This is a genomic window from Kitasatospora sp. NPDC088346 (assembly GCF_044740765.1).
Taxonomy (GTDB): Bacteria; Actinomycetota; Actinomycetes; order Streptomycetales; family Streptomycetaceae; genus Kitasatospora.
The window spans coordinates 1-57,250 of sequence record NZ_JBIURH010000036.1 but is presented as its reverse complement, the minus strand read 5'-3'; the positions used below and the strand labels follow the sequence as shown (position 1 = coordinate 57,250).

Sequence of the window (57,250 nt, the reverse complement as noted above, 5' to 3'; positions counted from 1 at the left end):
CCGAACTGGCCCACTTCGCCGCCGCACTGGCCCGGCAACTGGACCTCGCCCCCGCCGCCGCCCCCGGCGGCTGGGCCGATCCGTTCTCCCTCCCGTCCGGCTGGCGCCTCGGCGGCGAGGCCGCCTGGACGACCCACCACCTCCGTCTGCCGGGCCGCGCCCCCGTCACCGTACGGGTACGTCCCAGCACGACCGGAAGCGTTGCACACGGCACTGACAATCCCTCGGGGACCGGCCCCGACCTGCAGGTCCGGCTCGGCGACGGCCCCGTCCGCCGGGCCCGGGTGTCCCGGTCCGGGCACCGGCTCCAGCTCACCGTCGACGGCCTGCAGACGACCTTCGCCCACACCACCGACGACGCCCCCTTCCAGCCGGTCCACTGGCTGGGCCTGGACGGCGACGCCCTGGCGGTGCACCCCTACGACCCGGTGGCCGAGCGCACCGCCGCCGGCGCCGCGCAGCACGGCGCCCTCACCGCCCCGATGCCCGGCACCGTGACGGTGGTCAAGGCCTCCGTCGGCGAGCAGGTCAAGCGCGGACAGGCCCTGCTGGTCCTGGAGGCCATGAAGATGGAACACGTGATCGCCGCGCCGTACGACGGCACGGTCAGCGAACTCCGCGCCACCGCCGGCAGCACCGTCGCCATGGACGAACTGCTGGCCGTGGTGACGGCTCCCGAGGACGCCGCCGCACCGGCGGAGGTGGCACCGTGACCGCCGCACAGCAGCCGGGTGGCACCCCGGCGGGCGACGGCGCCGGCGGCACCGCCGGGGCCGAGCCCGGCGTCCTCGAACTCGGGCTGCCCGACCCGGTCGCGGACCCGACGCTGCCGGCCCGGGTGCGCATCCACGAGGTGGGACCGCGCGACGGCCTGCAGAACGAGAGCGCGCTGGTTCCCGTCGAGGTGAAGGCGGAGTTCATCACCCGGCTCGCGGCCGCCGGGCTGCGCACCGTCGAGGCCACCAGCTTCGTCCACCCCAAGTGGGTGCCCCAACTGGCCGACGCGGAGCAGCTGATGCCGGAGCTGGCCGGTCTGCCCGGGCTGCACCCGGGTCTGCGGCTGCCGGTCCTGGTGCCCAACGAACGCGGCCTGGACCGGGCGCTCGCGCACCACGCCACCGACATCGCGGTCTTCGCCAGCGCCACCGAGACCTTCGCCCGCCGCAACCTCAACCGGTCCGCGGACGAGGCGATGGCCATGTTCCGGCCGGTGGTCGAGCGGGCCGGCGCGGCCGGGGTCCCCGTCCGCGGCTACCTCTCGATGTGCTTCGGCGACCCGTGGGAGGGGCCGGTGAGCCCCGCCCAGGTCGTCCACCACGGCCTGCAACTGCTCGACATGGGCTGCAGCGAGCTCAGCCTCGGCGACACCATCGGCGTGGCCACCCCGGGCCAGGTGACCGGCCTGTTGGCCGAGTTCGTGCGGGCCGGCGTCCCGGTCGACCGGCTCGCCGTGCACTTCCACGACACCTACGGCCAGGCCCTGGCCAACACGCTGGCCGCGCTGCGCGGCGGGGTGAGCGTGGTGGACGCCTCGGCCGGCGGCCTCGGCGGCTGCCCGTACGCGAAGAGCGCCACCGGGAACCTCGCCACCGAGGACCTGGTCTGGATGCTGCACGGCCTCGGCATCGACACCGGCGTCGACCTGGCCGCCCTGGTCGCCACCAGCGGCTGGATGGCCCGGCAACTGGGCCGGCCCAGCCCGTCCCGGACGGTCCGGGCCCTGCTCGGCCCGTCCGACTGAACCACCGCCGGTGCGCGGCGGGCGGCCACCCGCGCCGGCCCGCCGCGCACCGGACGAACCGGGCCACCGCCCGGCTCGGCGCGTCCGACGGGCGACCCCGTCGTCCGCCCGAAGGCCGACGGACCCGACCGGGCCGGACCGGTCCCGGTCAGGACCCTCGGACCACCCACCGAAACTCCCTCACCTCGGCCGCACCGGCCCGATCCCAGGAGGATCCCCATGCTCGACCACCGGTTGGACAACGAGTACGAGCAACTCCGCCGCACCGTCGCCGAATTCGCCCAGGACGTGGTCGCGCCGAAGATCGGCGAGTTCTACGAGCAGGGCGAGTTCCCGTACGAGATCGTCCGGGAGATGGGGCGGATGGGCCTGTTCGGCCTGCCGTTCCCGGAGGAGTACGGCGGCATGGGCGGTGACTACTTCGCGCTCTGCCTCGTGCTGGAGGAACTGGCCCGGGTCGACTCCTCGGTGGCCATCACGCTGGAGGCCGCGGTCTCGCTCGGCGCGATGCCGATCTACCGCTTCGGCACCGAGGAGCAGAAGCGCACCTGGCTGCCCCGGCTGACCTCGGGCGAGATGCTCGGGGCCTTCGGCCTGACCGAGCCCGAGGGTGGCACGGACGCCGGCGCGACCCGCACCACGGCCCGCTTCGACGAGGCCACCAACGAGTGGGTGATCAACGGCACCAAGTGCTTCATCACCAACTCGGGTACCGAGATCACCGGCCTGGTCACGGTGACCGCCCTGACCGAACCGATCGCTCGTTCGAGTGAAGGTGGCGCAGATCCCTCGCCCACCCGCGAAATCTCGTCCATCATCGTGCCCACTGGAACTCCGGGGTTCCAGGTGTCCAAGAAGTACTCCAAGGTCGGGTGGAACGCCTCCGACACCCGCGAACTGTCCTTCACCGACTGCCGTGTCCCCGCCGAGAACATGCTCGGCCCCCGTGGCCGAGGCTACGCACAGTTCCTGCGGATCCTCGACGAGGGCCGCATCGCCATCGCAGCGCTGTCCACCGGCCTGGCCCAGGGCTGCGTCGACCAGTCACTCACCTACGCCGAGACCCGCCGCGCCTTCGGGCGGCAGATCGGCGCCAACCAGGTCATCCAGTTCAAGCTCGCCGACATGGAGATGCGCGCCCACACCGCCCGCCTGGCCTGGCGGGACGCCGCCTCCCGGCTGCTGCACGACGAGCCGTTCAAGAAGGAGGCTGCGATCGCCAAGCTGTACGCGTCCGAGGCCGCCGTCGACAACGCCCGCGAGGCCACCCAGATCCACGGCGGCTACGGCTTCATGAACGAGTTCCCGGTCGCCAGGTTCTGGCGCGACTCCAAGATCCTGGAGATCGGCGAGGGCACCTCCGAGGTGCAGCGCATGCTCATCGCGCGCGAGTTGGGCATGACGTACTGACGGAGCACTACCCCCTCCCGTCGGGCCGGCGTCTCGTACGCCGCCCGGCGGGGCACCATCACGGCGTCGCCGTACGCGGCTGTGCGCAGCTGTGCGTGGATGTACGCGGCCGTACGTGGAGTGCACACCGCCGGGCGCGGCCCTGCGTCCCCGTGCGCCTCAGTACGCCTCCGTGCCGCGGGAGCGGCGCCGAGGCGGGACCCGCTGCCGGGACGGCCCCGGGACAGACCCGGAACGGGACCCGGACGACAACCGAGAGCGACTGACGACCCCTCAGGGGATCACGATGACCGGCCGGTTGGCGCGGCGCGCCAGGCGGCTGGACACCGAGCCGAAGAGCTTGCCCAACAGACCGTGGGTGCTGCCCACCACGATCGCGTCCGCGGCGTACTCCCGCCCGACCTCCTCGATCTCATGACAGATGTCCCCGCCCCGCTCCACCAGGATCCAGGGAACTCCGGCCAGGAAGTCGGCGCAGGCGAGTTCCAGGCCGAGGATCTCGGTGCGATGGTCGGGAAGGTCCACGAACACCGGCGGCTCGCACCCCGCCCAGACGGTGGCCGGCAGGCGGTTGGCCACGTGCACGATCACCAGCCCGCACTGGGAACGGCGGGCCATCCCGACCGCGTACGCCAGGGCCCGCTCACTCGACAGTGAGCCGTCGAAGCCGACCACCACACCGTGCTGGAAGGCCGGGTCGCACTCCCGGACGGGCTGTTCCTGGAGCCCGAAGCCCTCGTCCGCCCCCTCCCCGAGGCCGTCGCCCAGGCCTTCGGGGCCCTCGGTCGACCCCGTACCGACCCGGCGGCCCGGCAGCGGGCCACCGTCGCCGGCCGACCGGCCGTCCCCGGCGCCGTCCCGGTGCGCGGCCTCGGCGGCGGGCAGCGCACTCCCGTACCGGGGATCCGGGCGGTACGGGGGCCGGGCACCGCCCGAGGAGTGCAGCCGAGAGCCCGGGGGCTGCGGGCGGCCGAGGCGGGCGAACGCGCCCAGCAGGCCGGGAAGCGCCCAGCGGGAGGCCCGGGAACGGGTCACGGAGCCGTCGACCCGTCGCGAGGGGAGGTCCGCCTGGGCGGATCGGGGAGGCTCAAAACCAACCATGGCTCAAAGCTCTTCAGACTGAGGCGGGCCGACAGGAGGGGAAGGGGCTTCCCCGGTAACAGGCACACTCCGCGGCACCGGGCCGATCCATGCCGAGCACCACTGAATGCGACCTGTTCCTTTCAGAGTACGACGAGCCGGGGCCCCCGCCCAGCAGCAGAGCCTCCCGGGACTGCGACCGTCCCGCCGTCGGCGGGAGCACGCCGAGCCGTCCGCGCCCCCTTTCGCCGGCGAACCGACGGGTCCGTCCGGGCCCTACCGGAGAGAAGGTTCCCTGGAGCTTGACCGACCGGGCCCCTGCGCGCAACAGGACATCCACACAACGTGATCCGACTGTCATCCCGTCGCGCCCTGTGGGCCCCTCCGATCACACCCGCCCCACCAGCCCCGGACCGTCGGCCTGATCCGGCCAATCCCCGGCATTTCGGGCCGCTGGTTGGCAATTGCCAGATGCATAGAGACCGCCGCTGGCAGCATGCTGGACATGCCGCTGCTCCTGTTCGATCTCGACAACACACTGCTTCCGAGGGACGCCGCCTACCGTGCCTGGGCACAGGACTTCCTGGCCGAGCACCGCCTGCCCGCCACCGACCTCCACTGGCTCTCCACCCTCGACGGCAGCGGCTATGTGCCCCGGAGCACCGTCCTGGGCGCCGCCAAACGCCGCTACGGCCTCGACCACTCCCTCGACTTCCTCCTCGCCCACTACCGCCGCGGGATCAACTCCCACATCGCCTGCCCCGACTCGCACGTCAAAGCCCTCCGCGCCGCCCGCTCCGCGGGCTGGACGCTCGGCATCGTGAGCAACGGGGGCACCCGCCCGCAGCTGGAGAAGATCCGCCGCACCGGCCTCGGCGCCCTGGTCGACGGCTGGGTGATCTCCGAGGAGGCCGACTGCGTCAAACCGGACCCGTTGATCTTCGAGATCGCCGCACAGCGCTGCGGCGTACCGCCCGGCCCCGGCTGGACGTCCCAGACCTGGATGGTCGGCGACCACGCCCCGGCGGACATCGCGGGCGCGGAGGCGACCGGGCTGCGCAGCGTCTGGCTGCACCACGACCGGCCGTGGAGCGAACCCGGCTACCGGCCCACCCTGAGCGCCCGCGGGCTGCCCGAGGCGGTCGGCATGGTCCTGACGGCACGCAACGCCCCCACCGCCGGGTCGCTGGGCGCTGGATCCCGGGGTGCAGGATCCCGGGGTGCCGGGTCGGTGGGTGCCGGATCGGTGGGCGGCAGTTCACCGAGGCGCCCCCGACTGCGGCGCCCGGCCGACCAGTTCGCCACCACGGCCCTCAAGGACCGGTCCACGGCGGTGACCTCGGCGTCCGCGGCGTCGGCGGTGGCGTCGGCCGGCACTGCTGCGGCTGCGGTCCCTCCCGGGGCCGGCGCTGCCGCGGCGGCCGGGCGCCGGGCCGGGCCGGGCGCGTTGTTCGTCAGGCCCGTGCCGGCGCAACCGGCAGCCTCGCTGGGAGCGTTCGCCTACCCCGCCGAGGGAGCGGGGGCGGGAGCGGGTACCGGCGTGGCCGCCGGGTAGCGCCACCAGCGGCTGACGCCGTGCTCCCGGAAGCCCAGCTTCCGGTACAGCGGCTCGCCGAGCAGGGTGGCCACCAGGGTCACGACCCGGTCCGGATAGGCCGTGAGCGCGTGCTCCAGGACGGCGCGGCCGGCGCCCTGGGAGCGGTACTCGGGCATGGTGGCCACCCAGTAGACGCCGACCGCCTCGCCGTCGTCGTACGTCAGACAGGCACTCGCCGGCTCCCCGTCGCGCCGGGCGAGCCAGGCCCGGAACCCGGACCGTTGCAGCAAGGCGGCCGGGAGCAGACCGCCCGGCCGCCAGGGCAGGTAGGCGGGCACGGGGAAGCCCTCCACGACCGTCCGCTCCACCAGGGCCAGGCCGTCGGCGTCCAGCACCTCGCAGGTCTCCGTCCCGGGGCGTGATCCCGCAGCGGTCGTCCCGCCCGCGCCGCCAACCCAGCCACTGTCGCCGCCGGCACTGCCACCGGTGCTGCCGGCACTGCCGCTGTTGCCACCGCCGGCAGCAACAGCGCCGTCGCGGTCGCCGTCGAGCAGTGGTTCGCGGGCCATCACCGCCATCCCGATGCCCGCCTCGAAGCCGACGCCCGAGAGATCGAGCCGGTTGTAGGGGTCCTCCACACAGACCTCGGCGTCCGGTCCCTCCCGGAACTGCGCCACCAACTGCGCCCGCAGGGCGGCGGGGTCGGCGTAGGGGCGGGTCACCACCACGCGGTCCGCCTCGGCTCGCGCCCCCGTCCCCCCGGCCTCCCCGGCTCGCCCGACGCACCGTGCGGCGGTGAAGTCCGGCCGCCGGATCTGCTCCCACCCGTTGGCCTCGGCCCGGGCCAGCAGGAACGCGGCGGCATTGTCGTTGGCCAGTTCGAGCCGGCGACGGATCTCCATGACCCGACCATAGTGCCGCGTATCGCGGCTCCCCCACCAAAGGGGCCGACCGCCGTGCCGGAGGCCTGGCGCAGCGTCATTCCGCGCCCTGCGCCGACCCGCAGCAGACAGCGCCCGCGCCGACGCCGTCCCCATCCGGTCCCCACGCCGTCCCCACCGTGCCCCGCATATCGGCCCCGGGCCGTCCCGCCGCGCGGGACAACCACCCGCCCCGGCGCTCGCGGGCAACCTCGCAGGCACCCGGCCCGGACCGGCCCGACGGCCCGTCATGGAGCCGATCCGTCACCGATCCCGACGGGCGGGCCACCGGCCGGCCACGCCCGGCCGCCCCTCAGCGCACGCCGCCGGCTGACGCAGGCCGACACGAGCCGTCCCGCGCCGTCCCACGCTGCCCCGGACCGTCGCACGCCGTGCTCGGAACCCCGGCCCGACATCGGCAGGACAAGGCTCGGGAGCGCGCGCGAGTGCCATGCGCGCCCCCGATTCTCACCGCCTGTTTTCGGTCAATCTGCGACCACCCCCTTTCGCTCGGGCAAAGCCGCAGTCCAAGGCGGTGACGGAGGGGCGGGAGTCCGCGACAGCCGGTGATCGGTCGTGCGACAACCAGCCAGCATTGCCCCCGCCCCCTTCACAGGGGGGTCGACGGGTGCCACGCTTCGTGATCGAATGCATCGCGCCAAATTGCCATGTCGACATAGCGTCGGATGGTGAACTTGTCACAACGGCAACGGTCCACCAAGTAGATTCGATCTTGGCGAACAGCGCGGCACCACCACACCACACCACCGAGGGGGCTGGAGCGCCTTGAGCAGGGTGAGCAGGAGCGACACGGGTCCTGACAGCGGCCGGCCGTCGACCAGTCTCCCGGGCCGTTCCGCCAGAGCGGGTGTGGCGAAGCCCGACCGGATCGCCCCGGGCGCGTCCGGCCACCCGAGCACCGGCCACCCGACGACCGGTCAGACCGGGCGCCGCGTTGCCGATCTCACCCCTCAGGCCGGCAGCACGGGCACCACGGGCACCACCGGCAACGCCGCCAGCGGGACCGGCCTGACGCGCGGCCAGTTCGCGATGGCCCAGGGACCCTCGGCCCCGTACGGCTCCCCCGCGTACTCCGCCGCCCGCAGCGCCACCGTCCACGGCCAGGCCCACCGCTCGCCGTCCCTCTCCGCGCCGCTCGGCCCGCTCGGGGCGGCCACCCCGGCGGCCCTGGCGGCCCCGGCCACCCCGATCTCCCAGGGCCCGACCTCCCAGAGCCCCACCGGTTTCCCCCCGTACCCGGCCTCCGCCGCCTCCGGTCCGGCCACGGCCTCGGTCTTCGGCTCCGGCCCGAGCGCGACCCCGGGCGCCGGTCAGGCGGCCCTCGCGGGCCCCGCGGGTCCCGGCAGCGCCGGCGCGACCCCTCTCAACGGGCCGGGCCAGGGCGTGCTGGCCGCGCCCGCGCCCCGCAAGCTGTCGGGCCGGCGCCGGCGCGAGACCGTAGCCGTCCTGATCTTCAGCGGTGCCCCCATCTTCGAGAGTTCGATCCCGCTCTCCGTCTTCGGCGTCGACCGCCAGGACGCCGGGGTGCCGCGCTACCGGCTGCTGGTCTGCGCGGGCGAGGAGGGCCCGCTCACCACCACCGGCGGCCTGACCCTGACCGCCCCCTACGGGCTGGAGGCGCTGGCCAGAGCGGGGACCATCGTCGTCCCCGCCTGGCGGTCGATCTCGCAGCCGCCGCCCGCCGAGGCGATCACCGCCCTGCGCAAGGCCCACCACGAGGGTGCCCGGATCATCGGCCTGTGCACCGGGGCCTTCGTCCTGGCCGCGGCCGGGCTGCTCGACGGGCGTCCCGCCACCACCCACTGGATGTACGCGCCGACGCTGGCGAAGCGCTACCCGCGCGTCCACGTCGACCCGCGCGAGCTGTTCGTGGACGACGGCGACGTCCTCACCTCGGCCGGTACGGCGGCCGGTATCGACCTCTGCCTGCACGTGGTGCGCAGCGACCACGGCACGGAGGCCGCGAACGCGCTGGCCCGCCGACTGGTGGTGCCCAACCGGCGCAGCGGCGGCGGACAGGCCCAGTACATCGATCAGTCTTTACCTGAAGAGATCGGCAACGACCCGCTGGCCGAGGTGGTCACCTGGGCGCTGGAGAACCTCAACCAGCAGTTCGACGTCGAAGTGCTGGCCGCCCGGGCGTACATGAGCCGGCGCACCTTCGACCGGCGGTTCCGCACGCTCACCGGCAGCGCACCGCTGCAGTGGCTGATCACGCAGCGCGTGCTCCAGGCCCAGCGGCTGCTGGAGACCTCGGACCTGTCGGTGGACGACGTCGCGCGGCGGTGCGGGTTCCGGTCGCCGGTGGCCCTGCGCGGCCACTTCCGGCGGCAGTTGGGGGTGTCCCCGGCGGCGTACCGGACCACCTACCGGGCCCGTCGGCCGGCGCCCGCCGCGATCGTTCCGTCACAGGCCCTGCCCGGCGAGCGCGCGCTCTCGGGCGAGCGGTCGGTGCACGGCCTGGCCACGGCGGGTGCACCCGGCCTGACGGGTGGTCCGGCGCTGTTCGGCGGCCACGGCAGCCATGGCGGTCACGGCGGGCACGGTGGCCACGGAGGCCCGGGCTCGGGCTCGGGCGGCTTCGCGGGCCCGGGCGCCGGCCCGGCGACCACCGGCGCGGCGCACGGCCCGTCGCAGTCGCACGGCGCCGCCACGGCGGCCGCGGGCCACACCTCGCCGCACCCGGCCGGGCACCAGGGCGGCTACCCCGGCCACCAGACCGGTCACCCCGGCGCGCCCGCGGGCGAGCGGGGCGGCCCGGTCGGAACGGTGGGCGGGCAACCCGGCCGCGGCCGGATCCGTCCGCTCGTCCCGCCGCAGCCTGGCCCGGCCCCGAGCCGTTCGGGGCGGCTGGTCGACCGGTCGCCCGACCGTCCGCTCGACCGCCAACCCGACCGGGGAGCCGGCCGTCCCGGCGGCGCCGACGGGCGGCCCGACCCCCGGTCGGCCGCGGGCCGCGATCGGTCGGGCAACGTGCGCGGCGGCCTGCGCGGCGACGACCTGCGCAGCGACGACCGGGCGGCCGTGGAGCACTCGGTGGCGGAGGAGGACCACGGCCAGCACGGGCCGAGCGCCCGCGGGCAGGGTCTGGGTCACCGTCCCGACGGCGGAGCCCGGGCGGCCGAGCCGCACCCGGACGACGCCGCTGCCGACGAGACCGTCCGCGAGGACGAACCGCAGGCCGACGGCGGCGAGCCGACGGCGGACGGGAGTCAGGTGCAGCACCCCCGCACGGCCCGACCGCTGTCCGCGTCGCGGGATCGCGCCGTAGGGTGAGTGGCGTGAATGACCGATTGGTATGGATCGACTGTGAAATGACCGGCCTCGACCTCGACCGGGACGCCCTGGTCGAGGTCGCCGCGCTGGTGACCGACTCCGAGCTGAACATCCTCGGCGAGGGCGTGGACGTGATCATCCGTCCGCCGGCCGAGGCGCTGGAGACCATGCCCGACGTGGTGCGCACCATGCACACCGCGTCCGGGCTGCTCACCGAGCTGGAGCAGGGCGTCACGCTGGCGGAGGCCGAGGAGCGGGTGCTCGCGTACATCCGCGAGTTCGTGCCCGAGGCGGGCAAGACGCCGCTGTGCGGCAACTCGGTCGCCACCGACCGCGGCTTCCTCTCCCGGGACATGCCCACGCTGGAGGGCTACCTCCACTACCGGATCGTGGACGTCTCCTCGATCAAGGAGCTGGCCCGCCGCTGGTATCCGCGTGCCTACTACAACAGCCCGCAGAAGGGCGGCAGCCACCGCGCCCTCGCGGACATCCGCGAGAGCATCGCCGAACTCCGCTACTACCGTGAGGCGGTGTTCGTCGAGCAGCCGGGCCCCGACACCGACACCGCGCGGGCCATCGCGACCAAGCACCAGCTGCCGACGCCCTGACCAGCCCTCTGATCGGGGCGGTGCTCGAAACCCTGGCGCGAGCACCCTCGCGGATCCTGTAGAGTTCTTCCTGTCGGAGCGGGAACGCCCCGGACAGATGGTGGGTGTAGCTCAGTTGGTAGAGCACCTGGTTGTGGTCCAGGTGGCCGCGGGTTCGAGTCCCGTCACTCACCCCATCACGCCGAAGGGCCCGATCTTCTCAGAAGATCGGGCCCTTCGGCTTTTCGCGTCCCGCCGCCGGACCGGCCGCACCCGCACCCGCACCCGCACCCGCACCCGCACCCGCCGACCCGACCGCGGGCACCCCCTCCCCGAACAAGCTACCCGCAAGTAACATTGCTGCCATGACCACACCTTCGATCGGGCAGCTGCTCGACTCCACCGTCCCCATGGCTCACACCCTCAAGATCGATTACCTGGAGACGACCCCCGAGCGGGCCGTGCTCCAGCTGCCCGACCAGCCCGCCTTCCACAACCACGTCGGCGGCCCGCACGCCGGCGCGATGTTCACCCTGGCCGAGTCCGCCAGCGGCTGCATCGTGCTCGCGGCCTTCGGGGACCAGCTCTCCCGGGCCGTGCCGCTCGCCGTCAACGCGGAGATCGAGTACAAGAAGCTCGCCATGGGCGTGGTGACCGCGACGGCCACCCTGGGCCGCCCGATCGCCGACGTGGTCGCCGAGCTCGACAAGGGTGAGCGCCCGGTGTTCCCCGTCACCGTGGAGATCACCCGCGCCGACGGCGGCGTCACCGGTGTGATGACCATCACCTGGACCCTGCGCCCCAACTCCTGAGCCCAGGGCCCTCCTGGCGCCCCCGACGGCCCGCCTTCGCCCGGCCGCGACCGTCGGGGGCCGCACACCGCCGCCGTACCGCGGCCGTACCGCCCCCGCACCACCCTGGGGCTGCCCCCACCGGCATCGCGCGCTGCCCCTCGGGCCTCCCCCTCGCACCGCCTCCCCCTCGCACCGCCTCGCGCCCGCCCGGCCCGCGCCGAGCCGTCGAGGCCCCACGTGCCGAGCCGTCGCGGCCTCCGCACCGAGCCGTCGGGGTCCCCGCACCGGCCTCCGCGGGCCGGCCCGGGCCCTCCCGGCCCCGGCCCGGCGGGTCCGGCCACCGCCGTCCTGATGCACCGGCAGCCGGAGTACGCCGCCTCCCCGGCCCGCCACCAGATCGGCCGGAAATCGCCCCTCCCGGGCGCCCCGGCGCCCGGGAGGGGCGGAACCCCTGCCGGACCGGCCCGGCGGCAGGAGGACGCGGCCGCCGGCGGCCGCCACCGGAGCCCCCGGCGATGACGGACAGTCACCGGGTGGCGTGACCTTCCCCGCGGTCCGGTCGTTCTCCCCTCACGTGCGAGCCAATCACGCGAACCCCCCGCCGCCCGCGGCCGACGGTGGCGCTCGCGCCGCCGGTTCCGGTGCCACCGGCCGACTGCCCAGGACCCGGACGCTGGCGGCCGGTGGCGCCGTGCTCGCCCAAGTCTGCGGGCTGGGGCTCGGGTTCGGCGCCGTGGCCCACGCCACCACCGGGGAGGTCGGCACCCGCCGCTCCCAGCACGCCGACGCCCCGGCCCCCGCCCCGAGCCTGCCGGACCGGGCGACGGACACCGTGACCCCCCTGCTGGAGCACGCCGCGGCGCCCGTGGACCGGGTGCTGCGGGAGCGGATCAGGACCGACGGGCTGCCGCTTCCCGGCCAGGCGGCGGCCGTCCCCGACGCGTTCGCGATCGCCGCCGTCCTGCTGCCCACCGTCCCGGCGCAGCCGCACGCCGACGGTCCGGTCCGCGCCTCGCGGTCGGGGCAGACCGCCACGGCCCGGGCCGACACGGACCCGGGCCGGGACGCGGAGCCGGAGGCGGCCGGTGCTCCGGACTCCCCCGCGCTCCCCGCACCGGCGGTCGACGAGGCCGCACTGATCACGGGCCCCGGGGTCCGGACGGCGTCCGGGCCGGCCCGGACGGTCGTCGCCCTCCCCCGGCAGGCCGCCGCCCCCGACGACCTGGACCGCGGGCCCACGGCGGACGAGCTGGCGCTCGCCGCGGCCGTCCCGCTCAGGGCGGACGGGACGGACGGCGGAACGGCCGTGCTGGTCCCGATCGCCGCCGGTCTGCTGCTGACCGGTGCGGCGGCCTACAAGCACCGGGGGCTCCCCCGCGGCCACTGAGCCGCCCGCCCACCGCGGCGCCCCGCCGGATCGGCTCCGGATCGGCTCCGGATCAGCGCGGGATCGGCGCCGATCAGCGCGGGATCACCGGAAGACTCCCGGGGGCGGCGCGGGCGAGGGCGCGGCGGTCGCGTCGGTGGCGGGAGCGGCCCCGGCCGTGAAGTCGACCAGCGACCGGCCGTGCTCGATCCGGCCGAGGCCGGCGTCGGAGGCCACCCGCCGGCCCAGTTCCGCCAGCGGCAGCGGCTGGTGAGCAGCCGCCAGGATGAGGTTGCCGAACCGCTTGCCCCGCAGCACCGCCGGGTCCGCGATCAGGCAGACCTCGGGGAAGACCGCGAGCAGGGTGGCGACCTGGCTCCGGGCGAAGGGCAGCGCGGAGCCGTCCGCGAGGTTGACGGCGAACCGGCCGGTGGGGGTGAGCGCCCTGGCGGCCAGCCGGGCGAACTCCACCGTGGCGCAGTGGGCGGGCACCCGCGCCCCCGCGAAGACGTCGGCGATGACGAGGTCCACCGAGCCCTCCGGGGTCCGTTCGAGCACCGCCCGGGCGTCCGCGCCGCGGACCTTGATCTGCCAGCCGCGCTCCAACGGCAGCTCGGCGCGGACCAGTTCGGTCAGCGCGGTGTCGATCTCGGCGACCTGCTGCCGCGACCGGGGGCGGGTGGCGGCGACGTAGCGGGCCAGGGTGAGTGCGCCGCCGCCCAGGTGCAGGACGCCGACGGGACGGCCGGGCGGGGCCGCGAGGTCGATCAGGTGGCCGAGCCTGCGCTGGTACTCGAACCCGAGGAAGGACGGGTCGTCCAGGTCGACCAGCGACTGCGGCGCGCCGTCGACCAGCAGTTGCCAGGCGCGGGGCCGGTCGCGGTCCGGCCGGAGCTCCGCCGCACCCGATCCCACCTCGCGGACCAGCGGGCCCTGGGTGTGCGTACGGCCACCGGGTGCACCGGTGGTGGTGGCCGGGTCGGCCTCGGATGGAGCCCTGCCGGCCCTGCTGCGTCCCATGGGGGAATTATCGCCGCAGGCCCCGCGGCCGTCAGAACGGCCCGAGGCCCGCCGCCGTCAGCGTGCAGGCCGCCTCGCACAGGGCGGAGCGCAGCACCCAGGCGTCGGTGGGCCGCGGCGAGGTGCCGGCGCCGGTCGGGGGCATCACCCAGCGGGGGTCGGTGGGGGCCGGCAGGACCGCCCCGGCGGTACAGGTGCTGCCGGGCAGGTGCCAGCCGGTGGCCGTGCCGGCCGGGACCAGGAAGGCGATCGCGGAGCCGCCCGCGGTCTGCAGCACCGCTCCGCAGGCGCGCCGCAGCCGGAGGATGTCCACGGTCTCCAGGCCGTGCCGGACGGAGACCGTCACCAGGTCGTAGCGCATGGTGGGGCGTACCGCGCCGGCTCCGCCCCCGCCGAGGGCGGAGGTCTCCGCGCCGGGCGCCTCGGGCAGGAGTGCGGGGGCGGCGGCGGGCAGGAACCACGGGGTGGCCGGACGTCGATGGTGCAGCGCTCGGATGGCCATGGGCACTCCTGTCACCTCGTCAGGTCGGGCGCCGGTCACTCGGTCGGGTGGGGGTGGGCGACGTGGCGTCCGCGTACCAGGAGAACGCGGGGTGGGCCGGGGAGGCCACGGGGTGGCGTACGGCGAGCCGTGGCATTTCGTGGCGGATCCCGGAGTGGAAGGGCGAATTGTCCGTCGATGACCGGAACCCGGTCGGACACCGTGCGCATGCGGGCCGTGACGCGGAGTACTGTTCGTGCCGACGCCGGACGGCCACCCGCCCCGGACCGGCGCGCCGGTACCCGCCGGCCCCCACCCGGCCCGGCTTCCAGGCCGCACCGCCGTCACACCCCGGGCGGCGCCGTCCGCCGGAACCGCCCGGCCCCCGGCACGACCTTCGGTGCACGACCTCGGAGCCCAGCATGACAGCCACGCGACCGGACGGGCCCGGGCCCGCGCCTGCCGCCCCGAACACCGTGATGCGCGCGCTGCGCGCCGACCTCTCCCCCCGCGAGTTCGCGACCGCGGTGCGGCGGGCGGCCCGGGAGATCGGGGAGCACGTGTCGTGCGACGCGCGCTACGTCGGGCGGGTGGAGTCCGGCGAGATCCGCTGCCCCAACTACGCGTACGAGCGGGTGTTCCGCCACATGTGGCCGGGGCGTTCCCTGAGGGACCTGGGGTTCGCCCCGCGGACCGCGGCCCGCGGCCGGCCCTCCGGCGGCGGGCCGGCCGCGGTCCCCCCGCTCGACGACCCGCACCGGCCCGATGAGGAGAACGACGACGTGCGCCGCCGGACATTCCTGAGCGGCGGCCCGACCGCCCTCGCGACCGCGCTCGGCCTGGACGGCCCGGCGCCGGCCGTGACCCCGCCGCCGCACGCCGCCCCGCGTCCGGGCCTGCCGGCCCCCCGGAAGGTGGGCGCGGCCGAGGTCCGGGTGGTGGAGCAGGCCGTCCGGGACATCCGGCTGCTGGACGACGCCCACGGCGCCGACCGGCTGCTGGAGATGGCCGGCCGGTCGCTGCGCGACGCCTACGTGCTGCTCAACGACGGCCAGTACGGCTCCGCGACCGAGCGCAGGCTGCAGGCCGGCGCCGGTGAGCTGGCCATCTCGGTCGGCTGGCTGGCGCACGACTCGAACCGGCTGATGGACGCCCGGTCGTTCTACAGCGAGGCGCTGGCCACCGCGCGGATGGCGGGCGACGCGGCGCTGGAGGCGCACGTCTTCTGCAACAGCGCGTTCCTGGCCCGGGACGCGGGCCGGCCCCGCGAGGCGCTGCGGGCCGCCCAGGCCGGGCAGGCGGCCGCCCGCCGGCTCGGCTCGGCCCGCCTGCTCTCGCTGCTGTCCATGCGGGAGGCGGGCGGCTGGGCGCTGCTCCGGGACCGGACCGCCTGCGAACAGGCGCTGGGCCGGGCGTACGCCCTGTTCGACCGCGGCGCCTCGGCGGCCGACCCGGAGTGGATGTCCTTCTACGGGGAGGCGGAGATCGCCGGCCTGGAGTCCCAGTGCTGGGCCGCGCTCGGTCGGTGGGACGCGGCGGGCGAGCGGGCCGGGCGGGCGGTCGGCCTCCAGGAGCCGCAGTTCGTCCGCAACCGGGCGCTGTACACCGCCGAGCTCGCCCACGACCTGCTCGGCCGGGGCGACCCGGCGGGCGCCGCCGGGCAGGCCTCGGCGGCGGCCGTGCTGCTCGGCCGGGTCCGTTCGGCGCGGATCCGCGGGATGCTCGCGCACACCGCCGGACGGCTGCGCGAACACGCCGGGGTGCCGGAGGTCCGCACCTTCCTGGACGCCTACCGGGAGGCGCCTGCCGCGGCCTGACCGCGGCCGCCCGGGCCGGTCCGGGTCAGTCCAGGTGGCTGAGGTCGTTCCAGATCTCCACCGCGGGCAGCCCGTACTCCCAGGACAGCACCGAGAGCGCGGCCGTGCCGAGCTTGAAGCGCTGCGCGTACTCCGGCGGCAGGCCGAGCCAGCGGGCGGTCAGGATCCTCAGCAGGTGGCCGTGCGCGAAGAGCACCACGTCGCAGTCGGCGCCGTGCATCGTGGTGGTGTCCGGATGCGGCTGACCGTGGCGGGAGTTGAGCTCCGCGATCAGCCCGTCGACCCGGGCGGCGACGTCGGCGAGCTTCTCCCCACCGGGGACGCCGTCGCGCCAGATCAGCCAGCCCGGGTGGTCGGTGGCCCGGATGTCGTGCCCGGTGCGGCCCTCGTACTGGCCGTAGTCCCACTCCAGCAGCTCGGTCCGGTCGACGGCTCGGCCGCCGAAGCCGGCCAGCTCGCAGGTCTCCCGCGCCCGGGAGAGCGGGCTGGTGTAGACGACGGCCTCGGGCAGCCCGTTCCAGGGGGCCTTGGCCAGCCGGACGCCGAGCGCGCGGGCCATCGCCCGGCCCTCCTCCGTGAGCGGGACGTCGGTGCGGCCGGTGTGCCGGCCGGTGGCGGACCAGGAGGTCTCGCCGTGGCGGACGAGCACGATGCGGGCTGGCATGGGGGTTCTCCTCGGGGCTTGGTACGCGGCGGCCTGGCTCGCCGTTGAGGGCCTGGCCCCATGATCCCGCACCCGCTTCCGACCTGCTGGCGGGGGCGCGCGTCCGGGCCGCGCCCCGGACGGTCGGGCCGCGCGCTCCGGGGGCCCGCGGCAGGGTGATCGCCCGCTCTGTCGGTGCCGGGTGCGACACTGGGCCGCACCATGAACGTCTCGCATCCCGCGCAGGCCGACCCGCTGGCCGGACGGCTCGCCGAACTGCGCGGCCCGGTGCCGCAGCGCAGCCTCGACGCCCGCGCCCTCGCCGCCCTGGCCGCCAACCCCGGCTGCCGCCGCCGGGCCCTGCTCGACGCCGCGGGCGTCGACAAGGCCGCCGTCGCCCAGCAGCTCGGCCGCCCCGCACCGTTCGGCCAGTCGCCGTTCGCGATCGCCCGCGGCAACGTGTTCGAGGCCCGGCTGAAGGACGACGGGTACGCGGCCCTGCTCGCCCCGCTGCGCCGCCTGCTCGGCCTGCCGCCCGAGGGCGCCACCCCGCCGGCCGTGCCCGACCTGCTGCGCCGGGCCACCCCGGCGGTGCGGGCCGAGCGCACCCGGGAGGTCCTGGCCACGGCGGCCGCCGACCCGGAGGGCTGGACACTGCTGGACCACCCGATGCTGCGGCTCACCGTCGCCGGCAGCCAGGCCTACCTGGAGCCGGACGCGGTGCTGGTGCACGGCGGGCGGTGCACCGTGGTCGAGATCAAGTCCTTCCCGGTCCTGGACGGGGTCGCCGACCCCGCCAAGGTCGGCGCGGCGGCCCGGCAGGCGGCGGTCTACGTGCTGGCGCTGCAGGAGACGGCCGCCCGCGCGGCGGGCCGGGAGCCCAGCCCCGGCCCGTACGCGGTGGACGAGCTGCCGGGCAGCCCGGCGCTGACCGTGCTGCTGGTCTGCCCCAGGGACTTCACCAACCGGCCGACCGCCGAGGCCGTCGACGTCCGGCGCGAACTGGCCACCACCCGGCGCCAGTTGGCCCGGCTGGCCCGGATCGACCAACTGCTCGACGCGCTGCCCCCTGGCACCACGTTCGACCTCGCGCCGGACAGCTCCGGAGCCCCGGCCCGGCCGGCCGGGGAGCTGGCCGCCGCGGTCGCCGCGGTGCCCGCCGCCTACAGCCCGGACTGCCTCTCGGCCTGCGAACTCAGCTTCCACTGTCGGGCCCAGGCCCGCTGCTCGGACGCGGTGGAGCAGCTCGGCCGGGGGGTGCGCGGCGAGCTCGGCTCGATCCGCACGGTCGGCCTGGCGCTGGCCGCGGCGCGGGGCGACGCCACCTCCGCCCCCGCACCGGCCGGCTCCGGGGACGGTGCGAACGACGCCAACGACGTGGACAGCGCGGACAGCGCGGACGCAGACGAGGCCGCCGCCCGGCTCGCGTACGCGGCGGCCCTGCGCGCCGAGGCGCTCGGGAGGCCCGCGCGATGAGCCTGCTGACCACGCTCGCCCGGCTGGAGGCCGTCCGCAGCGGCCGGGCCGAACCGCTGGCCACCGTCCGGCACCGGCACCTGTCCGAGCGGCCGATGGTGGTCGTCCCGCTCGCGGCGGTCGGTGAGGACGGCGCGCCGCTGGCCGTCCTGCTGGGCACCGAGCGGGAGGCGCCGAAGCTGTTCATCGTGCCGCAGCCGCTGAACCCGTCCCAGCGCTTCGAGTTCCTGGCCGACTTCGCCGCCGAACTGCTGCCCTACCTGGAGTCGTTCACCGTGGAGGTGGAGCAGGTCGAGGGGTCCGAGAAGGACCCGGAGACCGGCGAGAAGGTCCCGGTGCTGCGGGAGCTGTGCGCCGACGCCCCCCAGCTGCTGGTGCCCAACCAGGGCGCGGTGCGCCACCTCGCCCTGCTCGGCCGCTCCACCCGGTTCCGCCGCACGGCCGAGGACCCGGACCCGGGGCCGTACCCGGCGCCCACCCGGGTCCCGCTGCTGGGGCGGTGGCTGACCCATCTGACCGACCGGGCCCAGGTGCCCGGCAGCAGCCTGCTGCTGCCGATGACCGGCCTGCTCGCCCGGCACTGGGCCACCGGCCAGAGCCACCTGGAGGACCAGCACCTGGCCGCTCAGCTGGCCTGGCACTTCCCGCCCGACGGGCTGACCGGCGCGGAGGCCGCCGAGCGGGCCGAGACCGGCCGCGACGAGCACGGCCGCCTGCTGCACCCGCCGGCCGGCCCGGTCACCGACCCGCGCTTCGACGCCCAGGTGCTGGCCCCCGCGATCACCCGGCACGACGCCGCGCTCGCCGCCTTCCGGCAGGCCGGCCCGGACGGGGCGGACCGCGCCGGGCTGCACCTCAAGCAGGCCGCCGAACGGCTGCACGCGGCACTGGAGGCCGAGCTGCTGCCGACCTGGCGGGACGTCTGGCAGGGCCTGGACCTGCTGCGCACCCTGCCGCCCGCCACCCACCTGCCCGAGCGCTGGGACGGCGACCGCTGGTCGTTCACCGGCCACCGGGACCGGCTGGCCGCCGGCGAGCCGCCGCAGCCCCGCCGGGACGACGCGGTGACGGCCGCCCGCAAGCTGGCCCAGCGCGAGCGCGAGCAGGCCCGGCTGGACATCCAGGAGGCGCTGGACGACCCGCTGGTGATGGCCGAACACCGGCTGTCCGGCGAGGCGTTCAGCGGGACGGTGCTGGCGGTGGAGCCCGGGTACGACACCTCGGGCCGCTCGCCCAAGCCCCGGCCGCTGCTGACCGTCGCGACCCCGGACCGCCCGCACGCCGACCCCGGGCGCGAGGTGCACCGGGCCGGCGGGCCGTCCGCGCAGAAGGCGGAGATCGTCCGGGCCGTGCCCGGCGAGGTCACGGTGCGGGTGCTGTCCGGGATGGGCCGCCGGAAGGAGCCGGAGCCGGGGAGCGTGCCGGAGGTCGGGGAGCGGGTGGTCTTCACGTTGTTCGAGCTGAGCGCCCGGCAGTCCGCGCCGCTGCCCGAGCCCGACGACACCCCGTGGACGCACGGCGGCCCGCCGGGTGCCGCCCAGGGTTCGCCTACCGGTACCGAAGAGTGGGAATGAACACCGTCATGACTGCCCATCAGCACCTCGCCGCACCCGCCGGCCCCGCCGCCCCGGGCCACGGCTCGCCCGGGGCCGCCGCGGACGCCGCCGTGGCGGCGATCCTGGCGGCGGCCGTCCACCCGGAGCCGGGCGCGCCGCGCGGCGTGGTGGTGGACTCGCCCCCGGGGGCGGGCAAGTCGACGCTGGTGGTGCGCGCCGCGAAGGAGCTGGTCGCGGCGGGCGAGCGGCTGATGATCGTGGCGCAGACCAACAGCCAGGTCGACGACCTGGTGGACCGGCTGGCCGAGAAGGGCCCCGAGCTGACCATCGGTCGGCTGCACGCGAGCGACGCCCGCCCGGCCCCCGAGGCGCTGCGGCACGGCAACGTGACCGCCTCCGGGAAGGTCGGCGACCTGCTGGAGCAGGACGTGGTGATCTCCACCGCCGCGAAGTGGCAGTGGGTCAAGGACGTCGGGCCCTGGCGGCACGCGATCGTGGACGAGGCGTACCAGATGCGTTCGGACGCGCTGCTCGCGGTGGCGCGGCTGTTCGAGCGGGCCCTGTTCGTCGGCGACCCCGGCCAGCTGGACCCGTTCACCGTGGTCGGCACCGAGCAGTGGGCGGGCCTGTCCTACGACCCGTCCGGCAGCGCGGTGGTCACCCTGCTCGCGCACAACCCGGCGATCCGGCCGCACCGCCTGCCGGTGTCCTGGCGGCTGCCGTCCTCCGCAGCGCCGCTGATCTCCGCGGCCTTCTACCCGTACACGCCGTTCCGCTCGGGCACCGGGGAGGGCGAGCGGCGGCTGACGGCCGCCGTCCGGCCGGACGGCTCCGCAGTGGACGCGGCGATCGACGAGGCCGCCGAGCACGGCTGGTCGCTGCTGGAGCTGCCGGCCCGGCACACCGTACGGACCGACCCGCAGGCGGTGGCGGCCGTCGCGGCCACCGTCCGGCGGCTGCTGGACCGGGGGCTGACGGCCCACTCCGAGCAGGGCTCGGCGCCGCTGACGGCCGGCCGGATCGCGGTCGGCACCGCCCACCGGGACCAGGCCGCGGCCGTCCGGGCGGCCCTCGCCGCGCTCGGCGTGCCGGTCGACCCCTCGGCGGGCCCGGCGGTCACCGTGGACACCGCCAACCGGCTGCAGGGCCGCGAGTACGACGTCACCGTGGTGCTCCACCCGCTCTCCGGCCGCCCCGACGCCACGGCCTTCCACCTGGAGACCGGCCGGCTGTGCGTGCTGGCCTCCCGGCACCGGCACGCCTGCATCGTGGTGGCCCGCGCCGGGATCGCCGAGCTGCTGGACGAGCACCCCTCCACCGAGCCGGTCCAGCTGGGCGTGGCGGTGAAGTTCCCGGACGGCTGGGAGGCGAACCACGCCGTCCTCGCGCACCTCGCCGAGCACCGCGTCCGGCTCTGACCCGCGCGGACCGGGATCCCACGGACCGGGATGCGACGGACCGGCTGGTCCGCGGCCGTCCCGCTGCCGCCGCCGCTGCCGCTGCCGGCCGAGGACCCACGGTGACGGGCCGCTGACGGGCCGCGTGCGCCCCGGCGGCCACGGCCGGAGGGGGCGTGCGAAGGGCGGTCCGCGACCCGAGCGGGGGAATAGCCACCGCACGCGCACCGTTCCGCTACCGGTGGCCGCGAGCGACAATGGACGGCGGCCCGGTCCCGACCGGCCGGCCCCCGGCCCGGCCGACCATCTGGAGGAGCGTTCATGCCCGATCCCCGTACGCAGGCGTCCGACCGCAGCGGCAGGACCGCACCGGCCGCCCAGGATCTGGGCAGCACCGCACCGCGCCGACTGCGCCCCGCCCAACTGCTCTTCGAACCGCAGGCCGACGAACCCGAGGCCGAGCGGTTCTTCGACCTGGAGTCGATCGACGATCCGTCCGAACTCCTGCGCCGCTCCACCGAACTGACGCTGGCCTTCCGGGCCGCCGCGCAACGCGCCGCCGACTTCCAGGCGCTCGCCGCCGCCCAGCTGGCCGACCCCCGCCGCTTCGACGCGCTGACCGCCGCCGAGATCGGCGCCCGGGCCGACTGGACGCCGGACTACGCGGCGCGGATGGTCGACTACGGCCGCGACCTGCAGCGCGGCGGCCTCGACCACTGAGTCGGCCGCGGCCGACCGCCGCCACCCTCGGTAGCCGGCCGAACCGCCTTCGACTCGCCACTGGCATATGCAGCCGGGAAGGGTACGCCGCCGGTCCGCCGCTTGTCAGGCGAACGTCACTTCCCGCGCGCACACCGGGTGACCTGCGTCACCCTGCTGGGGTGGACATCTGGACGTATCAATCCGTGGAGTACGTCACCGTGGCCGGGGAGGCCTGGCTGGCCTCCGCCAGCGAGTACCCGCGCAGCATGCGCGCCCTGTGGGAGTCACGCCCCTGGGCACCGGCCGTGCTGCCCTGCGGCCGGGTCTTCGACGTGGTCAGCATGCCGGCGCTGTTCGGGCGCCGGGTCCTGGACGAGCTGTGGGCCTCCGGGCCGGGCTGCGGTCCGGTCGCCTCGTTCCGTGGCCGGACCCTGCTGTTCGTCCAGCCCGGTGCGGCCGCCCGGCTGCGCTCCCTGCTCGCCTGGGAGGAGTGGGCGCGGGACGTGCCGCCGCTGCTGTGCCACGGCCGGGGCGACGCCGTCACGGTGCCGCCGGTGCAGCGCATGGTGAACGCCCCCGACTCGCCCGGCCAGGGCCCGGGGCGGTGGATCGTCGCCCCCGACAGCCAGGAGCCCTGGCTGCCCGGCGCGGCCGTGGTGCTCTGGGCCTGCGTCCGGGCGGCCCGCGGCGCCCTGGCGCACGGCCCGGCGGGCCCGGACCAGGTGCCGGCCGGCTGAGGCGTCCGGCGGTATTCGATTTTGGTTCCGCCCGGAGCCGCTGCTAAAGTCTTCCACGTCAGCAGGCGCCGCTAGCTCAGTTGGTTAGAGCAGCTGACTCTTAATCAGCGGGTCCGGGGTTCGAGTCCCTGGCGGCGCACAGACGGTCGAAGGCCCCCTCGCGACAGCGAGGGGGCCTTCGGCGTTCCCGGCCTTCGGCAGTCCGGGGCCCGGCCGGCCCGGGGCGCGGGGCCCCGGGCCGGCCGGCGGATCAGCGTCCGCGCAGCGTGCGGTAGCGGGCCACCAGTCCGGCGGTGGAGCTGTCCAGCGCGTCCGTGCCCTCGCCGGTGAGCAGCACCGGCTCGATCCGCTTGGCCAGCACCTTGCCGAGCTCGACGCCCCACTGGTCGAAGGAGTCGATGTTCCAGATCGCGCCCTGGACGAACACCTTGTGCTCGTACAGCGCGATCAGCTGGCCGAGCACCGACGGGGTGAGGCCGGTGGCCAGCACGGTGGTGGTCGGGTGGTTGCCGCGGAAGGTCTTGTGCGGCACCAGCTCGGCCGGGACGCCCTCGGCGGCGACCTCCTCGGGGGTCTTGCCGAAGGCGAGCGCCTGGGTCTGGGCGAAGAAGTTCGCCATCAGCAGGTCGTGCTGCGCGACCAGGCCGGGCAGCAGGCCGGGGACGGGCTCGGCGAAACCGATGAAGTCGGCCGGGATCACCTTGGTGCCCTGGTGCAGCAACTGGTAGTAGGCGTGCTGGCCGTTGGTGCCGGGGGTGCCCCAGACCACCGGGCCGGTCTGCCAGGTGACCGGGTTGCCGTCGCGGTCCACCGACTTGCCGTTGGACTCCATGTCCAGTTGCTGGAGGTAGGCGGTGAACTTGGACAGGTAGTGCGAGTACGGCAGCACCGCGTGGGACTGGGCGTCGAAGAAGGCTCCGTACCAGACGCCGAGCAGGCCGAGCAGCAGCGGGACGTTCTGCTCCGGCGGGGCGGTGCGGAAGTGCTCGTCGACCAGGTGGAAGCCGTCCAGCATCTGCCGGAAGTTGTCCGGGCCGATCGCGATCATCAGCGAGAGGCCGATCGCGGAGTCGTAGGAGTAGCGGCCGCCGACCCAGTCCCAGAACTCGAACATGTTGGCCACGTCGATGCCGAAGTCGGCGACGCCCTCGGCGTTGGTGGACAGTGCCACGAAGTGCTTGGCGACCGCCTCCTGGCCGGCGCCGAGCTCGGAGAGCAGCCAGTTCCGGGCGGAGACGGCATTGGTGATCGTCTCGATCGTGGTGAAGGTCTTGGAGGCGACGATGAAGAGCGTCTCGGCGGCGTCCAGCCCGTGCAGCGCCTCGTGCAGGTCGGCGCCGTCCACGTTGGAGACGAAGTGCACCGCGAGGCCGCGGTCGGTGTAGGCGCGCAGCGTCTCGTACGCCATGGCGGGGCCGAGGTCGGAGCCGCCGATGCCGATGTTGACGACGTGGCGGATCCGCCGGCCGGTGTGCCCGGTCCACTCGCCGCCGCGCACCCGGTCGGCGAAGGCGGCCATCCGGTCCAGCACGGCGTGCACGGCGGGGACCACGTTCTCGCCGTCGACCTCGACCACGGCGTCGCGCGGGGCGCGCAGCGCGGTGTGCAGCACGGCCCTGCGCTCGGTGATGTTGATCTTCTCGCCGCGGAACATGGCGTCCCGCAGGGCGGCCACGCCGGTGGCGTCGGCGAGCTCGCGCAGCAGCGCGAGCGTGCGGTCGGTCACCAGGTGCTTGGAGTAGTCGACCTGGAGGTCGCCGACACTCAGGGTGTAGCGGCGGCCACGGTCCGGGTCGGCGGCGAACAGCTCGCGCAGGTGCTGCTCGCCGAGTTCCGCCCGGTGCTTCCCCAGCGCGGCCCACTGCGGCGTGCGGTCGAGCGGGGTACGTCCGGTGGCGGGGTTGTCCGACATCGGTTTGCTCCTTGAGTCATCCGGTTTGCGGTTACCGGCAGGGCCCAGCGGGAGGGTTGCGCGAGGTCCGGCGGTACAGCGGTGCGTGCGCCGACTCCGTTGACGGCCTTGCCCACCGCCAGCCTACGGCCCCGTGCGCCGAAGCCCGCCCCGGCCACGCGCCGTGGCTCACCCGGTGTCAGTTCGGGCTCGAACGGCCGCCGCTCACCCGGCATCACTTCCGGTGCGAGCGCAGGTCCAGCTGGCGCAGCACCTGGTCGGCGACCTCGGGATCGGCACCGGGCTCGCCGCGGGCGGCCAGCACCTCCCGGCGGGAGGCGGCGATCATCTCCTGCTCGATGCCGTACGCCTTGCGCCACTGCGAGATCCGGTGCTTGGCCTCGGCCGCCTCCTGGCGCTCGTACCGCTCGGGGTAGAGCCGGGCGAGCCGGTCGTGCTGGCGCTCGCGCAAGCGCTCGACCAGCTCGGACGGCAGCTCCTCCTCGTCCTCCAGCTCGGTGAGCCGTCGCAGGCCCGCCTTGGAGGCCCGCCACCAGAGCTGTCTGGCCGCCTCCTCGTGGGTGTCCGACCCGCTGTCCAGGCCCAGCAGCCGGACCAGCCAGGGCAGGGTCAGGCCCTGCACGAGCAGGGTGAAGAGCACGACACCGAAGGCGACGAAGATCAGTTCACTGCGGCCGGGGAAGGGCGTGCCGTCCTTGAGGGTGAGCGGAACGGCGAGGGCGAGGGCGACGGTGGCCACCCCGCGCATGCCGGACCACCACAGCACCACCGTCTCCCGCCAGCTGATCGGGGTGTCCTCGTCCGTCCGGCTGACCCGGCGGGAGAGCCACGCCGCCGGCAGCAGCCAGACGAGCCGGACCAGCACCACGGTGGCGATCACCGCGGCGGCCTCCCCGAGCATCCCCCGCCAGCTGTCGCTGACGTCGGCCAGCACGGTGGACAGCTCCAGTCCGATCAGGCCGAAGGCGACGCCGGTGATCAGGGTCTCGACGATCTCCCAGAAGGCGTTGCCGACCAGCCGGAAGGCGACGTCGTCGGCGTCGGCCGCCCGGTCGGCCAGGTAGAGGGCGCAGACCACCACGGCGAGCACCCCGGAGCCGTGGCCCTCCTCGGCGAGGGCGTAGGCGGCGAACGGCACCAGCAGGTTGAGTGCCACCTGGAGGGTGGGGTCGTCCAGCAGGCCGGCGAGCTTGGCGTTGAGCCAGCCGAGCCCGATGCCGATGGCCACCGCGACCACCGCCGACAGGACGAAGCGCTCCAGGGCGTGCGGCGTCGAGAAGTCGTGGCTGACCACGGCGTCGATGGCCAGCGAGTAGATCACGATCGCGGTGACGTCGTTGAACAGCCCCTCGCTCTCCAGCACGGCGACCATCCGCCGGGGCAGCCCGACCGCGCCGGCCACCGCCACCGCCGCCACCGGGTCGGGCGGGGAGACCAGCGCGCCCAGGGCCACCGCGACGGCCAGCGGGACGGCCGGCACCAGCCACTGGTACACCCCGGCGACGACGGTGGTGGTGACGATCACCAGGGCGACCGCGAGCAGCAGGATCGGACGCAGGTTGGTGCGGAAGTAGTGCACCGAGGAGCGCCGGGCCACCGCGAAGATCAGCGGCGGCAGCACCAGCGGCAGGATCAGCTCGGGCTGCACCTTGACGTCCGGGATCTGCGGGATCACGGCCATCACGAGGCCGAGCAGGGTCATCAGGACGGGCTGCGGGACGCCCGTGCGGCGGGCCAGCGGGACGGTGACGACGGCGGCCAGCAGCACCAGGAAGAGCAGTGACAGCTGGGCCACCGGGTGATCCCTCTCTTCGGCCCGGGCCCTGCCCCGGACGTTGTGATCAGAATAAAAGCAGGCAACCACACCGCTCGGACCGGCTCGCCGTCCGGCCGCGCCGCGCTCGGACGGAACCGATTGTGAGTTTCGGCCGCTGACCAGGTAATGTTCTCCGCGTCAGCAGGCGCCGCTAGCTCAGTTGGTTAGAGCAGCTGACTCTTAATCAGCGGGTCCGGGGTTCGAGTCCCTGGCGGCGCACAGACGGTCGAAGGCCCCCTCGCGAGAGCGAGGGGGCCTTCGGCGTTCCCGTCCCCGGGGCTTCCGGTCGTCAGTCGCCGACCAGCTGGTTCACGCACAGGACGTTCCCCTCGCAGTCCTTGAACCAGGCCGCCCGCATGCCGTCCGCCTCGGCGACCCCGTCCACGGTCTTCAGGCCCGGCAGGTCGTACTCCTCGAACACCACCCCGCGGCTGCGCAGGTCCGCCATCTCCGCGTCGAGGTCCGCCACCTTCCAGCTCGCCAGGGTGTGGGACGCCTGGCCGCCGTACGGCGTGTGGTAGATCCCGAACTGGGTGTTCCCGGAGTCGAACACGACTTCCTCGTCGCTCTCCCGGGCGATCTTCAGGCCGAGCGTGTCGGTGTAGTACCGCTTCGCCCGGTCGAGGTCCCCGGCGGGTATGACCGCCAGCAACGGCGCGTCCGCCAACATGGTCACCACCTCCTCCCACCAGGCTAGGCCCGCCGCTCACACCGCCGCACGCCCAGAGCGCGCCGGCCCCCGGCGGCCGCGGGCCGGACGCGGGGACGGCCACGGGCCGGGCACCCGGAGGTGACCGGCCCGCACCCGCGGTGACCCCGGCGGGGTCGGCGTCGCGTCCGCCCGGGGTCAGCCGAAGTAGCCGTCGAAGTTCCGGGAGAACTCCCCGCCGCCGAACCGGTCCCAGTTGATCGACCAGGTCATCAGACCGCGCAGACCGGGCTGGGCGCCGCTGCGCGGGACGTAGCTGCCGCAGTCGACCGTCCGGGTGAGGCAGTCCAGCGCCTTGTCCACCTCCGCCGGGGCGACGTAGCCGTTGCCGGCGTTGGTGGTGGCCGGCATGCCGATCGCCAGCTGGGAGGGGGCCAGGGCCGGGAACACGTTGGCGGTGTTGCCCGCCACCGGGAAGCCCTTGAGCAGCATGTCGGTCATCGCGACGTGGAAGTCGGCGCCGCCCATCGAGTGGTACTGGTTGTCCAGACCCATGATCGAGCCCGAGTTGTAGTCCTGGACGTGCAGCAGGGTGAGGTCGCCGCGCATCGCGTAGATCACCGGCAGGTACGCACCGGCCCGCGGGTCCTGGCCGCCCCAGGGGCCCGAGCCGTAGTACTGGTAGCCGAGCTGGACGAAGAAGGTCTCCGGGGCCATGGTCAGCACGAAGTTCTGGCCGTACCTGGCCTTCAGGGTCTTCAGCGCCGAGATCAGGTTGACGATCACCGGCGAGGTCGGGTTCCTGAAGTCGGTGTCACCGGTGTTGAGCGACAGCGAGTGGCCCTCGAAGTCGATGTCCAGGCCGTTCAGCCCCCACCGGTCGATGATCGCGGAGACCGAGCTGACGAAGGCGTCCCGGGCCGCGGTGGTGGTCAGCTGGACCTGGCCGTTCTGGCCGCCGATCGAGATCAGCACCTTCTTGCCCTGGGCCTGCTTGGCCGCGATCGCCGCCTTGAAGTCGGCGTCCGACTCCACCGAGGGGCACTCGCTCACCGGGCAGCGGTTGAACCGGATGTCGCCGGAGGTGACCGAGGTCGGCTCGCCGAAGGACAGGTCGATCACGTCCCAGGAGTCCGGGACGTCGGCCATCCTGGTGTACCCGGCGCCGTTCGCGAAGCTGGCGTGCAGGTAGCCGACCAGCGCGTGGGCCGGCAGCCCGCCGCCGGGCGGCTGGGTGGTGGGCGGCTGCGAGGTCGGGGGCTGCGACGTGGGCGGCTGGGAGGTCGGGGGCTGCGACGTGGGCGGCTGCGAGGTCGGCGGGTTGGTGGGGCCCCCCGGGCCGTCCAGCGAGACGTCGTCCGCGTAGTAGGTGCCCTGGCCGTACCAGCCGTGGGTGTAGACGGTGGCGCTGGTCTGCCCGGCCGCCGTGGTGAAGCCGACCGAGAGCTTCTGGTAGCCGCCGCCGGTGCCCGGGGTCCAGGTGCTCGCCCCGCCGTTGACGCCCAGGTAGACGTACGAGCCCTTGACGTAGGCGCTCAGCGTGTAGGTGGTGTTGGGCTGCACCGCGACGGTCTGGGTGCACTGCGCGTTGTCGCTCGCCGAGGCGGCGCCGGCCAGCGCGTAACCGCCGGTGCGGGCCTGGCCGGCGACCACGCTGCCGGTACCCGCGGTGCAGCTCCAGGGGGCGAGCGAGCCGCTCTCGAAACCGCCGTTGACCAGGAACTCGCCGGCGCTGGCGGAGCCGGCCAGGCCGAAGCTGAGGGCGACGGCGCCGGCCGCCGCGACGGCCCAGGCGGTACCGGCGGCGACCGCCCGGCGGCCGTGCCGGACGGCTGTTCTTCGGGGAGTGCGCATGTGGGGGATGCTCCTGCCTCATGACATGGGGGTGCCCAAAAGCCTTGTGGGGGAAGGCCGGACGCGGGACGGCGCGGAACGGGCGCCACCGATTTGGACTAGACCACTGAAGCGAATCCGGCAGTCCCTGTCAATGGATCCGGAACCTGCCGGACCGTCACCTCCCGGGCGGGCGCGCCGCCCCGGTCAGTCGCTGGTCAGGGTGGGGTCAGTCGCCCGTGTTCGCATGTTGCCCACGTGGGGCCGGCAGGGACGACGGCCCAGGAACCGACGGAGGCGGTCGCATTGCCGAACTTCTCCCCGCGCGAGAACGGGTGCACGCGATGAGTGAATCCATACCGACCATCGAGCTGCTCCGGTCACTGCCCCGGTCCGAGCGCCGGGAGGCCCTGGAATCCCTCGTGGTGGCGGAATTCAAGGCCAGCCTGCTGATGGACGAGGACGAGTACCTGCCGACCGACGAGAGCTATTTCCAGCTGGGCTTCACCTCGCTGCGCATCGTCGAGGTGAAGACCCGGCTGGAGGAGCAGCTGGGCATCGCGGTCAGCACCACCGCCCTGTTCAACAGCCCGACGATCGACCAGCTCCTGGACCATCTGACGGGCGACCTGCTCGATGACCTGTTCGACGGGCTTCCGGCCGGGTCCGGAGCGCTCTAGGACGCGTCCGCCGAGCCCCGCCGGCAACTCCGCGACGTGCCGCAGCACGGCGGCCGACCAGTGAAAGGGAAGAACGGGAATGTCGAACAAACCGGAGCAGAACGAGCCCATCGCCATCGTCGGGATCGGCCTGCGCTTCCCGGGCGGAAACGAGTCCCCCGAGGGATTCGCCGAGTTCCTCGGCGAGGGGCGGTCCGGTATCCGCCCGGTGCCGGAGGACCGCTGGGACGTCCCGGCGTTCGCCCCCGCGAACGCGGAGGAGAAGGGCAAGGTCCACACCACCGGGGCCGGATTCCTGGACCGGATCGACCAGTTCGACGCCCAGTTCTTCAACATCTCGCCCAAGGAGGCGAACTTCGTCGACCCGCAGCAGCGCCTGCTGCTGGAGACGGCCTGGGAGGCGCTGGAGAACGCCAACATCGACCCGGGCACCCTGCGGCACGGCAACGGCGGCGTCTACATCGGCGCCAGCTCCATCGACTACGCGCTGGAGATGGAGGGCCTGCCGTACGAGGAGCTGGACGGACACCTCGCGGCCGGCATCACGCTGTTCCCGCTGTCCGGGCGCCTGTCGTACTTCCTCGGTCTGCGCGGGCCCAGCCTCAGCGTGGACACCGCCTGCGCCTCCTCGCTGACCGCGATGCACCTGGCCGTCGAGGGCCTGCGCAGCGGCGCCACCGACATCGCGCTCTCCGGCGCGGTGAACTGCCTGCACCACCCGCGGATCTTCGTGATGTTCTCGCAGGCCAACATGCTGGCCCCGGACGGGCGTTGCAAGACCTTCGACGAGTCGGCCGACGGCTACGTGCGGGCCGAGGGCTGCGCCGTCCTGGTGCTCAAGCGGCTCGGCGACGCCGAGCGGGACGGTGACCGGGTGCTCGCCCTGATCCGCGGCACCGCGATCGGCGAGGACGGCGAGAGCGCCGGGCTGACCGTGCCCAACGGCACCGCCCAGGAGATCGTGATCCGCTCCGCGCTGCGCAACGCGCACCTGGAGCCCGCCGACATCCAGTACGTGGAGGCGCACGGCACCGGCACCCCGCTGGGCGACCCGATCGAGATGGGTGCGATCAGCGACGTGTTCGCCGGGTCGCACACCAAGGAGAACCCGATCACGGTCGGCTCGCTGAAGACCAACCTCGGGCACATGGAGCCGGTGGCCGGCATCGGCGGTGTGATCAAGACCGTGCTGCAGATGCGCACCGGCACCGTCTTCCCGCACCTGAACCTCTCCACCCCCTCCGGGCGGATCCCGTGGGACGCCATCCCGGTGACCGTGCCGACCGAGGCCCGGCCGTGGCGGGCCGAGACCAGGCGCGCCGTGGTGAACAGCTTCGGCTTCGCGGGCAGCATCGCCGCCGCCGTGCTGGAGGAGGCGCCCGCCCCAGCGCCCGCCGACGCGGACCCGGCCCCGGCCGCCCCCGCCGACGGGCGCCCGGCCGAGGAGGGCGGGCACGTCTTCACGCTGTCGGCGAAGACCAAGCGCTCCCTGCAACTGCAGGTGGAGCGCTACCGCCGGCACCTGGAGCGCCACCCGGAGCTGGACGTCGCCGACCTCTGCTACACCGCCAACGTCGGCCGCAGCCACTTCTCGCACCGGATCGCCGGGCAGGTCTCGGACCGGGAGGCGCTCGCCGCCCTGCTGGACCGGCACGCGGGCACCGAGCCGGCCGGCCCTCGGGGCGACATCCGCAAGGTGGCGTTCCTGTTCACCGGCCAGGGCTCGCAGTACCCGGGCATGGGCGCGGCGCTGTACCGCCAGTTCCCGCTGTTCGCCGAGCACGTCGACGCCTGCGACCGGCTGTTCGCCGAGCACCTGGGCCGCTCGGTCAAGGACGTGATGTTCGACCGGGACGGGCAGGGCGAGGCGCTCGGCCAGACCCTGTACGCGCAGCCCGCGCTCTTCACCCTGGAGTACGCGCTGGCGAAGCTGTGGATGTCCTGGGGCGTGAAGCCCAACGTGCTGATCGGGCACAGCATCGGTGAGGTGGTCGCCGCCGCCGTCGCCGGGCTGTTCGACCTGGCCGACGCCACCACCCTGGTGGCGACGCGCGCCGCGCTGATGCAGTCGGTGTCCGCGCCCGGCGGGATGGCCGCCGTCCCGGCGCCGGTGGAGGACGTCGCGCCGCTGCTGGAGCCGTACCCCGACCTGGCGGTGGCCGCGGTCAACTCCCCGCAGCAGACGGTGATCTCGGGGGGCGCCGAGTCGCTGGCCACGGTGGTGGCCCAGCTCTCCGCGTCCGGGCTGACGGTCAAGCCGCTGAAGGTGTCGCACGCCTTCCACTCGCCGCTGATGGCCGAGGTCTTCGACGAGTTCCGCACCGCGATCAAGGACATCACCTTCCGCGAGCCCTCGCTGACCCTGATCTCCAACCTGACCGGCAAGGTGGCCAGGTTCGCCGAGATCAGCGACCCGGAGTACTGGATCCGGCACATCGGCGAGGCGGTCGAGTTCTCGGCCGGGATGCGGACCCTGGAGCGGCGCGGCAAGCACGCGGTCATCGAGATCGGCCCGTCGCCGGCGCTCACCGGCGCCGCCAAGCAGTCCGTCACCGCGCAGGACCACCTGTGGATCGGCGGCCTCGGCCCGAAGGACACCGACGGCCGGGCCATCCGCGCCGCGATCGCGCAGTTCTACGCCGCCGGGCCGGCCTTCTCCTGGCGCGGCTTCCACGCCGGCCGCTCCCGGCGGCTGGTGTCGCTGCCCGGCTACGCCTTCGACCGCAAGTCGTACTGGCTGCCGAACCGGGCCACCCGGCACGGCCTGGGGTCCCGCGCCCTGGACGGCCGGGCCGCCGTCCACCCGCTGCTCGGCGGCGAGACCAGCACGCCCGAGCAACTCGCCGACGGCGTCCGCGAGTTCAGCAGCTCGATCAGCCCCACCCAGCCCGCCTACCTGGCCGACCACGTGGCGATGGGCCAGGTCGTCTTCCCCGGCACCGGCTACCTGGAGATCGTGCTCGCCCTGCTGGACGCCGTGCACGGCCACACCCGCCGCCCGGTCCGCGACGTGGGCTTCCGCGAGGCGCTCTTCCTGGACGAGGAGCGGCCCACCCGGCTGCGCACCCGGCTGCGGCCCGGACCGGACGGCACCGGGACGGTCGAGATCGTCAGCCTGGCCGAGGCCGGCGACGGCGCCGCGGCCGCGATCGAGCGGCTGCACGCGGTCGCCACCGTCGGCGCCGAGTCCGAGGTCTCCGACGAGCTCACCGCGGCCGCCACCGAACTGCTCGCGCTGGCGGCGTCCGCCGGGAACCCGGAGGACGTGCTGCGCGCCGAGGACGTGTACGCGGCGTACTCGGGCGCCGGGCTGGAGTACGGGCCGGAGTTCCGGCTGATGCGGGAGGTCCACCGCTACCCCGGCGACCTCACCGTCGGCGACCTCGCAGGCCGCCCCGCGGGGGCGCTGGAGCACCTGCCGCCCGCGCTGCTGGACGCCGCGATGCACAACATGGCGGCGCTCGCGGACGACGGCAACGACTACCTGCCGGTGCGGTTCGGCCGGTTCCGGCTGTTCCGCAAGCCGAAGTCGGACACCCTGCGCACCCTGCTGCGGGTCGTCCCGGCCGACACCGACGAGGTCGACCTCTCGGCCGACCTGCTGGCGCTGGACGGCGAGCAGCCGGTGTTCGAGCTCAAGGGCCTCGGCCTGAAGCGGGTCGCCGAGACGTTCTCGGGGGCGCGCCGGAGCTTCTTCCACGAGCTGCGCTGGGTCAAGCGCTCGCTCGCCGGGCCGAACGCCCTGACCGGCCGGCACCTGCTGGTGGTCGGCCGGGACGCCACCGAGTTCGCCGACCTGGCACCGCGGCTCGCCGAGCAGTCCGGGCGGCTGAGCTTCGCCGCCGGGCCCGCCGAGGTCACCGCGGTGCTCGCCGACGGGCAGGTCACCGACCTGGCCTGGTACTGGCAGCCGGGCGAGGGAACGGGGGCCGGGGCGCTGCGGGCCGAGTCCGAGCGCAACTACACCGCGCTGCTGGAGCTGCTGGCGACCCTGGAGCGGGCCGGCTTCGGCCGCAACCAGCGGCTGTGGCTGGTCACCGAGCGGGCCCAGTGGCTGCACGGCGACGAGCCCGGCGACGGGGCCCGGCTGGCGGCGTCCAGCCTGTGGGGCTTCGGGCACGTGCTGCTCAACGAGTTCCCGGCGTACCGCACCACCATGCTCGACCTGCCGGGCACCGGCGGGCACCTGCCGCTGGTCGAGGAGGTGCACGCCCGGGAGAGCGGCGAGTTCCAGATCGCCCACCGGGAGGGCTTCCGGCACGTGCGGCGGCTGCTCGCGGTGGACCCGCGCTCCCGCCAGGACGCCAACTTCGCCCTGGCGATCAAGGAGTTCGGGCAGTTCGGCGGCATCAAGCCGGTGCCGGCGGAGGAGGTCGCGCCGGTCGGCGACCAGATCCAGGTCGAGGTGCACGCGGCCGGGCTCAACTTCAAGGACGTGCTCAACGCGCTCGGCATGCTGAAGGACTTCGGCGACCAGCCGCTCGGCTTCGAGTGCGCCGGCACCGTGGTCGCGACCGGGCCGGAGGCGGAGTTCGCGGTCGGCGACGAGGTGATCGTCAACTACCTCGACCTGTTCCGGCGCCGGGTGACGGTGCCCTCCGCGGTCGCCGTCCGCAAGCCCGCGACGATCGACTTCACCGCCGCCGCCGGCCTGATCTCGGTGTACGTGACGGCGTACTACGCGCTGCACCACCTGGCCGGGATCAAGGCGGGCGACCGGGTGCTGGTGCACGCGGCCGCCGGTGGTGTCGGCCAGGCGGCGGCGCACCTGGCGCGGCTGGCCGGGGCGGAGGTGTTCGCCACCGCCAGCCCGCACAAGTGGCCGCTGCTGAAGGCGCAGGGCATCGAGCACGTGATGAACTCGCGGACGCTGGACTTCGCGGACGAGATCGAGCGGATCACCGGTGGCCGCGGTGTCGACATCGTGCTCAACAGCCTGAACAAGGACTACATCCCGGCCGGCATGCGGGCGCTGGGCGCCGGCGGCCGGTTCATCGAGCTCGGCAAGGTAGGCGCCTGGACGCCCGAGCAGGTGGCCGCCGCCAGGCCGGACGTGACGTACCACAACTTCGACCTGAGCGAGCTGCCGCAGGAGCGGCTGATCCCGCTCAACCAGGAGATCATGCGCACGGTGATCGCCCTGGTCGAGACCGGTCAGCTGCCGCCGATCGTGGCCACCTCGTACACCCTGGACGAGGTCGAGGAGGCGTTCGGGGTGCTCAGCCGCGGCGCCAACGTCGGCAAGCTGGTGCTGGACTTCGCCGGCGAGCAGGCTCCCGTAGCCCGCGAGGTGACGATCGCTCCGGACCGCACGTACCTGATCACCGGCGGTCTCGGCGGGCTCGGTCTGGTCACCGCGGAGAAGCTGGTCGACCTGGGTGCCCGGCACCTGGCGCTGGTCAGCCGCCGCGCCGAGCCGTCCGCCGACGTCGCCCACCTGTACGAGCGGCTCGCCGCGCGGGCCGAGGTCACCGTGCTCCAGGGCGACGTCGCGGACCCGGCCGACCTGGAGCGGATCATGGCGCGGCTGCGCGGGGGCGACCACCCGGTGGCCGGCATCATCCACTCGGCCGGAACCGTCGACGACCGCCCGGTCCCCGCCCAGACCTGGGAGAGCATCGACGGGGTCTTCCGGGCCAAGGTCTACGGCACGTGGCTGCTGCACGAGGCCGCGGCCGGACTGCCCGAGCTGGAGTTCTTCGTCGGCTACTCCTCGGCCGCCTCGGTGGTCGGCGCCCCCGGCCAGTCGAACTACGCCGCGGCCAACTACTTCCTGGACACGCTGCTGCACTGGCGGGCCGGGCAGGGCCTGCCGGCGCTCTCGGTGAACTGGGGCCCGTGGGCCGAGGTCGGCATGTCGGCCCGGCTGGACGACTCCCTGATCAAGAAGTGGGAGGACGAGGGCATCCGGCTGTTCACCCCGGCCAAGGGCACCCGGGCGCTGGCCTCGGTGCTCGGCCGGCCGGTGGCCCAGGTGGTGGCCGGCGAGGCCGACTGGGAGCGGTTCACCGCCGCCAAGCCGGTCGACGACGCCCTGTACGAGCTGCTGGTCCGCTCCGGCGGCGACGCGGCGCGCAGTCTGGACCTGGACGCCCTGGTGGCCCTGCCGAAGGCGGAGCGGCTGGTCGCGATCGACGCGTTCGTCCGCTCCCGGGTGGCCGACGTCCTGCACTTCGAGGACGCCGACGCCATCGACCCCTACACGGAGTTCGTCCAGCTCGGGCTGGACTCGCTCGTGGCGGTGGAGCTGAAGAACTCCCTGGAGGCCGCCTTCCGGGTGCCGCTGCCGCCCTCCCTCGCCTTCGACCACCCGTCCGCCGGGCAGTTGAGCGAGTTCCTGGAGCAGCAGCTCACCCCGGCGCCGGCCGGAGCCTGACGCCGCCCCGGTGGGGCCGCAGCCCGCTGCGGCCCCACCGGCCTGACCGAGATCGGACGGAGAGGACCATGGAGCAAGCACGACAGGCCACCATCGGCGCACGGACCGCCCGGCACGCCGCCGAGCGCCCCGACCACCCCGCGGTGGTGTGCGACGGCCGCGAGCTGACCTACGCGCAGCTGCACCGGGAGAGCAACCGGACCGCCAACGCGCTGCGCGCGGCCGGGCTCGGCCGCGGTGCCCGGGTGGCCTACCTGGGCCGGGAGTCGGAGCACTACTACGACCTGGCGGTCGGCTGCGCGAAGGCCGGCGCGGTGCTGGTGCCGATCAACTGGCGGCTGACCGGCCGCGAGGTGGAGCACATCCTGACCGACTCCGGCGCCGAACTCCTCTTCGTGGAGCGGGAGTTCCTCGATCCGGTGGCGAAGCTGCCGCAGTCCCCGGCGCGCACCCTGGTGGAGCTGGACACCGACGCGGACCGGGCCGGCGGCTTCCTCGCCTGGAAGGCCGGCGCCGCCGAGGACGACCTCCCCGCGGAGGCGGTCACCGACGACCCGGTGCTGCAGATGTACACCAGCGGCACCAGCGGCCTGCCCAAGGGCGTGGTGCTGGCCCACCGCAGCTTCTTCACCTTCATCGAGTCCATGCGGCGGCACGGCACCGACTGGATCGACTGGCGGGCCGAGGACCGGACGCTGATCTGCTTCCCGGGCCTGCACTCGGCCGGGATGGCCTGGTTCATGCACACCCTGAACGTGGGCGGCACCAGTGTGATCATGCGGATGTTCAACGCCGAGGAGGCCGTCCGGCTGATCGAGCGGTACGCGATCACCACCACCTGGGCCGCGCCCGCCATGCTCGACATGATGCTGGCCGAACGCGGCGTCACCCGCGGCACGTTCGCCTCGCTGCGCAAGGTGGTCTACGGCGGGGCGCCGATCTCGCCCGCCCTGCTGGCCCGTTCGATCGACGGCTTCGGCTGCGAGCTGGCCCAGATGTACGCGGCGGCCGAGACCGGCAGCGTGGTCACCTGCCTCGCGCCGGAGGACCACGTGCCGGGCAACCCCCGGCTCACCTCGGCGGGCCGCTCCTGCCCGGGCAACCGGGTGCGGATCGTCGACGACGAGGGCCGGGAGCTGCCGGCCGGCCGGATCGGCCAGGTCTGCGTCGACACCCCCGCGCACTTCGTCGAGTACTGGCGGCAGCCCGCGGCCACCGCGGGGGCGCTGGTCGACGGCTGGCTGCGGCTCGGCGACCTCGGCTACCTGGACGAGGACGGCTACCTGTTCCTGTGCGACCGGATCAGCGACACCATCATCGTCGCCGGGCAGAACATCTACCCCGTCGAGGTGGAGAACGCGGTGCGCGAGCACCCGGCGGTCGCGGACGTCGCCGTGATCGGCGTGCCCGACCCGCGCTGGGGCGAGACCGTCCGGGCCTGCGTGGTCCCGGCCCCGGGCGAGCGGATCGGCGGGCGCGAGCTGATGCTCTTCCTGCGCGGCCGGCTCGCCGACTTCAAGATCCCGAGCAGCTACGAGTTCCTGGCCGAGCTGCCGCGCAACCCCACCGGCAAGGTGCTCCGCCGGGTCCTGCGGGACCGGCCGGCCGCGCCGAGCCCGTCCTGAGGAGGACCCTTCGATGGCCGACCGCACCGCCCCGGTCACCGGGCGCTGGTTCCAGGCGGAGTCCGACCCGGACGCGCCGATCCGGCTGTTCCTGTTCCACTACGCCGGCAGCGGCGCCTCGATCTACCGGGAGTGGCTGCCGCTGCTGCCGGCCGACGTGTCCGCCCAGTCCGTCCAGCTGCCCGGGCGCCAGGACCGGCTCCGGGAGGCGCCGTTCACCGAGATCGAACCGCTGATCGAGGAGCTCGCGGACGAGATCGAGGCCGAGCTCGACGACCGGCCGTTCGGCTTCTTCGGGCACTGCATGGGCTCACTGCTCGGCTACCGGCTGGCCACCGCGATCGAGCGCCGGGGCGGGTCGTCCCCGGTGCTGCTCGGCGCCTCGGCGTGGGCGCCGGTGGGCTTCCGCACTCCCCCGGTCGAGCAGCTGGACGTGCCGGAGGACGAGATCGTCGAGTGGGCCCGCGGCCTCGGCTCGCTGCCCGAGGAGATCCTGAAGGACCGCCAGACCCTCGACATGATGATGCCGACCATGCGGGCGGACCTGCTGGTCTGCGCGAGCTACCAGGACGACGGCGCGCCCGTCCGGTGCCCGATCGTCAGCTACAGCGCCACCGCGGACCCGCTGGTGGAACCGTCCGCGATGGCCTCCTGGGCCTCCCGGACCCCCGAGTACCTGGGCAACCGGGTCTTCCCCGGCGGGCACTTCTTCCTGCACCAGGAGACCCTCTCGATCACCGCCGACTTCGTCCGGCTGCTGCGCCGGCGGGCCGGCGGCCACGGCTGATCCGGCCGTGGCCGACCCCCGCCCGTCCTGGACGACCCTCGCCCCGTCCCGCACCACCCGTCCCGCACCACCCGTCCCGAGAGGAGCACCGGCATGACCAACCCCAATGCCTTCGCCGACCGCTACGTCGCGCTCTGGAACGAGAGCGACCCGGCCGCCCGCCGCAAGGCCGTCGAAGAGCTGTGGGCCCCGGAGGGCAGCTACTTCAACGCCCTCGCCGAGTCCCGGGGCCACGAGGAGATCGCCACCCAGATCGGCTACGCGCACGACGCCTACGCGGTGGGCGGCTTCGCCTTCCGCTCCTCGGCCAACGCGGTCGGGCACCACGGCACGCTGCGCTTCAACTGGGTGATGGTGGCCGCCGACGGCGGCGCGCTGGAGGCGGTCGGCTTCGACTTCGTGGTCCTGGACGACCAGGGCCGGATCACCGCCGACTACCAGTACATCGACACCCCTCCCTCGTACACCGTCCCGCCGCCGTCGGCCGCCTGAGGTCCGCGACGACCACGGCGGTACAGGCGCACACGTGTGAGGCCCGGCCGGATCCGGCCGGGCCTCACGCGCGTGCGGGTCAGCCGCGCAGCAGGGCCGCGGTGGCCGCGTCGGCCGGGAAGAAGGTCTCGATGGCCAGCTCGGCGACGGTGATGTCCAGCGGCATCCCGAACGTGGCGATGGTGCAGAACAGCGCCAGCTCCTCGCCCCGGTAGCCGATCCGCAGCGGGACCATCAGGTCGCCGCCGGCCGGGAGTTCGGGCAGCGGGAGGTCCGGTTCCGGGCCGGTGTGCGGGTAGCCGCCGACCTCGCGGAGCAGTTCGGTCAGCCGCGGCTCGGCGGTCAGCGCGACCCGGCGCTCCAGGCGGGCGAGCAGATGGGCCCGCCACTCCGGGAAGTTGAGGATGCGCGGCGCCATCCCCTCCGGGTGCAGGGCGAGCCGCAGGGCGTTCATCGGGCCGCGCAGCAGGTGCGGGGCGGCGCCCTCGGTGAAGACGGCGAAGCCCCGGTTGTGCTCGACGATGTTCCAGCCGCGGTCGACCACCAGGGCCGGCAGAGGGTCGTGGCCGGCCAGGATCTGCCGGAGGGTGTCACGCACCGGCGCCATCTCCCGGGCGTCCAGCGGGGAGTCGGTGAAGGCGGGCGCGAAGCCGGCCGCCAGCAGCAGGTGGTTCTGCTCCCGGTGCGGCAGTTCGAGCTGCTCGGCCAGGCGCAGCAGCATGTCGCGGCTGGGCGAGGAGCGGCCGGTCTCCAGGAAGCTGAGGTGCCGGGTGGAGACCTGGGCGCGGGTGGCGAGCACCAGTTGGCTCAGTCCGCGGCGCTCGCGCCAGTGGCGCATCAGTTCCCCGACCGGTCGCGGTGCCGGCCGGTCCGTGGTGGTGGGCACGTGGGTCACCTCTCCACCCTGCGGCATCCCGCCCGGTCGGCACAACTCCGGCCGCCACCTGAGCCCGTGGCACCGGCGCCGGGGCGGGCACGGCACGGCGGGGGGCCGGCGCCGGGCCGGCCCCCCGCCGTCGACGGGTCATCAGATGGTGAACCGGTAGTGGGCGGCGAGCAGCCCGTCGGCGCCGCGGATCAGGAAGTCGACGCCGGTGACGGCGGGGCCGCCGTCGGCGGGGGCGAGCTCCCAGCCGAAGCGCAGCGCGTCGTGCTGGGCGGAGGCGTGCCCGCGCAGCCGGCGGACCTCGCCCTTCGGCGCGGCGGCGAGGGCGGTGTGCAGGTCGCGCTCGGCGCTCTCGTCGACCATCCGGGCGTCCGGGGCGTAGAGCGCGTCGGTCTGCTTGCGGCGCAGGTCCTCGTCCTGTTCCCGGGGCAGGGCGAGCAGGCGGCGGGCCAGCTCGTCCAGCTCGGTGGCGGGCGCCGGGGGCTCGTTGAACTGGTAGTCGACGCGGAGCCGGCCGGCCTCGTCCAGCAGGACGAAGTCGAAGCCGACGGCCAGCACGTCCCGGCCGGCCGCGGGCGTCATCTCCCAGGTGAACACGGCCGCGTCGTGGTGGGTGACCAGGTCGTCGCGGTGCCGGAAGAGCAGGCCCGCGCCGCCGACGAACTGCTCGTAGGCCTCGGTGACCCGGGCCGCGAGGGCCTCGGTGCCGCGGAAGGCGCGGGTCTGGGTGTGGTGCAGGCCGTCCGGGGCCCACAGGGCGGCGACGCCGGCGTCGCGGACGGCCCGGTCGGGCTCGTTCCAGACCGCCACGTAGCGGTCGAGCAGGGTGTCGGGGGCAGTCACAGGGGGTTCCTCTTTCCGGTGGGTCGGGGGACGGCCTCCCGCCCCGGCCGTGGTTCCGGGTGGCCGGGGCGGGGTCGGGCTGGGTGGGTCACTTGCCGGAGTTGCCGCGCGGCAGCAGCTGCACCAGGGCGGCGAGCAGCACCGCGACGCCGACCAGGAAGACCACGCTCAGGTCGAAGGCGTGCGGGTAGTCACCGACAGCGGGGGTGTCGCCGAGGGCGTTGTAGAACACGATGCCGATGATCGAGACACCGAGGGCGTTGCCGATCTGCAGCGCGGTGGTGAGGACACCGGAGGCGGCGCCCGCGTACTGCGGGGAGACCCGGGCGAGGACGGTCGAGGCCAGTGGGGCGACGGCCAGTCCCATGCCGGCGCCGTCCAGGACGAGGCCCGGGATCAGCCAGGTGATGTGCCCGGTGGTGCCGATCGCGGCGGCGGTGAGGCCGAGGACGACCAGGCCGGCGCCCATCAGCAGCGCGCCCACCGCGATCACCTGGCGGCCGAGCTTGGCGGCGAACTTGCCGGCGTTCATCGAGGTGTACATGTAGCCGGCGCCGATCGCGGCGAACAGCAGGCCCGCCTGCAGGGCGTCCAGGCCGCGGCCGCGCTGCACGTACAGGGCGAAGACCAGGAAGAAGGAGGCCTGGCCCATCCAGAAGACCAGCTGGCTGAGCAGGCCGGCGACGAACGCGCGCTCCCGGAAGAGCGACAGGTTGACCAGCGGGGAGCCGCCGCGGGCGGCCAGCCGGCTCTCCTGGAGGGCGAACAGCCCGAACAGCACCGCGGCGGCGGCGAAGCTCAGCCAGGTCCACAGCGGCCAGCCCTTCTCGCGGCCCTCGATCAGCGGCAGCACCAGGGCGACCAGCGCGGCGGTGATGACCGCGACGCCGACCAGGTCCAGCTTGGGGCGGCCGGGGGCGCGGGTCTCCGGCACGTACTTGAGGGTCAGCGCGATGATCGCGGCGCCGATCGGCAGGTTGACCAGGAAGCAGGAGCGCCAGCCGAGCCCGGCGATGTCGGCCTGGATCAGCAGGCCGCCGATGAGCTGGCCGAACACGGCTGCCAGGCCCATCGCCAGGCCGTACCCGGTGAACACCTTGAGCTTGGCGGCGCCGGTGTAGACGGTGCCGAGGATGGCGAGCACCTGCGGTGCGAGCAGGGCCGCCGAGACGCCCTGGCCGGCCCGGGCGGCGACCAGGTAGGACCCGCTGGTGGCGATGCCGCAGAACAGCGAGGCGACCGTGAACAGGGCCAGGCCCAGGACGAACATCCGGCGGCGGCCGTACAGGTCGCCGAGCCGGCCGCCGGTGATCAGACCCACCCCGTACGCCAGGCCGAAGCCCGCGACCACCCACTCGATGGCCGAGGCACTGGCGTGCAGGTCCGCCTGGGTGGACGGGATGGCGACATTGACGATGAAGAAGTCCAGCGTCGTCATGAATACGCCGGCGAGAACGATCGGAAGAATCGCTCGGTGCGGCTCGGCCGCGGCTACCGGGACCGGCGCCGGCGGCGCCGCCGTGACGGGGTTTGTCTCAGTGGTCATAGGTCCAACTCCTGGTCGATCACGTAGTCCTGCTCTGCCAGAGCCGATCCGGAGGCTGCGTCCAGCTTGGCCACCCTCCGTCGGGGCGGTCAATTACCCGGGAGGTCATGGTCATCGCTCCACGGGTCGACGATTCGCCGACGAACGGTATCCCCGCGCGGCCGCCCGGAACTCCGCCCCGGGATTTCCGGGGGGAGTTTCGGAATTCTGTTCGGATGATGGAATGACTTCATTTCCCAAAGAAATGCGCGCAGGGGCGCCGTCGCACACGGACCGCAGACCCGTCCGATCTCGGACGCCTCCGGAAAGCACGGTGGCAGAGCCCGGTGGAGCGGGCACGGACCAGCGGTGGAGCGCCGCTCGAACCCGGCTCGACGTGCACCGGAAGCCGCTCGGCGGCCTCCAGCCGGATTCGAGCCCCCGCCCCGACAATCCGCACGCCTGTTCCGCCGGCAACCAACCGCACATCACCACAGGGGGAACACATGCAGTTCAGGATCCTGGGCCCGGTCGGCACGGTCGTCAACGGCCGCTTCGCCACCGTGCCCGGCACGAGACAGCGCACCCTGCTGGCCACCCTGCTGATCCGGGCCCGCCGGCTGGTGCCCACCGAGCAGCTCTACACCGAGCTCTGGGGCGACCGCCCGCCGGCCACCGTGGAGAACTCGCTCCAGGCCCACGTCTCCCGGCTGCGCCGTACGCTGCGCCGGCTGGGCGGCCCGCACGGCGACGTACCGCCGCTGATCACCCAGGCCTCCGGCTACATCCTGGACGTCGCCCCGGAGGACGTGGACGTGTTCCTCTTCCGGGAGCGGCTGGCCGCCGCCCGGCACGCCGTCTCCGGCGACCCGGAGGTGGCCGGCACGCTGCTGGCCGACGCCCTCGGGCTCTGGCAGGGCAGCCCGATGCAGGACGCGGCGCCCGGCCCGCTGTGCCAGAGCGTCGCCCTGCAACTGGACGAGGAGCACCTGGCCGCCCAGGAGGACCGGCTCTGGGTGGACGCACTGTGGGGCGAACCGACCCACGTCATCGGCGAGTTGAAGCGGATGAGCGTCGCCCACCCGTGGCGCGAGCGGATCACCGAGATGCTGATGCGGGCGCTCTACCGCTCGGGCCGCCAGGCCGAGGCCGTCGAGGTCTACAACAGCGCCCGCCAGCGCCTGGTCGACGAGCTCGGCATGGAGCCGTCCCCGCAGCTCAAGCAGCTGTTCCGGGAGGTGCTGATCCAGGCCCCGGCGCTGCACCAGCCGGCCGCCCGGCACCTGCTGCGCACCGCCTGAACGGCCCGGCCGGCGGACACGCCGACGGCGCGACGCCCCCGCGGGCGCCGCGCCGTCGGCCGTTCAGCGCTCGACCGCGCCACCGGGCAGGATCCGGCGGAAACCCGTGTACGGCACCAGCGCCTCGGGCAGCAGCACCGAGCCGTCCGGCTGCACGCCCTGTTCCAGCAGCGCGGCCACCGTCCGGCCGATCGGCAGCGCCGAGCCGTTCAGGGTGGCGGCCGGCAGCTTGCGGCCCTCGGCCGTCCGGTGCCGGATGCCGGCCCGGCGGGCCTGGAAGGCGCCGCAGTCCGACACCGAGGAGATCTCCCGGTAGGAGTCGCTGCCCGGCAGCCAGACCTCGATGTCGTAGGTCATCCGGGCCGAGAAGCCCATGTCCCCGGCGGGCAGCAGCACCACCCGGTAGGCGAGCTCCAGCCGGCGCAGGCACTCCTCCACCTGGCCGACCATCAGTTCGAGCTGCGCCGGGGCGTCGTCGAGGACGCAGATCCGCACCAGCTCCACCTTCTCGAACTGGTGCAGCCGCAGCACCCCGCGGGTGTCGCGCCCGTACGAGCCGGCCTCGGCGCGGTAGCACGGCGTGCGGGCGGTCATCGCGATCGGCAGGGCCCGGGTGTCCAGCAGCTCCCCGGCCACCAGGTTGGTGAGCGGCACCTCGGCGGTCGGGATCAGGAACAGCTCCCGACCGCCGACCGCGGTGGCGAACAACTCCTCCTGGAACTTGGGGAGCTGGCCGGTGCCGGTCATCGTCTCGCGGTTCACCAGGTGCGGCACCGCGTACTCGGTGTAGCCGTGCTCCTCGGTGTGCAGGTCCAGCAGGAACGACGCCAGGGCGCGCTCCAGCCGGGCCCCCGGCCCACGGCTGACACTGAACCGGGCGCCGGAGAGCGCGGCCGCCCGGGTCGCGTCCAGCACGCCGAGCGACTCGCCGAGGTCCGCATGGTGGCGGGCCGCCCCGGCCGCCGGACGCGGCGGCGGCCCGCCCCGGCGGACCTCCACCGCCTCCTTCTCGCTGTCCCCGTCCGGAACCGCGTCCAGCGGCAGGTTGGGGATGCCCAACAGGGCCTCCTCCAGCTCCAGTTCGGCGGCGCGCACGGCCGCCTCCGCCTGCTGCACCCGCTCCCGCAGTCGCCGCAGCTCCTCCCGGCCCTCCTCGGTCGGGCGCGGCCCGCGGGAGGCCCGCTTCAGCTCGCCGCGCAGCGCGGCCACCGCCTCCAGGCCCTCGCCGCGGCGCCGGTGCGCGGCCCCCAGCACCTCCAGGTCCAACCGGTACCGGCGCCGGGCGAGACGGCGCACCGCCTCCGGACCCAGCTCGATCAGCTCACGTACGTCGTGCACGGCACTCTCCTCGGGAGGCGGACGGGGTCAGCGGGTGGTGACCAGGTCGGGGACGCGGCGCGCGGCCGGCGCGGGAACGGCAGGCCGGGAACCGGTGAGGCGGACGTAGCGGCGCGGCCGGGCCGCGCGCAGCCACCAGCCGTACCCGAGGCCGGCCAGGCCGACCAGCGGAACGCTCCAGGGCAGCGCGGAGACCAGGGCGTTGTGCGTCCCGGTCAGCAGGTCGAAGTTGCCGACCACCAGCCAGACCGTGGCCGACAGGCCGGCCAGGCCCAGCAGCGGCGCCACCACGCCCTGCCAGCGGCCGGCCCGGACGCCCTTGCGGGCCAGCCCCAGCACCGCCAGCGCGGCCAGCGCCTGGAGCACCACGATGCCGAGCGTCCCCAGCCCCAGCATGCTGGTGGTCAGGTCCGCGTACGGGTCCAGGCCCGCGAGGGCGAAGCCGGTCACCACCAGCGCGCTCAGCACGCTCTGCACCACGCTGGCCCGGTGCGGGGAGGCGTGGCGGGGGTGCGCGGCGGCCAGGGCGCGCGGCAGCAGGCCGTCGCCGGCGAGCACCTGGGCGTACCGGTTGGCGGCGCTGTGCAGGGCCAGCGTGGCGGCGAACAGGCTGGTGCACAGCATGATCTGCAGCACCGTGGCGCCGCTGCCGCCCAGGTAGTCGGCGCCCAGCACGAAGAACAGGTCGCCCATCTGCTCCCCGGCGGTCTGCCGGACGGCGTCGCCGCCCAGCGCACCGACCGCCGCCCAGCTGGTGAGCGCGTAGAAGCCGGCGATCAGCAGCACGGCCACGTAGGTGGCGCGCGGCACGCTGCGCCGCGGGTCCTTCGCCTCCTGGCCGTACAGCGCCGCGGACTCGAAGCCGATGAAGGAGACGAACGCGAACATCAGCGAGACGCCCAGGCCGGGGCCGACCGCGGTGTGCGGGGCGAAGGAGTCCAGCGGCAGGGCCGAGGCACCGTGCCGCTGGAGGATCGCGGCGTCCAGCGCGGCGAGCACGCCGATCTCGCCGACCATCAGCACGGCCAGCAGCCGGGCGCTGACCGCGATGTCGCGGTAGCCCAGCACCGCGACGGCCGCCAGGCCGACGGCGGCGCACAGCTGCCAGGGCAGGTCCAGGCCGTGGGCGGCCAGCACCAGCTGGGTGAAGTAACCGAGCGCGCCGACCAGTCCGACGGTCGCGCAGTTGTAGGCGAGCAGCGCGACGAAGCCGCTGCCGACGGCCGGCGGGCGGCCGAGGCCGTCGGCGACGGAGGCGTAGAAGCCGCCCGCGCCGCCGGTCCGGCGGGCGCTCACCGCGTACCCGACCGAGAAGCACAGCAGGGTGATTCCGGCGAAGGCGAACGCGGCGGGGACGCCGGCGCCGGTGCCGATCGCGAAGGCCAGCGGGACGGTGCCGACCATGGCGGAGAGCGGGGCCGCGGCGGCGACGACGAGGAAGACGATGTGACCGGTGGTCAGGCGTCTGGAGGTCTGGGGTTCGGCGGTCATCGGGGCGCTCCAGGTGGAGGAGGGGAGGGATCCGGCGCGACGGGCCGAGGGCGGAGGGGGAGGCCTACCCGGGCCCGTCGCGCCGGTTTCGGCCGGTCAGGGTGCGGCGATCGCCAGCACCGCGTTCTGTCCGCCGAAGCCGAGGGAGTTGCTGAGGGCCAGGTCGATCGCGGTGCCGGTGCGCTCGGTGGCGACCTTGATCTCCAGCTCCGGGTCGAGGGTGTGCAGGTTGGCCGTGGGCGGCACCACCTGCTGTTCGATCGACAGCACGGTGAAGACCGCCTCGACCGCGCCCGCCGCGCCCAGCAGGTGGCCGGTGACGCCCTTGGTGGAGCTGACCAGCGGGTCGCCGGTCAGCGTCCGCCGGATCATCCGGGCCTCGGCCAGGTCGTTGAGCGGGGTGGCGGTGCCGTGCGCGTTCACGTACCGGACGTCGCCGGGAGCGGCTCCGGCGTCGGCGAGCGCGGTGCGCACGGCGCTCTCCACGCCGAGCCCCCGGGGGTGCGGCGAGGTCATGTGGTGGGCGTCGGCGGTGGCTCCGTACCCGGCGATCCGGGCCCGGACCCGGGCTCCCCTGGCCCGGGCGTCGGCGGCCCGTTCCAGGACCAGCACCCCGGCGCCCTCTCCCGCCACGAAGCCGTCGCGGTCCCGGTCGAACGGCCGGGAGGCCGTCGCCGGGTCGTCCTCGCGGCGGGAGAGGGCGCCCATCTGGGCGAAGCCGGCCATGACCAGTGGGGTGATCATGGCCTCGCTGCCCCCGGCCACGACGATGTCGCAGCGGTCCAGCAGGAGCAGGTCGCGGGCGGTGCCGACGGCGGTGGCACCGGAGGCGCAGGCGGTGGCGACCACCAGGTTGGGGCCGGTGGCGCCGAACTCGATCGCGGTCTGCCCGGCCAGCATGTTGGGCAGCTGCATCGGCAGCAGCAGCGGGGAGACCCGGGCCGGGGACTCCTCGACCAGCACCCGGTGCTGGGCCTCCACCGTCCCGGGACCGCCGTCGGCGCAGCCCAGCACCACGCCGACCCGCGCGCCGTCCCAGGTCCTCGGGTCCAGCCCGGCATCGGCGATCGCCTCGGCGGCCGCGACCAGGGCGAACTGGGTGAAGCGGTCCAGCCGGTGCGCCCGGCGGCCGCCCAGCAGCCGCCCGGCGTCCCAGTCGGGCACCCGGCAGGAGATCCGCACCGGGTTCCCCTCCAGCGCCGGGTCGAGCGCGGCGGTCGGGCGGCCGTCCAGGACCGCCGCCCAGCTCGCGGCGGTCCCGATCCCGGCCGGGGTGACCAGGCCGAGCCCGGTCACGGCGACGTCGATGCCGGCCATCAGACCCGTGCGCTCCGCTCTTCGATCAGGAGCGCCATCTCGCCGATGGTCTCGGCGTCCAGCAGCTCGTCGTCGCTGATCTCGATGCCGAGCTCCTTCTCCAGGACGAGGGAGAGCTCGACGACGGCGAGCGAGTCGAGCTCCACGTCCTCCTTGGTGGCCTCCGGGGTGACCTGCTCGGGCGTCACCTTGAGCTTGCTGACCAGGATCTCCTTGAGCGTTTCGAACATCGTGCTGTCCTTCCGGGACGTGGAACGCGGGACGGGTGTGCGGTGGGTCGGGTGCGCGGTGGGACGGGTGCGGCTCAGTGCGACGACAGGTCCGGCCAGGTGACCGTGGTGGCCCCCCAGGCCAGCCCGCCGCCGAAGGCGGTGAGCAGCACCCGGTGGCCGGGCCGCAGTTCGCCGCGCTCGGCGGCCTGGGCGAGCAGCAGCGGGATGGACGCGGCGCCGGTGTTCCCGACCCGCTCGATGTTGGAGAGCCGGCGCTCGACCGGGATGTCGAGCCGTTCGGCCACCGCCTGGAGGATCCGGGCGTTGGCCTGGTGCGCGGCGAAGCGGTCGAGGTGGCCGATCTCCCAGCCGGCCGTGCCGACGGCCTGGAGGGAGGCCTCGGTCATCCGCTCCACCGCGTGCCGGTAGGTGGCGCGGCCGGCCATCTGGAAGTACTCGTCGCCGGGTTGCGCCGTCCGCCGCTCGGACCGGTGGCGCGAGCCGCCGCCGGGGACGGTGATCAGCTCGGCGTTGTCGCCGTCGCTGCCCAGGACGATCGGGCCGATCGCACCGGGCTCGTCGGCCGTGCCGGCCCGCAGCACCACGGCGCCGGCGCCGTCGGCGAAGATCACCGCGGTGGAGCGGTCGGCCGGGTCGATGATGGTGGTGAACGCGTCGGCGGCGATCAGCAGCACCCGCTCGGCGAGCCCCGAGGCGATCAGGCCCGCCGCGGTCGCCAGCCCGTACAGGAACCCGGTGCAGACCGCCGAGACGTCGAAGGCGGCCACCCCGCCGAGCCCGAGCCGGGCGGCGACCGCCGGGGCGGTGGCCGGGCACAGGTGGTCGGGGGTGGTGGTGGCCAGCACGACGGCGTCGACCTGGGAGTCGTCGGCCGACTTCAGGGCCCGGCGGCCGGCCTCCACCGCGAGGTCGGAGGTGGCGGTGCCGGGGGCGACCATGTGCCGGGTGGCGATGCCGGTCCGGGTGCGGATCCACTCGTCCGAGGTGTCCAGCCGGTTCACCAGGTCCCCGTTGGTCACCAGGTCCGGCGGGACGTAGGCGCCGATCCCGGCGACCACCGCGGCCCGGCCCGGGGGCGGTACGGCGGCGGTCATACCGCGTCACCCCGGTCGCCGGAGAGCACCTCGACCGGCAGGCCCATGTACGCCATCCGGGCCTCGGCCATCTCGTCGGTCCACTGCTCGGCCATCGCGTAGCGCTGCTCGGGGTCGGTGTCGAGCAGCCGGACGCCGGGCCAGACCTCGTAGTCGCCGATCAGGTCCGCGTGGTCGGCCATGCCCTGCTGGAAGAGCTCCTCGCGGTGGATCACGAACGGCTTGTCCGGGATCTCGTCCCAGAGCTTCACGCCGGCCCGCAGGATCTCCAGCAGTCGCGGCCGGTACTCCGGGTGGGCGGCGACGTGGTCGCGCAGGATGGTGCTGGCCACGGTCAGGTGGCGGATCTCGTCGATCGCCGTGCCGCGGGAGATCTCGCCGGTGGCCGGGGAGAGCGGGGTCCACTTGCGCTCGCTCAGCTCGGCGGCCGGGGCGAGCACGCCCTCGATCACGATCGCGAAGACCGCCACCCCGCCGATGAAGTCGCCCTGGTCGCGGACGATGTCCAGGGTGAAGTCCTCGACCGGCTGGAGCACCGTGCGCCGGTACTCGGACGCCATCGCCTCGATGTCCCGCAGCACCGTCGCCTCGGGCAGCCCGAGTTCGACCAGGTGGTTGCGGAACACCCGGGCGTGCCGGGCCTCGTCGAGCAGCTGGGTGGCGTAGAACTCCAGCTCCGGGATGCCCGGGGCGATCGCCACGTAGTACGAGAGCAGCCGGGTGGCGATCTCCTCGGACAGGCCCCGGAAGCCGAACTCCAGGGTCAGCGCCTCGCGCAGCGGGCCGGGGCGCCTCAGGAACTCGGGGACCACGGCGCTCTCGTGGTGCCCGGTGACACCGCGCTCGCGAAGGGTGCCCTGCGCGACCTCGGTGATCCAGTAGGCCAGGTTGCACTGCTCCGGGCCGAGCGCGAGCTCCTTGGCTCCGTCCAGCAGTCCGGGAGCCCTGTCCCAGTCCGCCTCGGGTGCCACTGAACCGGTCATGTTCGTACTCCTCGCTAGGGGTGACGTGGGGATCAGGCGCCCGGGGCCGGCTGGAGGGCGCCGGCGAACAGGCCGCCGGCGAAGCTGAGCAGCGGGGCGCCCTCGCCGGTGGCCGCGTGCACCACCTGGCCGAGCAGCACCTCGTGGTCGCCGACCCGGACGCACTCGGTGACCCGGCAGGCGTAGTGCGCCAGGGCGCCGTCGAGCAGCGGGGCGTCCGCGTACGGCGCGGAGCTCCACGGCAGCCCGTCGAACTGCCGGGCGCCGTCCGGACGGGAGCTGTCGGCGAACCAGCGGGCCACCCCGCCCTGCCCGCCGCCGAGCACGTTGACCGCGAACCGGCCCTCGGCGACGGCGAGTTCGGCGAGCACCGAGCCGGACTTCAGGCAGGCGCCGAGGATCAGCGGGGTGAGCGAGACGGTGGTCACGGTGGACACCGTCGTGCCGTGCAGCCGTCCGCCGTGACTGACCGTCAGGACGGACACCGGCGAGGCGAGGTGGCGCAGCGCTCGGCGGCGCAGCTGCGCCGGGCTCGGGGCGGTCTCGACGGCGCTGGTCACCGGGAGACTCCCGGCAGGACCGGCTCCGGTGCGGCCTCTCCCCGGACGGACGGCCGGTGGACGGGCCGGACGTGGCCGACCGGGACCGGGTCGAAGGTGTGGCCGAGCGGCTTGGGGTGGGCGAGGCCCAGGTCGTCCAGCAGTCTCAGGTAGCCGGTCTGCCGGACGGGCTCGAAGGGCAGCGCGAAGGACTTCATGAAGTTGCCGAACAGGCCGCGGTCACCGAACAGGTGGAACGGGAGCACCAGCAGCGCCCACTCTGGCTTGACCAGCCAGCACCACAGGGCGGCGACCGCGCCCTGGGTGATCAGGCTGTGCATGACGTTGTAGGCGACGTAGTAGCCCTTGGCGATCGGCCGCCCGCCGGCCTTCTTGAAGGCGACGGCGCCCGGGATGTAGCCGATCAGGTCGATGTAGAGGAACAGCCCGACCGCCGGGAGCCACCGGATGTCGCCGAGGTGGGCGACGATCAGGCCGGTGGTGACCGCGAACGCCACCAGGTACTCGGCGCGGTGCAGCGAGTAGGTTCTCGGGGTCTCGAAGGGGTTTGCCTGGTCCATGGATTCAGCTCCTGGAGGGACGGGCGGTCAGCGGGCGGCCGGGGCCGGGGTGACGAGCTCGGTGTCGCCGACGATCCGGGTGCCGGCGAACAGGCCGGTGACGGCCCAGGCGACGGTCTCCCGGATGACCCGCTCGGCGATCGGGTCGAGGATGCCCTCCAGGCTGGGGATGCCGAAGTCGAAGTCGGCCTCGAAGTGCACGGTGACGTCGGCGCCGTCCTGCTCCAGCCGCCAGCTGCCGGTGAAGCTGTCGAAGTCGCCGTCGGTCTGCTCGAACCTGATCGTCAGCTCGTCCGGCAGGAAGGTGTCGGTCTCGGTCCAGCGCAGCAGGCCGCTGCGGAAGTGCAGCTCCCAGCTGGAGCTGCCGACCGGCTCGGGGAGGGTGGCGTGCACGGTGGTGGCCCGGACGTGCGGGGCCAGCTCCGGGTAGCGCTCCCAGTGCAGGACGGCCGCGTAGACGTCCTCGGCGCGCTCGGAGCTCACCACGGCGTCGAGTTCGACGTGTCGCATGGGTCAGTTACCGCCTTCCGGCATCGTGGCCGAGCCCGCGATCAGGTCGAGGGTGGCCTTGTGGAACGCGTCGAGCAGGTACTCGACGTCGGTGTCGCTCATGACGGCCGGCGGGGTGAAGCGCACCACCGAGCTGCCGTTCATCGAGTGGTTGGCGACCACGCCGTGGTTGAAGAGCTCGATCAGCAGCTCGCCGGCCAGCCCGGCCTCGACCAGCTCGACGCCGATCAGCAGGCCCTGGCCGCGGACGTCCACCACCAGGTCGGGGATGTTGCGGTGGGCGATCTCGGCGATCGCCGGCAGCAGCCGGGCGCCGAGGTCCTGCGAGCGGGTGACCAGCCGCTCCTCCTTGATCGCCTGGACGGCGCCCTGCACGGCCGCCATCAGCAGCGGCTGGCCGGAGAAGGTGGCGGTGTGGATGTACGGGTCCTTGTCGAAGGGCTTGAAGGCCTGCCGGGTGGCGATGGCCGCCGACACCGGCACCACGCCGCCGCCGAGCGCCTTGCCGGCCAGCAGCACGTCCGGCTGGACGCCCTCGACGTCGGCGCCCCACCACTCGCCGAGCCGGCCGAAGCCGGTCTGCACCTCGTCCAGGATCAGGAAGCCGTCGAACTCGCGGACCAGCTCCTCGACCCGCTTGAGGTAGCCCCTCGGCGGGATGATCACGCCGCCCTCGCCCTGCACCGGCTCGATGATCACGCAGACCTCGCCCGGGTGGGCGGCCAGCTCGGCGCGCAGCGCGTCCTCGTCGCCGTACGGCAGGTGCGTGACGTCCGGGATCAGCGGGCGGAACGGTGCCTGGTAGACCTCCTTGGCGGTGGCCGACAGGGCGCCCAGGGTCTTGCCGTGGTAGCCGCCGGTGAACGAGACGGTGCGCTTGCGCCCGTTCGCCCGGGCCAGCTTGAGGCCGGTCTCCACCGCCTCGGCGCCGGAGAGCGCGAAGTGCACCCGGTCCAGGCCGGGCGGCGTGATCGAGGTCAGCGCCTCGGCGGCGCGGGCGACGGTGGGCTCCAGCAGGATCCGGGTGGCGACCGGGTGGGTGTTCAGCTGGCGGGTGACGGCCTCGATGACCAGCGGGTGGCGGGCGCCCATGATGAACACCCCGTAGCCGCCGGCGTTCAGGAAGCGTTCGCCGTCGCTGGTGGTCAGCCAGGCTCCGGAGGACTCCACCTCCATGTGGCTGCCGAAGAGTTCGGCGAGGGTCGCCCGGCCCTTGCTGAGGTGCGCGCGGTACAGGTCGAGGATCTCGCCCTCGGTGTCCGCCGGCGGCAGGTCGATGCGGATGTCGTCGTCGATCAGGGTCACTTTTCCGAGCTCCTTCGCCAGGTGGCTGCCGGTCAGGACAGGTCGAGGGGGTCGCCGTTGAGGTACGCCAGCAGCGCTCCGGCGGCACTGGCCCGGGACGGCGGGTGGAAGGCCAGCGGGCGTACGGCGGTGGCCTGCCGGGAGTGGTCGCCGGAGCGGATGAAGTCCAGCCCGCCGAGCAGCTCCAGGGCCTGGTCGCTGGCGCGGTTCAGCGCCTCCTGCGCGGCGAACCGGGCGACCAGCACCTGGGCGACCGCCTCCTCGCCGCCGACGCCGTCGCGCACCGCGCGGGCGGTGCCCTCCAGCAGGGCGGCCGCGGACTCGACCCGGATCGCCGCGTCGGCCCGGTCGCCGGCACTGCCGCGCTCGCGCCGCAGCACCTCCTCGACCAGGGCGGAGGCGGCTCCGAGGTAGCCGGCCGAGATCAGCAGCTCGAACCAGACGAAGCCGGCGTTCTGCAGGTCCTCGATCCGGTGCGGGTCCTCCTCGGAGGTGCGGATCACCAGCTCCTCGGGCACGAACACGTCGGCCAGCTGGACCTCGTCGCTCTCGGCGGCGGCCAGCACCTCGTTGCCCCAGAAGGGGTGCACGCTGAGGCCGGGCGAGTCGGCGGGGATCAGGGCGAGCGCCAGTTCCGGGGTGCCGTCGGCGCCCGGCACCGCGATCGAGGCGGTCAGCAGGTTCATCGAACCGGCCAGGCTGCAGGGCTTCTTGGAGCCGTTCAGCCGGTAGCCGCCGACCGTGACGGCGGCGGTCACCGCCGGGGTCAGGATGTTCTGCTGGGTGCGGCCCTCGGCCCAGCCGGAGGCCATCAGCCGCTGCTCGGGGACGACGCTGTGCAGCAGCGACAGCTGCCGTTCGGTCAGCCGGCCGGTCTCGTCGGCCAGCGCGTACAGCATCGCGGCGGTGAAGTGGTGCATGGTCACCGCGGCGGCCAGCGAGGGCGACAGCGCGCCGAGCGCGCGCTGCACCCGGACGGCGTCCAGCGGGTCGGCGCCGTGGCCGCCGTAGGCGACCGGGACCAGCAGGGCGACGCCGTCGTGCGCCCGGAACAGGTCGATCACCGGGCTGTCGGCGGCCTCCCGCTCGGCGTACGGGATGTCGGCGAGGGCCTTCACCAGCCCGGGGTGGTACCGCTCACTGGTCGCGCGAGCGGTTTCGAGGGAGCGCATGGCAGGACAACCTCCAGCGGGGGTCGGACGGGGCGGGGCGCGGCGGCCGGTCGGCGCGCGGCGATCGGACGGGACGGTGCGGTCCGGCCGGACGGCTCAGGCGTCGAAGGTGCCGAAGACGGCCTCGATCGGGCTGACGTCGCGGGCGACGCTGACGCCCTGGATGTGCGAGGTCTTGAGCATCGGGTAGTTGGCCTCGCCGTAGACACCGCCGGTCAGACCGGTGCCGCCGTGGCTGGGCAGGTACGGCAGGAAGCCGATGTGCGAGTCGTTGATCTTCAGCAGGCCGCCGTTGGTGACCCGCTGCACGAAGGCGTTGATCACCCGCGCGGACTTCGCCCAGAGCGAGTTGCGCAGGCCGTACTCGTTGCTGTTGACGAAGTCGATGAAGCTGTCCAGCAGCTGGTCGTTGGGCGCCGCCTCGGGCACCACGATCGGCAGCAGCGGGAAGAAGGTCTCGTGCCGGACGACGTCGTGCTCGCGGGCGCCGGCCAGGCCGTTCACCCGGACCACGGTGGGCTGCAGGAACACCCCGGTCTCGGACGGCGTGCCGTCGACCTCGGTGCGCAGGCCGCCGGTGACCAGCTCGGCCCCCAGGTCCAGGGTCTGCTTCAGCAGCCCGAAGAACTTCTCGCTGCGGCGGACCGGGGAGAGCAGCACCTCCGGGTCCTCCGGGTAGCCCGGCCGGACGGTGGCGACCTGCTTCTTGACCTCCTCGATCAGCTCGTCGGCGATCGCGGGGTGCACCAGCACGTAGTTGGGCACCATGCAGATCTGGCCGGAGCCGTAGAAGGACTCCCGGATCGCCTCGGCCGCGTACGTGAGGTCCGCGCCCTCCCAGATGATGATGCCGTCGTTGCCGGCCAGCTCCAGGATCGGCTTCTTGCCGTGCGCGACGCACTGCTCCTGGAAGCGCAGGCCCTCCTGGCTGCCGCCGATGTAGAAGATGTCGTCGACCAGCGGGCTCCGCACCCAGCGGTCCAGCGTCTGCTTGGGGTTGCTGCACACCGCGTTCAGCACCCCGGGCGGGGCGCCGACCTCGTCCAGCAGCGGGGCGACCACGTCGCGCAGCACCCACATGGTGGACAGCGCGATCGAGCGCGGGGCGCGGACGACCACGGCGTTGCCCGCCATCAGCGCGAGCACCGCCAGCGCGGCGCTCGGTGCCGGGGCGTTCTGCGGCGGGTTGAAGCCGACCACGCCGTCGGGCTGCCGGCGGACGATCAGGCGGCGGCCGTTGTGGTCGAACTCGGTGTGCATCCGCTGGCGGTACCAGTCGATGCTCTCCTCGCTGTACACCTGCAACAGGCAGCTGAGCTCCCAGCGGGCCAGCTTCACCGGGTGCGCCTCGGAGACCAGCATGTCGACGAACTCGTCCTGGCGGCGCAGCAGTTCCTCGCGGAACAGGGTGCCCAGCCGCAGCCGGCGCTCCAGCGGGACGGCCGCCCAGCCGGGCGCGGCCGCGGCCGCGGCCTCGGTGGCGAGGTCGATCGCGGCGTCGCCGGCGATCGCGCAGCGGCCCACCACGTAGGGGTGCTGGGCGGCGTCCGAGTCCGGGTCCTGCTCCAGGGCGCGCTTCAGGCTGACGCTGGTGAACACGTCCTCCAGCAGCGACCGGGCGCTCACGGTGTAGACCCAGCCGTCGCCCTCCACGTCCTTTCCGGCGATGTACAGCGGGTAGCTGCTCAGCGGCTTTTCCCGGCCGCCGGAATTGCCGGGAAGAATCTCCGCCGCCGTTTCGTCAAGAAGCATCGTCTGGCCTTTCCGAAGGCACGGTCCATGTCCGAATCGACTTGATGGTGACAAGCGGGTCTGACCCGCGCCTGACGCGGGACTGATGCCGCGCTACCGGGCCGGTCCGGCCCCGAAACGCCCGGCACCCGACTCCCGGGGGAAGGCGGCCGGGCACCGTGTCAGCTTTTTCTGACAGCCCTCTGACGCCTTCCTGACGCCGCACCACAGGCTTTCTCCAGCCCTTTCCCACCGACAATTCCGAGTGCTGTACTTGCTGCACCGCCACCCGTCCGCGAAGGGAAATCCAGATGTCACCGTCCGCCGCGACCGCGACCGAGAGCCCGGTCCTGTCGGCCATCCGCGCCCACACCGGGTCGGAGAACCCGAGCTCGTTCCTCGCCCTCAACTCCGGCAACAGCGTCTTCACCACCCCCGGCGCGGACGGCGTCGCCGTCTACCGCCGCACCGGCCGGCACCTCGTCCAGTTCGGCGGCCCGTTCGTCGCGCCGGAGACCTACGACCTGCTCCTCGACGGCCTGGTCGACCACGCCCGGCAGGAGCAGCTCCAGCTGGTCGCCGTCCAGTTGCAGCGCTCCGACGCCGAGCGCTACGCCGCCCACGGCTTCACCGTCAACCAGATCGGCGCCTCCTGGGCCGTCCACCTGCCGGACTTCGGGCTGCGCGGCACCCGCTTCATGCAGCTGCGGAACAAGATCTCCCGAGCCTTCCGCAACGGCCTCCAGGTCACCGAGGTCGCGGCCGAGGACTGGCAGGACGGCATCGCGGAGATCGACGGCGCCTGGCTCGGTTCCAAGGGCGAGCACGCCCGCCAGCTGGAGTTCCTGGTCGGCCAGATCGGCGGCCCCGCGCAGGAGCACCGGCGGCTGTTCGTCGGCACCATCGACGGCGCACCGGTCGGCTACATCTCCTACTCCCCGGTGTACGGCGCCCGGGCCGGCTGGATGCACGACCTGAGCCGGCGCATCCCGGGCGGCTCCCCCGGCCTGATGGAGGCGATCAACTCCACCGCCGTCGAGGTGTTCCGCAGCGAGGGCGTCGAGTGGCTCCACTTCGGCTTCACCCCGTTCACCGGGCTCGGCCAGGAGAACGAACTGCCGGGCTACAGCCCGTCGTTCCAGTGGCTGATGCACTTCCTGTGGGCCGAGGGCGAGGCGATCTACCCGGCGCAGACCCAGCTCGCCTACAAGGAGAAGTGGGCGCCGGACGTGCTGCTGCCCGAGTACGTGGCGTTCCAGGGCCCGGCCTCGCTCGCCTCGTTCGCGCACATCTTCCGCGCCTGCAACGCCTTCTGACCCCCTCGCCCGCGACCACCGGCCCCACCCGGGGCCACCGGAGGAGCACACCCATGACCCAGCAGGATCCTTCCACCGACACGCTGAAGCAGTCGGTCGTGGAGTCGTTCATGGCCATCATCGGCGCCCCGGACGACCTGGAGACCGCCCGCGCGGCGGACGAGGCGGTCCGCGCCCTGGACGCCCGGCTGCTCACCGAGGCCGCCGCCGGCTGACCCTCCCCGCCCGCACACCGCACCGCACCGCACCGCACCCGACGGCGCCGCCCCCCGGGCCGGCCCCCCCCTGCCGCCCCCCCCCCCCCCCCCCCCCCCCCCCCCCCCCCCCCCCCCCCCCCCCCCCCCCGGGCCCCCC

General features: G+C 74.3%; 44 protein-coding genes, 3 tRNA genes and 2 pseudogenes (1 of these 49 cut by a window edge). 25 read left to right on the top strand and 24 right to left on the bottom strand.

Annotated features, from left to right (window positions below):
- The 3 genes from ACIOFR_RS31650 to ACIOFR_RS31640 form a co-directional block, all read left to right on the top strand.
- Window positions 1-713: the end of an acetyl/propionyl/methylcrotonyl-CoA carboxylase subunit alpha gene (locus ACIOFR_RS31650; protein WP_401002669.1), read on the top strand. It extends 1,543 nt beyond the left edge of the window; the window shows 713 of its 2,256 coding nt (coding positions 1,544-2,256); its start codon lies off the left edge, out of view; its stop codon occupies window positions 711-713.
- Between the two features lie 86 nt (window positions 714-799).
- Window positions 800-1,741 (top strand): hydroxymethylglutaryl-CoA lyase, encoded by a 942-nt coding sequence (locus ACIOFR_RS31645; RefSeq protein ID WP_401002680.1) that lies wholly within the window; start codon window positions 800-802, stop codon window positions 1,739-1,741.
- Window positions 1,742-1,960: 219 nt separating this feature from the next.
- Window positions 1,961-3,151, top strand: coding sequence for an acyl-CoA dehydrogenase family protein (locus ACIOFR_RS31640; protein ID WP_401002668.1), 1,191 nt, complete (start codon window positions 1,961-1,963; stop codon window positions 3,149-3,151).
- A 273-nt stretch (window positions 3,152-3,424) separates the two neighbouring features.
- Here ACIOFR_RS31640 and ACIOFR_RS31635 read toward each other — a convergent pair.
- A pseudogene (locus tag ACIOFR_RS31635) lies at window positions 3,425-3,871 on the bottom strand (universal stress protein); the annotation flags it as partial.
- A gap of 865 nt (window positions 3,872-4,736) precedes the next feature.
- On the opposite strand from ACIOFR_RS31635, the gene ACIOFR_RS31630 reads away from it, so the two are divergent.
- The gene (locus tag ACIOFR_RS31630) at window positions 4,737-5,786 is read left to right on the top strand and encodes an HAD family hydrolase (protein WP_401002667.1); all 1,050 of its coding nucleotides are present in this window, start codon (window positions 4,737-4,739) and stop codon (window positions 5,784-5,786) included.
- Here ACIOFR_RS31630 and ACIOFR_RS31625 read toward each other — a convergent pair.
- Entirely contained in the window at window positions 5,732-6,670 is a 939-nt protein-coding gene (locus tag ACIOFR_RS31625) for a GNAT family N-acetyltransferase (protein ID WP_401002666.1), read from the bottom strand. The genes ACIOFR_RS31630 and ACIOFR_RS31625 overlap by 55 nt on opposite strands.
- 1,422 nt (window positions 6,671-8,092) lie before the next feature.
- Between ACIOFR_RS31625 and ACIOFR_RS31620 the strand changes: the two are divergent.
- From ACIOFR_RS31620 to ACIOFR_RS31600, 5 genes and pseudogenes are all read left to right on the top strand, one after another.
- Window positions 8,093-9,098, top strand: a pseudogene (locus ACIOFR_RS31620) (helix-turn-helix domain-containing protein); the annotation flags it as partial.
- Window positions 9,099-9,990: 892 nt separating this feature from the next.
- A complete protein-coding gene (orn, locus tag ACIOFR_RS31615) occupies window positions 9,991-10,593 on the top strand; it encodes an oligoribonuclease (protein ID WP_401002665.1) in 603 nt (200 codons plus the stop codon).
- Window positions 10,594-10,693: 100 nt separating this feature from the next.
- Window positions 10,694-10,769, top strand: a tRNA-His gene (locus ACIOFR_RS31610).
- Window positions 10,770-10,937: 168 nt separating this feature from the next.
- Window positions 10,938-11,384 carry a DUF4442 domain-containing protein gene (locus ACIOFR_RS31605; RefSeq protein WP_401002664.1) on the top strand — a complete coding sequence of 149 codons (447 nt, stop codon included), beginning with the start codon at window positions 10,938-10,940 and terminating at the stop codon, window positions 11,382-11,384.
- Between the two features lie 673 nt (window positions 11,385-12,057).
- Complete coding sequence (locus ACIOFR_RS31600; RefSeq protein WP_401002663.1) at window positions 12,058-12,753, top strand: hypothetical protein; 696 nt, start codon at window positions 12,058-12,060, stop codon at window positions 12,751-12,753.
- Window positions 12,754-12,837: 84 nt separating this feature from the next.
- Here ACIOFR_RS31600 and ACIOFR_RS31595 read toward each other — a convergent pair whose 3' ends face one another.
- The gene (locus ACIOFR_RS31595) at window positions 12,838-13,752 is read right to left on the bottom strand and encodes a spermidine synthase (protein WP_401002662.1); all 915 of its coding nucleotides are present in this window, start codon (window positions 13,750-13,752) and stop codon (window positions 12,838-12,840) included.
- 31 nt (window positions 13,753-13,783) lie between these two features.
- Entirely contained in the window at window positions 13,784-14,254 is a 471-nt protein-coding gene (locus ACIOFR_RS31590; RefSeq protein ID WP_401002661.1) for a hypothetical protein, read from the bottom strand.
- Between the two features lie 401 nt (window positions 14,255-14,655).
- Between ACIOFR_RS31590 and ACIOFR_RS31585 the strand changes: the two genes are divergently transcribed.
- On the top strand, window positions 14,656-16,050 hold the full coding sequence (locus ACIOFR_RS31585; RefSeq protein ID WP_401002660.1) for a tetratricopeptide repeat protein: 1,395 nt from the start codon (window positions 14,656-14,658) through the stop codon (window positions 16,048-16,050).
- Between the two features lie 25 nt (window positions 16,051-16,075).
- Here the strand turns inward: ACIOFR_RS31585 and ACIOFR_RS31580 are convergent, their stop codons facing one another.
- A complete protein-coding gene (locus ACIOFR_RS31580; RefSeq protein WP_401002659.1) occupies window positions 16,076-16,714 on the bottom strand; it encodes a histidine phosphatase family protein in 639 nt (212 codons plus the stop codon).
- A 201-nt stretch (window positions 16,715-16,915) separates the two neighbouring features.
- Here ACIOFR_RS31580 and ACIOFR_RS31575 point away from each other — a divergent pair, with 201 nt between their 5' ends.
- From ACIOFR_RS31575 to ACIOFR_RS31550, 6 genes are all read left to right on the top strand, one after another.
- Window positions 16,916-18,169, top strand: a complete 1,254-nt coding sequence (locus ACIOFR_RS31575) for a hypothetical protein (protein ID WP_401002658.1) — start codon at window positions 16,916-16,918, stop codon at window positions 18,167-18,169.
- Window positions 18,166-19,743 carry a hypothetical protein gene (locus ACIOFR_RS31570; protein WP_401002657.1) on the top strand — a complete coding sequence of 526 codons (1,578 nt, stop codon included), beginning with the start codon at window positions 18,166-18,168 and terminating at the stop codon, window positions 19,741-19,743. Before ACIOFR_RS31575 ends, ACIOFR_RS31570 begins: the two co-directional genes overlap by 4 nt.
- 8 nt (window positions 19,744-19,751) lie before the next feature.
- Window positions 19,752-21,143, top strand: coding sequence for an AAA domain-containing protein (locus tag ACIOFR_RS31565; RefSeq protein WP_401002656.1), 1,392 nt, complete (start codon window positions 19,752-19,754; stop codon window positions 21,141-21,143).
- A 300-nt stretch (window positions 21,144-21,443) separates the two neighbouring features.
- Window positions 21,444-21,842: a hypothetical protein gene (locus ACIOFR_RS31560; protein WP_401002655.1), complete on the top strand. Its 399-nt coding sequence runs from the start codon at window positions 21,444-21,446 to the stop codon at window positions 21,840-21,842.
- Between the two features lie 161 nt (window positions 21,843-22,003).
- Window positions 22,004-22,561, top strand: coding sequence for a bifunctional DNA primase/polymerase (locus ACIOFR_RS31555; protein WP_401002654.1), 558 nt, complete (start codon window positions 22,004-22,006; stop codon window positions 22,559-22,561).
- A gap of 65 nt (window positions 22,562-22,626) precedes the next feature.
- A tRNA-Lys gene (locus tag ACIOFR_RS31550) sits at window positions 22,627-22,700 on the top strand.
- Window positions 22,701-22,811: 111 nt separating this feature from the next.
- Here ACIOFR_RS31550 and pgi read toward each other — a convergent pair.
- Both pgi and ACIOFR_RS31540 read right to left on the bottom strand, forming a co-directional pair.
- A complete protein-coding gene (gene pgi, locus ACIOFR_RS31545; RefSeq protein WP_401002653.1) occupies window positions 22,812-24,473 on the bottom strand; it encodes a glucose-6-phosphate isomerase in 1,662 nt (553 codons plus the stop codon).
- A gap of 214 nt (window positions 24,474-24,687) precedes the next feature.
- Window positions 24,688-26,268 carry a Na+/H+ antiporter gene (locus ACIOFR_RS31540; protein WP_401002652.1) on the bottom strand — a complete coding sequence of 527 codons (1,581 nt, stop codon included), beginning with the start codon at window positions 26,266-26,268 and terminating at the stop codon, window positions 24,688-24,690.
- A gap of 166 nt (window positions 26,269-26,434) precedes the next feature.
- On the opposite strand from ACIOFR_RS31540, the gene ACIOFR_RS31535 reads away from it, so the two are divergent.
- Window positions 26,435-26,508: transfer RNA gene (locus tag ACIOFR_RS31535), tRNA-Lys, on the top strand.
- 70 nt (window positions 26,509-26,578) lie between these two features.
- Here ACIOFR_RS31535 and ACIOFR_RS31530 read toward each other — a convergent pair.
- Together ACIOFR_RS31530 and ACIOFR_RS31525 are read right to left on the bottom strand one after the other, a co-directional pair.
- Window positions 26,579-26,959 carry a VOC family protein gene (locus ACIOFR_RS31530; RefSeq protein WP_401002679.1) on the bottom strand — a complete coding sequence of 127 codons (381 nt, stop codon included), beginning with the start codon at window positions 26,957-26,959 and terminating at the stop codon, window positions 26,579-26,581.
- Between the two features lie 177 nt (window positions 26,960-27,136).
- A complete protein-coding gene (locus ACIOFR_RS31525) occupies window positions 27,137-28,792 on the bottom strand; it encodes a chitinase (protein WP_401002651.1) in 1,656 nt (551 codons plus the stop codon).
- Window positions 28,793-29,115: 323 nt separating this feature from the next.
- Between ACIOFR_RS31525 and ACIOFR_RS31520 the strand changes: the two genes are divergently transcribed.
- The 5 genes from ACIOFR_RS31520 (at window position 29,116) to ACIOFR_RS31500 (ending at window position 38,731) form a co-directional block, all read left to right on the top strand.
- Window positions 29,116-29,451, top strand: a complete 336-nt coding sequence (locus ACIOFR_RS31520) for an acyl carrier protein (RefSeq protein WP_401002650.1) — start codon at window positions 29,116-29,118, stop codon at window positions 29,449-29,451.
- Window positions 29,452-29,530: 79 nt separating this feature from the next.
- Window positions 29,531-35,827, top strand: a complete 6,297-nt coding sequence (locus ACIOFR_RS31515; protein ID WP_401002649.1) for an SDR family NAD(P)-dependent oxidoreductase — start codon at window positions 29,531-29,533, stop codon at window positions 35,825-35,827.
- A gap of 68 nt (window positions 35,828-35,895) precedes the next feature.
- Window positions 35,896-37,452 carry a long-chain-fatty-acid--CoA ligase gene (locus ACIOFR_RS31510; protein WP_401002648.1) on the top strand — a complete coding sequence of 519 codons (1,557 nt, stop codon included), beginning with the start codon at window positions 35,896-35,898 and terminating at the stop codon, window positions 37,450-37,452.
- 13 nt (window positions 37,453-37,465) lie between these two features.
- The gene (locus tag ACIOFR_RS31505; protein WP_401002647.1) at window positions 37,466-38,239 is read left to right on the top strand and encodes a thioesterase II family protein; all 774 of its coding nucleotides are present in this window, start codon (window positions 37,466-37,468) and stop codon (window positions 38,237-38,239) included.
- Window positions 38,240-38,332: 93 nt separating this feature from the next.
- Window positions 38,333-38,731, top strand: a complete 399-nt coding sequence (locus ACIOFR_RS31500; RefSeq protein WP_401002646.1) for a nuclear transport factor 2 family protein — start codon at window positions 38,333-38,335, stop codon at window positions 38,729-38,731.
- 79 nt (window positions 38,732-38,810) lie between these two features.
- Here the strand turns inward: ACIOFR_RS31500 and ACIOFR_RS31495 are convergent, their stop codons facing one another.
- The 3 genes from ACIOFR_RS31495 to ACIOFR_RS31485 all read right to left on the bottom strand — a co-directional run bounded on the left by ACIOFR_RS31495 (window position 38,811) and on the right by ACIOFR_RS31485 (window position 41,898).
- Window positions 38,811-39,617 (bottom strand): helix-turn-helix domain-containing protein, encoded by an 807-nt coding sequence (locus ACIOFR_RS31495; protein ID WP_401002645.1) that lies wholly within the window; start codon window positions 39,615-39,617, stop codon window positions 38,811-38,813.
- Between the two features lie 141 nt (window positions 39,618-39,758).
- The gene (locus ACIOFR_RS31490) at window positions 39,759-40,460 is read right to left on the bottom strand and encodes a hypothetical protein (RefSeq protein ID WP_401002644.1); all 702 of its coding nucleotides are present in this window, start codon (window positions 40,458-40,460) and stop codon (window positions 39,759-39,761) included.
- Window positions 40,461-40,548: 88 nt separating this feature from the next.
- Complete coding sequence (locus ACIOFR_RS31485) at window positions 40,549-41,898, bottom strand: MFS transporter (RefSeq protein ID WP_401002643.1); 1,350 nt, start codon at window positions 41,896-41,898, stop codon at window positions 40,549-40,551.
- A 593-nt stretch (window positions 41,899-42,491) separates the two neighbouring features.
- On the opposite strand from ACIOFR_RS31485, the gene ACIOFR_RS31480 reads away from it, so the two are divergent.
- Complete coding sequence (locus ACIOFR_RS31480) at window positions 42,492-43,286, top strand: BTAD domain-containing putative transcriptional regulator (RefSeq protein ID WP_401002642.1); 795 nt, start codon at window positions 42,492-42,494, stop codon at window positions 43,284-43,286.
- Between the two features lie 63 nt (window positions 43,287-43,349).
- Here the strand turns inward: ACIOFR_RS31480 and serS are convergent, their stop codons facing one another.
- The 12 genes from serS to ACIOFR_RS31420 form a co-directional block, all read right to left on the bottom strand.
- Window positions 43,350-44,624 carry a serine--tRNA ligase gene (gene serS / locus ACIOFR_RS31475; RefSeq protein WP_401002641.1) on the bottom strand — a complete coding sequence of 425 codons (1,275 nt, stop codon included), beginning with the start codon at window positions 44,622-44,624 and terminating at the stop codon, window positions 43,350-43,352.
- A gap of 27 nt (window positions 44,625-44,651) precedes the next feature.
- Window positions 44,652-46,115 carry an APC family permease gene (locus tag ACIOFR_RS31470; protein WP_401002640.1) on the bottom strand — a complete coding sequence of 488 codons (1,464 nt, stop codon included), beginning with the start codon at window positions 46,113-46,115 and terminating at the stop codon, window positions 44,652-44,654.
- A 96-nt stretch (window positions 46,116-46,211) separates the two neighbouring features.
- On the bottom strand, window positions 46,212-47,432 hold the full coding sequence (locus tag ACIOFR_RS31465; RefSeq protein WP_401002639.1) for a beta-ketoacyl-[acyl-carrier-protein] synthase family protein: 1,221 nt from the start codon (window positions 47,430-47,432) through the stop codon (window positions 46,212-46,214).
- Complete coding sequence (locus tag ACIOFR_RS31460) at window positions 47,432-47,662, bottom strand: acyl carrier protein (RefSeq protein WP_371497184.1); 231 nt, start codon at window positions 47,660-47,662, stop codon at window positions 47,432-47,434. The genes ACIOFR_RS31465 and ACIOFR_RS31460 overlap by 1 nt, the downstream gene beginning before the upstream one ends.
- A 74-nt stretch (window positions 47,663-47,736) precedes the next feature.
- Complete coding sequence (locus ACIOFR_RS31455; RefSeq protein WP_401002638.1) at window positions 47,737-48,759, bottom strand: beta-ketoacyl-ACP synthase III; 1,023 nt, start codon at window positions 48,757-48,759, stop codon at window positions 47,737-47,739.
- A complete protein-coding gene (locus tag ACIOFR_RS31450; protein ID WP_401002637.1) occupies window positions 48,756-49,742 on the bottom strand; it encodes a VlmB-like protein in 987 nt (328 codons plus the stop codon). Before ACIOFR_RS31450 ends, ACIOFR_RS31455 begins: the two co-directional genes overlap by 4 nt.
- A gap of 32 nt (window positions 49,743-49,774) precedes the next feature.
- Window positions 49,775-50,302: a flavin reductase family protein gene (locus ACIOFR_RS31445; RefSeq protein WP_401002636.1), complete on the bottom strand. Its 528-nt coding sequence runs from the start codon at window positions 50,300-50,302 to the stop codon at window positions 49,775-49,777.
- Window positions 50,299-50,862, bottom strand: coding sequence for a hypothetical protein (locus ACIOFR_RS31440; RefSeq protein ID WP_401002635.1), 564 nt, complete (start codon window positions 50,860-50,862; stop codon window positions 50,299-50,301). The genes ACIOFR_RS31445 and ACIOFR_RS31440 overlap by 4 nt, the downstream gene beginning before the upstream one ends.
- A 27-nt stretch (window positions 50,863-50,889) precedes the next feature.
- Window positions 50,890-51,372 carry a type II toxin-antitoxin system RatA family toxin gene (locus ACIOFR_RS31435; protein ID WP_401002634.1) on the bottom strand — a complete coding sequence of 161 codons (483 nt, stop codon included), beginning with the start codon at window positions 51,370-51,372 and terminating at the stop codon, window positions 50,890-50,892.
- Window positions 51,373-51,375: 3 nt separating this feature from the next.
- Window positions 51,376-52,677 (bottom strand): aspartate aminotransferase family protein, encoded by a 1,302-nt coding sequence (locus ACIOFR_RS31430; RefSeq protein WP_401002633.1) that lies wholly within the window; start codon window positions 52,675-52,677, stop codon window positions 51,376-51,378.
- A gap of 32 nt (window positions 52,678-52,709) precedes the next feature.
- Window positions 52,710-53,849 carry an acyl-CoA dehydrogenase gene (locus ACIOFR_RS31425; RefSeq protein ID WP_401002632.1) on the bottom strand — a complete coding sequence of 380 codons (1,140 nt, stop codon included), beginning with the start codon at window positions 53,847-53,849 and terminating at the stop codon, window positions 52,710-52,712.
- 96 nt (window positions 53,850-53,945) lie between these two features.
- Complete coding sequence (locus tag ACIOFR_RS31420; protein ID WP_401002631.1) at window positions 53,946-55,601, bottom strand: aldehyde dehydrogenase family protein; 1,656 nt, start codon at window positions 55,599-55,601, stop codon at window positions 53,946-53,948.
- A gap of 290 nt (window positions 55,602-55,891) precedes the next feature.
- Between ACIOFR_RS31420 and ACIOFR_RS31415 the strand changes: the two genes are divergently transcribed.
- The gene (locus tag ACIOFR_RS31415; protein ID WP_401002630.1) at window positions 55,892-56,896 is read left to right on the top strand and encodes a DUF2156 domain-containing protein; all 1,005 of its coding nucleotides are present in this window, start codon (window positions 55,892-55,894) and stop codon (window positions 56,894-56,896) included.
- Window positions 56,897-56,949: 53 nt separating this feature from the next.
- On the top strand, window positions 56,950-57,111 hold the full coding sequence (locus ACIOFR_RS31410) for a hypothetical protein (protein ID WP_401002629.1): 162 nt from the start codon (window positions 56,950-56,952) through the stop codon (window positions 57,109-57,111).
- Window positions 57,112-57,250: the final 139 nt, after the last annotated feature.

Bases quoted from the DNA above. Each gene is read 5' to 3' on its own strand.
- ACIOFR_RS31580 (WP_401002659.1), bottom strand. From the start codon at position 16,714: ATGCCAGCCCGCATCGTGCTCGTCCGCCACGGCGAGACCTCCTGGTCC.
- ACIOFR_RS31410 (WP_401002629.1), top strand. From the start codon at position 56,950: ATGACCCAGCAGGATCCTTCCACCGACACGCTGAAGCAGTCGGTCGTG.
- ACIOFR_RS31625 (WP_401002666.1), bottom strand. From the start codon at position 6,670: ATGGAGATCCGTCGCCGGCTCGAACTGGCCAACGACAATGCCGCCGCG.
- ACIOFR_RS31590 (WP_401002661.1), bottom strand. From the start codon at position 14,254: ATGGCCATCCGAGCGCTGCACCATCGACGTCCGGCCACCCCGTGGTTC.
- ACIOFR_RS31630 (WP_401002667.1), top strand. From the start codon at position 4,737: ATGCCGCTGCTCCTGTTCGATCTCGACAACACACTGCTTCCGAGGGAC.
- ACIOFR_RS31640 (WP_401002668.1), top strand. From the start codon at position 1,961: ATGCTCGACCACCGGTTGGACAACGAGTACGAGCAACTCCGCCGCACC.
- ACIOFR_RS31455 (WP_401002638.1), bottom strand. From the start codon at position 48,759: ATGACCGCCGCCGTACCGCCCCCGGGCCGGGCCGCGGTGGTCGCCGGG.
- ACIOFR_RS31425 (WP_401002632.1), bottom strand. From the start codon at position 53,849: ATGCGCTCCCTCGAAACCGCTCGCGCGACCAGTGAGCGGTACCACCCC.
- ACIOFR_RS31500 (WP_401002646.1), top strand. From the start codon at position 38,333: ATGACCAACCCCAATGCCTTCGCCGACCGCTACGTCGCGCTCTGGAAC.
- ACIOFR_RS31485 (WP_401002643.1), bottom strand. From the start codon at position 41,898: ATGACGACGCTGGACTTCTTCATCGTCAATGTCGCCATCCCGTCCACC.
- pgi (WP_401002653.1), bottom strand. From the start codon at position 24,473: ATGTCGGACAACCCCGCCACCGGACGTACCCCGCTCGACCGCACGCCG.
- ACIOFR_RS31510 (WP_401002648.1), top strand. From the start codon at position 35,896: ATGGAGCAAGCACGACAGGCCACCATCGGCGCACGGACCGCCCGGCAC.
- ACIOFR_RS31415 (WP_401002630.1), top strand. From the start codon at position 55,892: ATGTCACCGTCCGCCGCGACCGCGACCGAGAGCCCGGTCCTGTCGGCC.
- ACIOFR_RS31450 (WP_401002637.1), bottom strand. From the start codon at position 49,742: ATGACCGGTTCAGTGGCACCCGAGGCGGACTGGGACAGGGCTCCCGGA.
- ACIOFR_RS31570 (WP_401002657.1), top strand. From the start codon at position 18,166: ATGAGCCTGCTGACCACGCTCGCCCGGCTGGAGGCCGTCCGCAGCGGC.
- ACIOFR_RS31560 (WP_401002655.1), top strand. From the start codon at position 21,444: ATGCCCGATCCCCGTACGCAGGCGTCCGACCGCAGCGGCAGGACCGCA.
- ACIOFR_RS31505 (WP_401002647.1), top strand. From the start codon at position 37,466: ATGGCCGACCGCACCGCCCCGGTCACCGGGCGCTGGTTCCAGGCGGAG.
- ACIOFR_RS31585 (WP_401002660.1), top strand. From the start codon at position 14,656: ATGACAGCCACGCGACCGGACGGGCCCGGGCCCGCGCCTGCCGCCCCG.
- ACIOFR_RS31465 (WP_401002639.1), bottom strand. From the start codon at position 47,432: ATGGCCGGCATCGACGTCGCCGTGACCGGGCTCGGCCTGGTCACCCCG.
- ACIOFR_RS31575 (WP_401002658.1), top strand. From the start codon at position 16,916: ATGAACGTCTCGCATCCCGCGCAGGCCGACCCGCTGGCCGGACGGCTC.
- ACIOFR_RS31525 (WP_401002651.1), bottom strand. From the start codon at position 28,792: ATGCGCACTCCCCGAAGAACAGCCGTCCGGCACGGCCGCCGGGCGGTC.
- ACIOFR_RS31440 (WP_401002635.1), bottom strand. From the start codon at position 50,862: ATGGACCAGGCAAACCCCTTCGAGACCCCGAGAACCTACTCGCTGCAC.
- ACIOFR_RS31480 (WP_401002642.1), top strand. From the start codon at position 42,492: ATGCAGTTCAGGATCCTGGGCCCGGTCGGCACGGTCGTCAACGGCCGC.
- ACIOFR_RS31470 (WP_401002640.1), bottom strand. From the start codon at position 46,115: ATGACCGCCGAACCCCAGACCTCCAGACGCCTGACCACCGGTCACATC.
- ACIOFR_RS31565 (WP_401002656.1), top strand. From the start codon at position 19,752: ATGACTGCCCATCAGCACCTCGCCGCACCCGCCGGCCCCGCCGCCCCG.
- ACIOFR_RS31520 (WP_401002650.1), top strand. From the start codon at position 29,116: ATGAGTGAATCCATACCGACCATCGAGCTGCTCCGGTCACTGCCCCGG.
- ACIOFR_RS31515 (WP_401002649.1), top strand. From the start codon at position 29,531: ATGTCGAACAAACCGGAGCAGAACGAGCCCATCGCCATCGTCGGGATC.
- ACIOFR_RS31595 (WP_401002662.1), bottom strand. From the start codon at position 13,752: ATGGGACGCAGCAGGGCCGGCAGGGCTCCATCCGAGGCCGACCCGGCC.
- ACIOFR_RS31420 (WP_401002631.1), bottom strand. From the start codon at position 55,601: ATGCTTCTTGACGAAACGGCGGCGGAGATTCTTCCCGGCAATTCCGGC.
- ACIOFR_RS31530 (WP_401002679.1), bottom strand. From the start codon at position 26,959: ATGTTGGCGGACGCGCCGTTGCTGGCGGTCATACCCGCCGGGGACCTC.
- ACIOFR_RS31460 (WP_371497184.1), bottom strand. From the start codon at position 47,662: ATGTTCGAAACGCTCAAGGAGATCCTGGTCAGCAAGCTCAAGGTGACG.
- ACIOFR_RS31605 (WP_401002664.1), top strand. From the start codon at position 10,938: ATGACCACACCTTCGATCGGGCAGCTGCTCGACTCCACCGTCCCCATG.
- ACIOFR_RS31435 (WP_401002634.1), bottom strand. From the start codon at position 51,372: ATGCGACACGTCGAACTCGACGCCGTGGTGAGCTCCGAGCGCGCCGAG.